The sequence below is a fragment of the Micromonospora sp. MH99 genome (genome assembly GCF_021442385.1).
Taxonomy (GTDB): domain Bacteria; phylum Actinomycetota; class Actinomycetes; order Mycobacteriales; family Micromonosporaceae; genus Micromonospora.
Genome location: NZ_MUZA01000057.1, coordinates 1 through 41,220, shown reverse-complemented (window position 1 = coordinate 41,220; position 41,220 = coordinate 1). Strand labels below are relative to the sequence as shown.

The 41,220-nt window shown below is 72.9% G+C and carries 36 protein-coding genes, 3 pseudogenes and 1 riboswitch; of the genes and pseudogenes, 20 read left to right on the top strand and 19 right to left on the bottom strand.

The features are described from left to right. The 3 genes and pseudogenes from B0E54_RS24490 to B0E54_RS32940 form a co-directional block, all read right to left on the bottom strand. On the bottom strand, positions 1 to 665 hold a 665-nt coding region (locus B0E54_RS24490; RefSeq protein ID WP_234588353.1), incomplete at its 3' end, for a hypothetical protein. A gap of 70 nt (positions 666 to 735) precedes the next feature. After that, positions 736 to 1,035 (bottom strand): annotated as a pseudogene (locus tag B0E54_RS32945) (winged helix-turn-helix domain-containing protein); the annotation flags it as partial. A 65-nt stretch (positions 1,036 to 1,100) separates the two neighbouring features. Beyond that, positions 1,101 to 1,221 (bottom strand): annotated as a pseudogene (locus B0E54_RS32940) (transcriptional regulator); the annotation flags it as partial. 209 nt (positions 1,222 to 1,430) lie between these two features. Between B0E54_RS32940 and B0E54_RS24480 the strand changes: the two are divergent. Beyond that, positions 1,431 to 5,816, top strand: coding sequence for a S8 family serine peptidase (locus B0E54_RS24480; protein ID WP_234588351.1), 4,386 nt, complete (start codon positions 1,431 to 1,433; stop codon positions 5,814 to 5,816). Between the two features lie 112 nt (positions 5,817 to 5,928). On the opposite strand, the gene B0E54_RS24475 is transcribed toward B0E54_RS24480, so the two are convergent. The 5 genes from B0E54_RS24475 to B0E54_RS24460 all read right to left on the bottom strand — a co-directional run bounded on the left by B0E54_RS24475 (position 5,929) and on the right by B0E54_RS24460 (position 9,456). Continuing rightward, on the bottom strand, positions 5,929 to 6,249 hold the full coding sequence (locus B0E54_RS24475) for a DUF1416 domain-containing protein (protein WP_234588349.1): 321 nt from the start codon (positions 6,247 to 6,249) through the stop codon (positions 5,929 to 5,931). Positions 6,250 to 6,255: 6 nt separating this feature from the next. Further along, a complete protein-coding gene (locus B0E54_RS24470) occupies positions 6,256 to 7,104 on the bottom strand; it encodes a sulfurtransferase (protein ID WP_234588347.1) in 849 nt (282 codons plus the stop codon). 209 nt (positions 7,105 to 7,313) lie between these two features. Beyond that, the gene (locus B0E54_RS32935; protein ID WP_310503780.1) at positions 7,314 to 7,391 is read right to left on the bottom strand and encodes an Ms5788A family Cys-rich leader peptide; all 78 of its coding nucleotides are present in this window, start codon (positions 7,389 to 7,391) and stop codon (positions 7,314 to 7,316) included. Between the two features lie 116 nt (positions 7,392 to 7,507). Next, positions 7,508 to 8,296, bottom strand: a complete 789-nt coding sequence (locus B0E54_RS24465) for a DUF2993 domain-containing protein (protein WP_234588346.1) — start codon at positions 8,294 to 8,296, stop codon at positions 7,508 to 7,510. 104 nt (positions 8,297 to 8,400) lie between these two features. Further along, positions 8,401 to 9,456: a hypothetical protein gene (locus B0E54_RS24460; RefSeq protein ID WP_234588345.1), complete on the bottom strand. Its 1,056-nt coding sequence runs from the start codon at positions 9,454 to 9,456 to the stop codon at positions 8,401 to 8,403. A gap of 241 nt (positions 9,457 to 9,697) precedes the next feature. Here B0E54_RS24460 and B0E54_RS24455 point away from each other — a divergent pair, with 241 nt between their 5' ends. The 10 genes from B0E54_RS24455 (at position 9,698) to B0E54_RS24410 (ending at position 20,334) form a co-directional block, all read left to right on the top strand. Further along, the gene (locus B0E54_RS24455) at positions 9,698 to 10,417 is read left to right on the top strand and encodes a response regulator transcription factor (RefSeq protein ID WP_179781168.1); all 720 of its coding nucleotides are present in this window, start codon (positions 9,698 to 9,700) and stop codon (positions 10,415 to 10,417) included. Positions 10,418 to 10,563: 146 nt separating this feature from the next. Further along, positions 10,564 to 11,445, top strand: a complete 882-nt coding sequence (locus B0E54_RS24450; RefSeq protein ID WP_234588344.1) for a polysaccharide deacetylase family protein — start codon at positions 10,564 to 10,566, stop codon at positions 11,443 to 11,445. Positions 11,446 to 11,508: 63 nt separating this feature from the next. Next, on the top strand, positions 11,509 to 12,435 hold the full coding sequence (mshD, locus tag B0E54_RS24445) for a mycothiol synthase (RefSeq protein ID WP_234588343.1): 927 nt from the start codon (positions 11,509 to 11,511) through the stop codon (positions 12,433 to 12,435). Positions 12,436 to 12,726: 291 nt separating this feature from the next. After that, positions 12,727 to 13,833, top strand: a complete 1,107-nt coding sequence (gene pstS / locus B0E54_RS24440) for a phosphate ABC transporter substrate-binding protein PstS (protein WP_234588342.1) — start codon at positions 12,727 to 12,729, stop codon at positions 13,831 to 13,833. 39 nt (positions 13,834 to 13,872) lie between these two features. Then, complete coding sequence (gene pstC, locus B0E54_RS24435) at positions 13,873 to 14,964, top strand: phosphate ABC transporter permease subunit PstC (RefSeq protein ID WP_234588341.1); 1,092 nt, start codon at positions 13,873 to 13,875, stop codon at positions 14,962 to 14,964. Next, a complete protein-coding gene (pstA, locus tag B0E54_RS24430) occupies positions 14,961 to 16,049 on the top strand; it encodes a phosphate ABC transporter permease PstA (RefSeq protein WP_234588340.1) in 1,089 nt (362 codons plus the stop codon). The genes pstC and pstA overlap by 4 nt, the downstream gene beginning before the upstream one ends. 17 nt (positions 16,050 to 16,066) lie before the next feature. Next, positions 16,067 to 16,843, top strand: coding sequence for a phosphate ABC transporter ATP-binding protein PstB (pstB, locus tag B0E54_RS24425; RefSeq protein WP_234588357.1), 777 nt, complete (start codon positions 16,067 to 16,069; stop codon positions 16,841 to 16,843). A 106-nt stretch (positions 16,844 to 16,949) separates the two neighbouring features. Continuing rightward, complete coding sequence (locus tag B0E54_RS24420) at positions 16,950 to 18,053, top strand: sensor histidine kinase (RefSeq protein ID WP_234588338.1); 1,104 nt, start codon at positions 16,950 to 16,952, stop codon at positions 18,051 to 18,053. Next, complete coding sequence (locus B0E54_RS24415) at positions 18,050 to 18,730, top strand: response regulator transcription factor (RefSeq protein WP_234588336.1); 681 nt, start codon at positions 18,050 to 18,052, stop codon at positions 18,728 to 18,730. Before B0E54_RS24420 ends, B0E54_RS24415 begins: the two co-directional genes overlap by 4 nt. Before the next feature lie 74 nt (positions 18,731 to 18,804). Further along, on the top strand, positions 18,805 to 20,334 hold the full coding sequence (locus B0E54_RS24410) for a tannase/feruloyl esterase family alpha/beta hydrolase (RefSeq protein ID WP_234588334.1): 1,530 nt from the start codon (positions 18,805 to 18,807) through the stop codon (positions 20,332 to 20,334). A gap of 50 nt (positions 20,335 to 20,384) precedes the next feature. Here the strand turns inward: B0E54_RS24410 and B0E54_RS24405 are convergent, their stop codons facing one another. Further along, positions 20,385 to 21,251, bottom strand: a complete 867-nt coding sequence (locus B0E54_RS24405; RefSeq protein ID WP_234588332.1) for an NUDIX hydrolase — start codon at positions 21,249 to 21,251, stop codon at positions 20,385 to 20,387. 209 nt (positions 21,252 to 21,460) lie between these two features. Between B0E54_RS24405 and B0E54_RS24400 the strand changes: the two genes are divergently transcribed. Then, the gene (locus B0E54_RS24400) at positions 21,461 to 22,429 is read left to right on the top strand and encodes a Gfo/Idh/MocA family protein (RefSeq protein ID WP_234588330.1); all 969 of its coding nucleotides are present in this window, start codon (positions 21,461 to 21,463) and stop codon (positions 22,427 to 22,429) included. Positions 22,430 to 22,486: 57 nt separating this feature from the next. On the opposite strand, the gene B0E54_RS24395 is transcribed toward B0E54_RS24400, so the two are convergent. The 3 genes from B0E54_RS24395 to B0E54_RS24385 all read right to left on the bottom strand — a co-directional run bounded on the left by B0E54_RS24395 (position 22,487) and on the right by B0E54_RS24385 (position 25,203). Continuing rightward, entirely contained in the window at positions 22,487 to 23,494 is a 1,008-nt protein-coding gene (locus tag B0E54_RS24395; RefSeq protein WP_234588328.1) for an inorganic phosphate transporter, read from the bottom strand. Positions 23,495 to 23,498: 4 nt separating this feature from the next. Continuing rightward, a complete protein-coding gene (locus tag B0E54_RS24390) occupies positions 23,499 to 24,125 on the bottom strand; it encodes a DUF47 domain-containing protein (RefSeq protein WP_007465788.1) in 627 nt (208 codons plus the stop codon). 127 nt (positions 24,126 to 24,252) lie between these two features. Beyond that, a complete protein-coding gene (locus B0E54_RS24385; protein ID WP_234588327.1) occupies positions 24,253 to 25,203 on the bottom strand; it encodes a PPK2 family polyphosphate kinase in 951 nt (316 codons plus the stop codon). A 190-nt stretch (positions 25,204 to 25,393) separates the two neighbouring features. On the opposite strand from B0E54_RS24385, the gene sigJ reads away from it, so the two are divergent. Then, complete coding sequence (gene sigJ, locus B0E54_RS24380) at positions 25,394 to 26,359, top strand: RNA polymerase sigma factor SigJ (protein ID WP_234588326.1); 966 nt, start codon at positions 25,394 to 25,396, stop codon at positions 26,357 to 26,359. A 12-nt stretch (positions 26,360 to 26,371) separates the two neighbouring features. Here the strand turns inward: sigJ and B0E54_RS24375 are convergent, their stop codons facing one another. After that, positions 26,372 to 26,878 (bottom strand): DUF402 domain-containing protein, encoded by a 507-nt coding sequence (locus B0E54_RS24375; protein WP_234588325.1) that lies wholly within the window; start codon positions 26,876 to 26,878, stop codon positions 26,372 to 26,374. A gap of 100 nt (positions 26,879 to 26,978) precedes the next feature. On the opposite strand from B0E54_RS24375, the gene B0E54_RS24370 reads away from it, so the two are divergent. Further along, positions 26,979 to 29,168: an ATP-dependent DNA helicase gene (locus B0E54_RS24370; RefSeq protein ID WP_234588324.1), complete on the top strand. Its 2,190-nt coding sequence runs from the start codon at positions 26,979 to 26,981 to the stop codon at positions 29,166 to 29,168. A gap of 46 nt (positions 29,169 to 29,214) precedes the next feature. On the opposite strand, the gene B0E54_RS24365 is transcribed toward B0E54_RS24370, so the two are convergent. Continuing rightward, entirely contained in the window at positions 29,215 to 30,531 is a 1,317-nt protein-coding gene (locus B0E54_RS24365) for an AI-2E family transporter (protein WP_374109312.1), read from the bottom strand. A gap of 153 nt (positions 30,532 to 30,684) precedes the next feature. Between B0E54_RS24365 and B0E54_RS24360 the strand changes: the two genes are divergently transcribed. Both B0E54_RS24360 and B0E54_RS24355 read left to right on the top strand, forming a co-directional pair. After that, positions 30,685 to 31,023, top strand: coding sequence for a co-chaperone GroES (locus B0E54_RS24360; RefSeq protein WP_234588322.1), 339 nt, complete (start codon positions 30,685 to 30,687; stop codon positions 31,021 to 31,023). A gap of 92 nt (positions 31,024 to 31,115) precedes the next feature. Further along, positions 31,116 to 31,283: a hypothetical protein gene (locus B0E54_RS24355; RefSeq protein ID WP_234588321.1), complete on the top strand. Its 168-nt coding sequence runs from the start codon at positions 31,116 to 31,118 to the stop codon at positions 31,281 to 31,283. A gap of 15 nt (positions 31,284 to 31,298) precedes the next feature. Here B0E54_RS24355 and B0E54_RS24350 read toward each other — a convergent pair whose 3' ends face one another. Further along, on the bottom strand, positions 31,299 to 32,783 hold the full coding sequence (locus B0E54_RS24350) for a PrsW family intramembrane metalloprotease (RefSeq protein ID WP_234588320.1): 1,485 nt from the start codon (positions 32,781 to 32,783) through the stop codon (positions 31,299 to 31,301). A 23-nt stretch (positions 32,784 to 32,806) separates the two neighbouring features. After that, positions 32,807 to 32,927, top strand: a riboswitch (SAM riboswitch). A gap of 79 nt (positions 32,928 to 33,006) precedes the next feature. Here B0E54_RS24350 and B0E54_RS24345 point away from each other — a divergent pair. After that, entirely contained in the window at positions 33,007 to 34,242 is a 1,236-nt protein-coding gene (locus tag B0E54_RS24345; RefSeq protein ID WP_234588356.1) for an aminotransferase class V-fold PLP-dependent enzyme, read from the top strand. Positions 34,243 to 34,308: 66 nt separating this feature from the next. Here B0E54_RS24345 and B0E54_RS24340 read toward each other — a convergent pair whose 3' ends face one another. After that, positions 34,309 to 35,511, bottom strand: coding sequence for an aromatic acid exporter family protein (locus B0E54_RS24340; RefSeq protein WP_234588355.1), 1,203 nt, complete (start codon positions 35,509 to 35,511; stop codon positions 34,309 to 34,311). 120 nt (positions 35,512 to 35,631) lie between these two features. Between B0E54_RS24340 and B0E54_RS24335 the strand changes: the two genes are divergently transcribed. Beyond that, entirely contained in the window at positions 35,632 to 36,306 is a 675-nt protein-coding gene (locus tag B0E54_RS24335) for a metal-dependent phosphohydrolase (RefSeq protein WP_255787586.1), read from the top strand. Here the strand turns inward: B0E54_RS24335 and B0E54_RS24330 are convergent. After that, entirely contained in the window at positions 36,278 to 36,562 is a 285-nt protein-coding gene (locus tag B0E54_RS24330) for a DUF4031 domain-containing protein (protein WP_234588316.1), read from the bottom strand. The two genes, B0E54_RS24335 and B0E54_RS24330, sit on opposite strands and share 29 nt — an antisense overlap. Before the next feature lie 56 nt (positions 36,563 to 36,618). Here B0E54_RS24330 and B0E54_RS24325 point away from each other — a divergent pair, with 56 nt between their 5' ends. Further along, positions 36,619 to 38,019, top strand: coding sequence for an FAD-binding oxidoreductase (locus tag B0E54_RS24325; RefSeq protein WP_234588312.1), 1,401 nt, complete (start codon positions 36,619 to 36,621; stop codon positions 38,017 to 38,019). Between the two features lie 9 nt (positions 38,020 to 38,028). Here B0E54_RS24325 and B0E54_RS24320 read toward each other — a convergent pair whose 3' ends face one another. Further along, complete coding sequence (locus tag B0E54_RS24320; RefSeq protein WP_234588310.1) at positions 38,029 to 38,565, bottom strand: hypothetical protein; 537 nt, start codon at positions 38,563 to 38,565, stop codon at positions 38,029 to 38,031. 89 nt (positions 38,566 to 38,654) lie between these two features. Continuing rightward, positions 38,655 to 40,469, bottom strand: a complete 1,815-nt coding sequence (locus B0E54_RS24315; protein WP_234588354.1) for a glycerol-3-phosphate dehydrogenase/oxidase — start codon at positions 40,467 to 40,469, stop codon at positions 38,655 to 38,657. A 194-nt stretch (positions 40,470 to 40,663) separates the two neighbouring features. Here B0E54_RS24315 and B0E54_RS24310 point away from each other — a divergent pair. Further along, a pseudogene (locus B0E54_RS24310) lies at positions 40,664 to 41,220 on the top strand (peptidase S8); the annotation flags it as partial.

Sequence of the window (41,220 nt, the reverse complement as noted above, 5' to 3'; positions counted from 1 at the left end):
CTGTCCGGGCACGGCGCGGTGACCAGGTCCGGCGCGGCGTCGCCCGGCCTGTCGAGCGCGGTCAGGGCGGCCGTCAGGGCAACGGCCTCCGGGCCGGCGCCGGTGGCCGGCTTCGGGTCGTAACCGGCGCCCAGCGGCCGGCAGCCGGTGTCGACGATCAACCGGAGCCGGCCATCCCCGGTCGGTCGTCCCTCGACGGCGACGAATTCGCCCGCGTCGGCGTGGAGTTCCGGCCCGTCCAGGCCGGGGCCGACGCCGGCCCGCCAGGTGGACGGCAGCCGGTCGGCGATGCCGGCCAGCACGGTGCGCTCGGTGCCGGCGGGCGCGAGCACGCCGACCTCGCGGCGCAGCGCGGCGCCGTCGGAGAACGGGGTGACGCGGCAGCCGGTGTCGACCCGCACCGGGCCCAGCTCCAGCAGCCCGGCCGTGCCGGCGGCCCGGGCCAGCTCACCGACCGCCCGGTCGACCACCGGGGCGGCCTTGTCGAGGGAACGCTGCTCGCGCACCGTCGGCGGGTCGTCGCGGACCGACATCCAGGCGAGGCCGGCCAGCAGCACGGCCCACAGCACTGTCGCGACCAGCAGCCAGCGCCGCCCACGCCTGGTGGGTGCCGGCGCGGGGGGATCGCTCGACGGGGCCCAACCCGTCTGGACAGCACCGCTCACCCGGCCATGGTGTCACGGGCGGTCCGCCGCACCGGAGGCAGCGGTCGGCGGTCGGGGTGACGGCGGAAGATCAGGCCGGCCGGGGCGGCGGGTCGAGCCGGTAGCCGACCCCGCGCACGGTGTGCACCCGCGGCCCACCCGGCAACCCGTGCAGCTTGCGCCGGAGCCGCTTGATCGCGGAGTGCAGGATCGCCGTGTCGCCGAGGTACGTGCCGGCCCAGACCGCGGCGAAGAGCTGCTCGTGGCTCCACACCACGAGCGGTGGACCGACGAGCCGGGCGAGCAGCTCCCGTTCGGTAGGGGTTAGCGGGAGTGGATCGCCCCGCCAGGTGACCACGTGCCCGGCCCGGTCGACGACCAGCTCACCCCAGCTGATGCGCCCCTGCGGCGCCGGCAGGGTGCTCGGTCCGACGGCCGGTGCCGCGCCTGCCGACGATGGCAACAGCATCGCCCGCAGCTGGGCCAGGTCCGCGCAGGTCACCACCGGTCCGGTCCCGTCGAGCTGCCGCAGCACCCGCTCGCGCACCGAGGCGTCCGCACTGACGCAGACGACGATCGGGACCTCCGCACCGGGCCCGCCGACTCCGCCCGCACCACCCGCTACCACCACCCGAAGATAGTGACGGATGCCGATGCATTTCGGGAGCCCGTCGCAACGGTCGGAATGACGCCACGTCACTGACCAGGCACTGACCGACGTTATTCACTGTGCACGGCGGTGCGCGCCCGTCCCGAACCCGTCGGGACCCAACGTGGGGAGGAACAGTGCTCCGACCATCAACCCTGAGGTCCGCTCTCTGGCGGACGGCCGTCGCGTGCTGCGCGGCCCTGCTGGCCCTCACCGCCCAGCCCGCGGTGGCCGCCCGACCCGCGCCCCGGCCGACACCGGCCCACGTGGACCAGCGCCTGCTCGGCCAGCTCGGCACGTCGGGCAGCGCGAGCTTCCTGGTCTACCTGCGGGACACCGCGCCGCTGAGCCGGACGGCGAAGCTGCGCGACGCGGACGATCGGGCGCGCGAGGTGCGCCGGCTGCTCACGACGACCGCCAGGCGCACCCAGAAGGGTCTGCGCTCGCTGCTCACCACCCGCAAGGCGCCGTACACCACGTACTGGATCGCCAACGCCGTGCGCGTGACAGGTGACCGGGCGCTGCTCGACCAGATCGCCAAGCGACCCGAGGTGGCCCGGATCGAGCCCAGCCGCAGCTATCCCCTGCTCCGGCCGAAACCGGTCACCGGCGGTCGCGTCAGCGCCAACGGCGCCGAGTGGGGACTCACCAACATCAACGCCCCGCAGGTGTGGAGCGAGTTCGCCGACCGTGGCGAGGGCCTGGTGGTCGCCAACATCGACAGCGGCGTCCAGTACGACCACCCGGCGCTGGTCGGGGCGTACCGCGGCAACCTCGGCGGTGGCGCGTTCGACCACAACCACAACTGGTACGACCCGGCGGGCGTGTGCCCGAGCGCCGCGCCCTGCGACAACAACGGCCACGGCACGCACACCATGGGCACGATGGTCGGCGACGACCGCGCCGGCAACCAGATCGGCGTCGCACCCGGCGCGAAGTGGATCACCGCGAAGGGCTGCGAGACCGACTCCTGCACCGACTCGTCGTTGCTCGCGGCCGGCCAGTGGGTGCTGGCCCCGACCGACCTGAACGGCCAGAACCCCCGCCCCGACCTGCGCCCCGACGTGGTCAACAACTCCTGGGGCGGCGCCGGCGGTGATCCGTGGTTCCAGCAGACCATCGCGGCCTGGCGGGCGGCCGGCATCTTCGGCGTCTTCGCGGCGGGCAACGACGGCCCGGCCTGCGGCAGCGCCGGCTCACCCGGAGACAACGCCAACGCGTACGCGGTCGGCTCGTACGACGTGCACGACGCGATCTCCGACTTCTCCGGGCGGGGCGGCGGCACCGACGCGGGGTCGTACAAGCCGAACGTCGCCGCCCCGGGCAGCAACGTGCGCTCCAGCGTTCCGGGCGACTCCTACGCCGCCTTCGACGGCACCTCGATGGCCGCGCCGCACGTCTCCGGCACCGTCGCGCTGCTCTGGTCGGCGGCGCCGAGCCTGAAGGGTGACGTCACCGCCACCGAGGAGCTGCTGGACCGGACCGCCCGCGACGTCGACGCCACCGCCTGCGGAGGCACCGCCGCCGACAACAACGTCTTCGGCGAGGGCCGGCTGGACGCGTACGCGGCGGTGCGGGACGCCCCGCGCGGCGCCGTCGGGCGGATCACCGGCACGGTCACCGCCGCCGCTGACGGCGAGCCGATCGCCGGCGCGACAGTCAGCGACGGCACCCGCAGCGCCACCACCGGCGCGGACGGCCGGTACGCGCTCACTGTGCCGGCCGGCGAGGCCACTGTCACCGTCAGCGCCTACGGGTACGCCGCGCGGACGGCCACCGTCACCGTCACCGAGGGCGGCACGGTCACCGAGGACTTCGCCCTGACGGCGAACCCGTCGGTCACCGTGAGCGGCCGGGTCACCGACGGCTCCGGGCACGGCTGGCCGCTCTACGCCCGGATCGAGGTCACCGGCCGTCCCGGCGGACCGGTGTTCACCGACCCGGCCACCGGGCGGTACTCGTTCACCGTGCCGGGCGACACCACGTACCGGCTCACCGTCACCGCCCGCTACCCCGGCTACCGCACGATCACCCGGGACGTGGCCACCGGCGACGGGCCGGTTCCGGCCGACATCGCCGTACCTGTCGAGACCGCCTGCACGGCGGCCGGTTACACCGGCAGCTTCGGCACGCCGCTCCTGGCCGAGAGCTTCGACGGCGCCGCCGCGCCGGACGGGTGGTCGGTCCGCGACCGCACCGGGGACGGCGGCTGGACCTTCGACGACGCCGGTGGGCGGGGCAACCTCACCGGCGGCAGCGGCGCCTTCGCCATCGCCGACAGCGACCGTCTCGGCTCCGGTAGGACCCAGGACACCGACCTGGTGACCCCGACCGTCGACCTGCGCTCCACACCCGCGCCGGTGCTGCGGTTCCACAGCGACTGGCGGGCGGTCGGCGTGACCGATGCCGCCGACGTGGACGTCTCCACCGACGGCGGCGCCACCTGGACCACGGTCTGGCACCAGACCAGCAGCCGACGTGGACCGCTGCTCGAGGAGGTGCCCCTGGATCCGGCTGCCGGGGCGTCCGCCGTGCAGGTCCGGTTCCGCTTCCACGGCACCTTCGCGTGGTGGTGGCAGGTGGACGACGTGCAGCTGGTCAACCGCGACTGCGTGCCGGCAGCCGGCGGCCTGGTGCTCGGCGTGACCACCGACCGCAACACCGGCACGCCGCTCAACGGGGTCACGGTGGTGAGCGCCGACCGACCGGCGGACCGTGGCACGTCGGCGTCGACACCTGACGACCCGGCCCTGCCGGACGGCTTCTACCGGCTCTTCTCCGGGCTGACCGGGGCGCACCGGTTCACGGCCAGCCGCGCGCCGTACCAGGCGGCCACGCAGACGGCGACGGTGACTGCCGACGAGGTCCGACGGCTGGACGTCGCGCTGGCCGCCGGCAGACTCACCGTCACCCCCACGAACGTCCAGTCGTACCAGTCGTACGCCAGCACCCGGACCACCAAGCTGACGGTACGCAACACCGGAAGCGCGCCGGCTGCCGTCAACCTGGTGGAGCGCGGCGGACGGTTCGACCTGCTGTCCAGGGCCGGTGCGCCGCTGCGGGAGCAGCGGATGAAGGGGATCAGCAAGGCCCGCACGGGTACCGCGTACGGCGGGGCGGAGACCGGAACCGAGGCCGCGCCACGGGCGCAGGACGGGTGGACCGGTATCGCCGACCTGCCCGCCGGCGTCTACGACAACGCGGCGGCCACCCTCGACGGGAAGGTCTACTCCGTCGGCGGTGGCGGCGGCAGCGGCCTGGAAGGCAAGGCGTGGCGCTACGAACCCGACACGGACGCCTGGGCCGCGCTGCCCGACCTGCCGACCGCCCGGGCCAAGCCGGTCGCGGCGGCCGTCGGCGGCAAGGTGTACGTCCTCGGTGGCTGGGGAGTCGACGACAACACGGTCGCCTCGGTGGACGTGTTCGACCCCGCCACGGAACGGTGGAGCACGGTGGCCGGAGCGACCAACCCGTTCCCGGCGGCGGCTGCCGGCGGCGCGGTGACCGGTGGAAAGGTCTACCTGGTCGGGGGCTGCCTGGACAACGACTGCACCGACTCGGACCGGCTCGTCGTCTTCGACCCGGCGACCGGCGTGTTCCACACCGGCGCGTCCTACCCGCATCGGGTCTCCTGGCTCTCCTGCGGCGGGATCGGCAGCGCGATCTACTGCGCCGGCGGCACCGGCGGCACCGAGTACACCGACGCCTACCGCTACGACCCGGCGGCGGACGCGTGGCGCCCACTGCCGAACCTGCCGCTGGACCTCTGGGGTTCCCAGTACACGGCGGCCGGGGACCTCCTGGTCCTGGCCGGCGGGGTCACGGCCGCGTCGACAACGGTGACCAACCGGACCATCGCGTACGACCCGGTGGCCGGAGGTTGGCGCGACCTGCCCAACGTCCAGTTCGGCAGGTACCGGGGCGCCGCCGCCTGCGGCGCGTACAAGATCGGTGGTTCGCCGTCGTCCTTCGTGGGCTCCGCCGAGAGTGAGCGGCTGAGCGGCCTGGAGCTGTGCGACGGGGAGGCGGACCTCCCCTGGCTCGCCACGACACCGGGCACCTTCACGCTGGCCGCGGGCGCCTCCCGAACGGTCACCGTCACCATGAACGCCACTGTCGCGGCCGGCGTGGACCAGCCGGGCACCTACTCCGGCGAGCTGGGCGTCGCATCCGACACGCCGTACCGCGTCTCCGCGGTGCCGGTGCGGATGAACGTGTCGCCGCCGGCCAGCTGGGGCAGGATCCAGGGCACCGTCACCGGGGTCACCTGCGCCGGGGACACCGTCGGGGTCGCGGCGACGGTCCGGGTGAACCGGGTGGGGACGACTACCGGCTACACCCTGACCGCGAACGCCCAGGGCCGGTACGTGTGGTGGCTGCCGAAGGGCCGCTACGACGTGATCGTCGCCAAGGACGCCTGGGTGCCGCAGACGCAGCGCACGCGGATCGAGGCGGGCATCGTCGACACACTCGACTTCACCCTCGATCCGGTCTCGTCCTGCACGAGGGCCACCGGCCTCTGACCCGACACGCGTGGATGGCCGGCGACCTGTCGGCCGCCGGCCACCCGCGCGACGACGACCGGGGCCGGTCACCCGCAGAGGGTGACCGGCCCCGGTCGATCAGAGCGATGGGTCAGGCGACGGTGACGGCGACCTCGTTGATGCCCCGGCCGGCGGTGACGGCGGCGTCGCCGTTGCCGTGCCGGGACAGCGCCCGCAGCGTCCAGGAACCGGGCGCGGCGAAGAACCGGAACTGGCCGGCCGCCGAGGTGACAACCTCGGCGGTGAACTCACCTGTCGAGTCGAGCAGCCGGACGTACGCGCCCGGCACGGCCTCGTCCGCCGACGAGCGGACGACGCCGGTGATGACGGTTTCCTTCTCCAGGTCCAGGCTGGCCGGCAGCGGCGCGGCCTGGTCGGGTGCGGCGCAACCCGCGGCGGTGGGAGCAGTCATGGCGGATCAGGCCTCCCCGGGCTCGTCGCCGAGCGCGACAGGCACGCCGACGAGCGAGCCGTACTCGGTCCACGAACCGTCGTAGTTCTTCACGTTGCGGTGACCGAGCAGCTCCTGCAGCACGAACCAGGTGTGCGAGGAACGCTCGCCGATCCGGCAGTACGCGATGGTCTCCTTGCTGTCGTCCAGCCCCGCGTCGCCGTAAATCTTGCGCAGCTCGTCGTCGGAGCGGAAGGTGCCATCCTCGTTGGCCGCCTTGGACCACGGGACGCTGATCGCAGTCGGGATGTGACCGGCCCGCTGCGCCTGCTCCTGCGGGAGGTGCGCGGGGGCGAGCAGCCGCCCGGCGAACTCGTCGGGGCTGCGCACGTCGACCAGGTTCTTGGTGCCGATCGCGGCGACGACCTCGTCGCGGAAGGCCCGGATGGCGGTGTCCGGCTCCTGCGCGACGTACTGGGTCGCCGGGCGGGCCGCCGTCTCGGTGACCAGCGGGCGGGCGTCCAGCTCCCACTTCTTGCGACCGCCGTCGAGCAGCTTCACGTCGCGGTGGCCGTAGAGCTTGAAGTACCAGTAGGCGTACGCCGCGAACCAGTTGTTGTTGCCGCCGTACAGGATCACGGTGTCGTCGTTGCTGATGCCCCGCTCGGACAGCAGCGCCTCGAACTGGGTCTTGTTGACGAAGTCCCGGCGGACCTGGTCCTGGAGGTCGGTCTTCCAGTCGATCTTGATGGCGCCGGCGATGTGGCCGGTCTCGTAGGCCGAGGTGTCCTCGTCGACCTCGACGAAGACGACGCCCGGGGCGTCGAGGTTCTTCTCGGCCCACTCGGCCGATACGAGTGCGGTGTCGCGACTCATCGAATCACTCCCTGGTGAGGATGGATGGTGAGCCAACGCGCGAATATCGATGGGTTGAACTGTCGCACCGCGCGCGGGACCCAGCGGAAGGACGGGATCACGGGTTCGTGCGACGGCGCCGCTGCCGGGCGTTCGGTGGGATCACCGGAAAGGGTCGAGGACCCTGCGTGCCGGTGGCCGCCGTCAGGCGGCCGAAAACAGCCCCGCCGTCAGATGACAGGGCGACACAGGCAGGTGGCCACGCGGCACAGGTCGACCGCGCGCCGTTTGGTGAGGTGGGTCCCCATGAGCACGGAGCCTACCAGCCAGTGACCGGGCTGCCACTGGACCGACCACCATCCGGGATCGTCCGGGCTGCGGGGCAGCTGACGCGTCCCAGCGGCCCGGACGATTGAGGCGCGACTCAGCCGGCGGAGTTGATCGGCACGTTCTTCGCGTCGGCGGTGACCGCCAGCCCTTCGGGCAACGGCCGGACCTCCCGGACCGCGAGCTGGAACGGCAGCTCGGGCAGCGGCACGTCGATGGAGATCCCCTGGGCGTACCGGTTCAGGGCCAGCCGGGCCAGCGGCAGGTTCGGCAGGCCCGCGGCGTCCAGGTTGTTGAAGCGCAGGGCCACCTTGCCGTTCTCGGCGACGGTGACGTCGGCGGTGCCGGCGACTGTGAACTTCTGACCGAGGATGTCGACCGGGGCGGTGACGGCGAGCTTGCCGCCCAGTTCGCCGAGCTTGAGCCCGGGTCGGTTCAGTAGCGCGGCGAGGCTCTCGTAACTGATCGTGCCGGTGCCGTTGACCGTGTCGGCGACGATGTCGCCCTGCCCGGTCCGCAGCGTGTCGATCGAGGCACGCACGTTGCGGGCGTCCACGTCCAGCACCGGCAGCCGTACGGCGTCACCCTCGACCGACGCCTGCACGTCCCGCAGAGTGATGGAGATGCGCTCGTACCGCCCGTTGAGCACCTGGGTGAGGAACGGCGTCCCGCCGACCTCGACGTCGGGCTTGGCCGACTGCGCCCCCTGCTTGCTGACCTCCTGGCTGACCCGCTCGGCGATGAGCCGCTCGGCCACGCCGACCGCCACGCGGTCGGCGACCACCAGCAGACCCCCCACCACCAGGAGCAGGACGACCAGGCCGATGAGCAGCTTGCGACCGCGCCGTCGGGGCCGGGCTTCGCCAGCCGGATACTCCTGGGCCACGCCGCCTCCTGTCTCCGCCCGCCGTTGATCGGCGGGAGTCCGAACCGGTGCCGCAGCGCGGCGCACCCGTAGGTACCCGACCGGCACCGGCCTCAACCGTGGGCTCAGAGGAACAGCATGCACATGGCGTACGCGGCCGGTGCGGCCAGGGCGAATCCGCCGAGCGGACCCTGCATGTGCCGGGCGACCCACATGGTGGGCGGTTCGCCGGCCATCAGGCGGCCCGCCTCCGCGTACCCCACGGCGAGATCGGAGAGGACTGCGGTGACGGCCGCGACCAGGCCGATCACCGCGGCCCGGGTCGGCGTGAAGGGGGTCACCAGATAGCTGCCGAGGAGCGCGCTGCCCAGCGTGCCCACCATCGCGCCGGCGACGACGCCTGCCGCGCCCCGGGGCACCTGCGGGGCCAGCCGGGGCCACGGCAGCACCGCGTCGGTGAGCCGGGCGACGGTCAGCGCGACCCCGCTCGCGGTCAGGCAGACCGTGATCGCCTGGGTGCCGGCCGGGATGCGGCTGAGCACGATGAGGGTGCCGAAGGCCACGACCCCGACCACGATGAGCAGGGTGGCGCCGAGAGAGTCGGTGACCCGGACCCGGTCGACGCGGCGGACCAGCTGGCCGAGCACGGCGGCGAGGAAGCCACCGACGGCCAGGTAGCCCAGTGGCGCCAGACCGGCGACGTCACTCTGGACGGCGGCGATGTCGGCGGCCGCGGCGACCGCGGCGCTGATCCCGCCGACCAGCAGCAGCGCGGGTGGACGCATGGCCATCGTCCAGGCGAGCACGAACAGCAGTTGGACGCCGAAGACGATGAACGCGAACGGCAGTCGGTGCCCCGGCCCGGACGTCTGCGCGCCGAGCACCAGACCCACCCCGAGCAGCGCGGCGAAGCCGGCGATGGTCAGGGCCAGCGGCCGGTGCACCTCGACCGGAGCGACCGGCTCCTCCTCCGGCTCGTCGACCTCGTCCTCGGAACGACGGGCCGGCTCCCCGGCGCGGCGGGCCCGGCGCGGCCCACCCCGCCCACGGCGTTCGCCTTCGGCGACGGCCGGTCCGGTGCGCGGCGCGGGCGGATGGCCACGGGTCGGAGCGGCCGGACCCGGGCGGGGACCGTCGGACCACGATTCGCGGCCGGCGTCGGGCGAGGTGGAGGGAAACACGCCCCGATCGTGCCAGATGGGCTGCCCGCCGCGCCGGTCACGGGTTTCCGCAACGTTAAAACCTGCGCCACGATCAGGGGCAAGCTAGACAAACGGGAAATGACCTCAAGGCGCAGCCGAGGCGATCGGTTACGCTCAACGCGTTACCCGCCCGTCAGCGACGCCGGGACCACGCTATTTCTCAGCGCACTCTGCCACGAGTGTGTCTGGTCGCGTGCGGCGTTGCGCCGCCGGGACGGAGGTGATCGTGGAGATCCTGCTGCTGGTGACCGCGCGCGCAGGGGAACCGTCGGCTGTGCTGCCGGCGCTCGACCTGCTGCCACACTCGGTTCGCACCGCGCCGCGCGACGTCCGCACCCTGGTTGCCGGGCCCAGCCCCGACGCGGTGCTGGTGGACGCCCGGTCGGAGCTGAGCGAGGCCCGAGCGACCTGTCGGATGCTGCACGCGACCGGGCTCGGGGTGCCACTGGTCGCGGTGGTGACCGAGGCCGGCCTGATCGCGCTGAACGCGGACTGGGGCGTCGACGACGTCATCCTCGCGTCGGCCGGTCCCGCCGAGGTCGAGGCTCGACTGCGGCTCGCGGTCGGCCGCCTGAGCAACGCGACCGCCGGCGCCGGCGGCTCGATCCGGGCCGGCGAGCTGACCATCGACCCCGACACGTACGCCGCCAAGCTGAAGGGTCGCCCGCTCGACCTCACCTACAAGGAGTTCGAGCTGCTGAAGTTCCTCGCCCAGCACCCGGGCCGCGTGTTCACCCGCGACCAGCTGCTGCGCGAGGTCTGGGGCTACGACTACTTCGGCGGCACCCGAACGGTGGACGTGCACGTTCGGCGGCTGCGCGCCAAGCTCGGCTCGGAGTACGAGTCGATGATCGGCACGGTCCGCCAGGTGGGTTACAAGTTCGTCGTCCCGCCGTCGCGTTCCCTGCCCGAGGCGGAGCACGCGCCGCTGCCCGTCTAACCAGCCAGGGCGATTTCCCATATGCCCCTTTTGCGCGGCTCGCCGGTCATATTCTGACTGCCGGGTTTGTCGGAAAAGGGGGCGACGGTGCGGGCAGGTAGCACGGGGGCGAGGGGCCGGCGCGTCCGGCCAGCCGGGCGGAAGCCGTGACGCGGGTCAGCTCGACCGCGCGCGCGGCAGTGATCGTGACGGTGGTGGTGGTCGCGCTGCTCGGCTCGGCGTACGTGCTGGGCCGCAGTCTCGTCCCCGACCAGACCCAGCGACACGCCACTGGTGTCACCACCGAGGGCGACGGCACGCACTACGCCGACCAGCCTCCCGAGAAGCCCTCGACCGGCACCCCGACGGGCAGCCCGACCGCGAGCCAGAGCGCCGGCCCGACCGAGGCCGGCCAGGACGGCTCGGGGCAGAACGCCAGCGGCGACAAGCTGTTCGGCGCCCACACCGACACCGGCAACGCCCGACTCGCGCTGACCTTCGACGACGGGCCGGACCCGCGCTACACCCCGCAGGTCCTCGCGATCCTGCGCGAGTACGACGTCAAGGCCACGTTCTGCGTGGTGGGCGAGAACGCGCAGGATCATCCCGACCTCGTCCAGGCGATCGTCGCCGACGGCCACACCCTGTGCAATCACTCCTGGCACCACGACGTCACCCTGGGCAACAAGTCCGCCGACCAGATCCGCGCCGACCTGGTCCGCACCAACGAGGCGATCCGAGCGGCGGTCCCGGACGCCCCGATCGTCTGGTACCGCCAACCCGGCGGCGCCTGGACGTATCCGGTGGTGTCGGTGTCCCAGCAGCTCGGCATGACTCCGCTGCACTGGTCGGTGGACCCGTCGGACTGGCAGGCCCCGGGCGCCAGCAAGATCGCCGCGACCGTGCTCTCGCAGGTGGAACCGGGTGCCGTGGTCCTCATGCACGATGCCGGCGGGGACCGGCAGGGCACCGTCGACGCGCTGCGCCGGATCCTGCCCGCACTCAGCTCGCGCTACGAGTTGGAGGCACTGCCCACCGACCCGACGTGAGCCACTTCCCCTTACTCGGGCGAGAGTCCGGGACGCACCGGACGCAGCGGCTACGGTGATCCAATGAGCAGTGCGGAGCCGACCAGCGACCAGGTGACCCGGACCGACCGACTGGCCCCGACGGAGATCGCCGACGTGCTGGCCCTGGCGCGCACGGCGGGCGACACCGACGGCGCGGACCCGCTCGACGAACACGTCCTGCTCCGCCTGCGCGATCCGCAGGCGCCGGCCGTACACCTGCTGGCCCGCGCCGATGACGGCACCCTCACCGGGTACGCCCACCTCGACACCACCGACCCGGTGGGCGGGATCGGGGTGGAGCTGGTGGTGCACCCCGCGTACCGGCGGCGGGGCACGGGCCGGGCGCTGGCCCGGGGCGTGCTCGCCTCGGCCACCGGGCCGCTGCGGGCGTGGGCGCACGGCGACCACCCGTCGGCGGCGGCGCTCGCCGTGGACCTCGGGTTCAGCCGGGCGCGCGTGCTCTGGCAGCTACGCCGGCCGTTGGCCGCCCCGCTGGGCGAGCCGCGTCTGCCCGACGGGGTGACGCTGCGTGCGTTCCGCCCCGGTGCCGACGACGCGGCCTGGCTGGCCCTGAACGCGCGGGCCTTCGCCGAGCATCCCGAGCAGGGGCGGTGGACCTCGGACGACCTGCGGGTCCGCCTCGCCGAGCCGTGGTTCGACCCGGCCGGTTTCCTGCTCGCCGAGGAGACCTCGACCGGTCGGCTGCTGGGCTTCCACTGGACGAAGGTGCACGAGCGGCCCGGGTCGGCCCGCATCGGCGAGGTGTACGTGCTCGGCGTGGAGCCGACCGCGCACGGTGGCGGGCTCGGTCGGGCGCTGACCACCGCGGGGCTCGCGTACCTGCGGGACAAGCGGGGTCTGGACCGGGTGATGCTCTTCGTGGACGACTCGAACAGCGGGGCGGTCGCGCTCTACGAGCGGTTGGGCTTCGCCCGCTGGTCCGCGCACATCAACTACCACCTGGGCTGACCGTCGGCAGTCGGGCCGAGCGAGTCACCGGCGGGTAACGGCCGAGCGTCGGCGGGATAACGCTGAACCGGATATATACCCATACTTCCGACAGGTGTATCCCGGTTCACTTAACGGACAACTCACCCTCAGCAAGCGGTCACCTCGGGGGCCGTACGTGTTCACCTTGCGTTCACTTGCGACCGGCGAACCGGCTACCTGGCACTTCTAACTTTCGTGTCAGCCGGTCAAAGCCGGTCCTCGGGCCCCGGGATCGGGGCGCCAAGTCAGACGCGAAGGGAAACCCCTCAGGTGAAGCTCCAGCGGTACGGCGCTATTGCCGGCCTCGCTCTTGCCGCGACGCTCGGTCTCAGCGCATGCGGCTCGGACAACAACGAGCCCGCCTCCGGCGCAACTGCCGCGGGCTCGGCCGCCGCGGTCGACTGCGCTACCGGCACGCTGAACGCCCAGGGCTCGTCGGCGCAGAAGAACGCCATGGCCGAGTGGATCAAGGCGTACCAGCAGAAGTGCGCTGGCACCACGATCAACTACGAGGCTTCCGGCTCGGGTGCCGGCATCCAGGCGTTCATCGCCGGGACCGCCGACTTCGCCGGCTCCGACTCCGCGCTCAAGCCGGAGGAGCAGCCGCAGGCCGACGCCAAGTGCGCCGGTGGCAAGGCCATCCACCTGCCGATGGTGATCGGCCCGGTGGCCGTCGCCTACAACGTCAGCGGCGTGGACAACCTCCAGCTCAAGCCGGCCACCCTGGCGAAGATCTTCGCCGGCAAGGTCACCAAGTGGGACGACGCGGCGATCAAGGCCGACAACCCGGACGCCAAGCTCCCGGCGACCACCATCCAGACCGTCCACCGCTCGGACGAGTCGGGCACCACCGACAACTTCACCAAGTTCCTCTCGAAGACCTCCGAGGCGGACTGGACGCTGGGCAACGCCAAGGCGTGGAAGGCCCCGGGCGGCACCGGCGCCAAGGGTTCGGACGGCGTGGCCAGCTCGGTCAAGGGCGCCGACGGCTCCATCGGCTACATGGAGTGGTCGTTCGCCGAGAACGCCGGCCTGAACATGGCCAAGATCGGCAACGGTAACGGCGAGTTCGCCGCGCTGACCGCCGAGGCCGCTGGCAAGACCATCGCCGGCGCCAAGATCGATGGCCAGGGCGACGACCTCAAGCTGTCGATCGACTACAACACCAAGGAGGCCGGGGCCTACCCGATCGTCCTGGCGACGTACGAGATCGTCTGCAGCAAGGGCCTCGCGGCCGACAAGCTGGCGCTGGTCAAGGGTCTGCTGGGCTACGCCGCCAGCGCCGAGGGCCAGAACTCGCTGACCGACCTCGGCTACGCCCCGCTGCCGGAGACGGTCCGCACCAAGGTCGAGACCGCGGTCAAGAACCTCTCCTGACCCGACCCCACCACCTCCGCAACCGAATCGAGCGAGCAGATGGGTGAAACCCCTCACCGCTCGGCCGACGCCGGCACCGGCGGGACGCGCGTGACCCAGAGTCACGAGTGGCCCGCCGGTGCCTCGGCGCGTGTGGCCGAGGCACCAGTCAGCACCCGTTCCCCGGGCGGCGACGGACTGGGCGGCGGCGGCGCACTGCCGCGCAGCCGCAAGTTCGGCGCCGAGCGGGCCTTCCGCGGTCTCACACTGGCCGCCGGCACCGCCGTTCTGGTCATCATCGCCGCCATCGCGATCTTCCTGATCGCCAAGGCGGTGCCGGCCCTGCGCGCCAACACCGAGAACTTCTGGTCCTACGAGGGCTGGTCCCCCAACGAGACGCAGCCGAAGTTCGGCATCGGCACACTCGCCTTCGGCACCGTGCTCAGCGCGGCGCTGGCGCTGCTCATGGCGGTGCCGGTGGCGCTGGGGATCGCGCTCTACCTCTCGCACTACGCACCTCGCCGGCTGGGCACCGCTCTCGGCTTCCTGGTCGACCTCCTCGCCGCCGTGCCGAGCGTGGTCTTCGGCCTCTGGGGGCGGGACATCTTCATCAACCCGGTCCGGGACTTCTCCGTCTGGCTGAACGAGTACTTCGGCTGGCTCCCGATCTTCGGCGGCGACGGCCCGTTCGGTAAGTCGATCATGCTGGGTGCCCTGGTACTCGCGATCATGGTGTTGCCGATCATCACCTCGCTCTCGCGCGAGGTGTTCCTCCAGACGCCGACCGCCAACGAGGAGGCCGCCCTCGCCCTGGGCGCCACCCGCTGGGAGATGCTCCGCACCGCGGTGCTCCCCTACGGTCGCCCCGGCATCATCGCCGCGGTGATGCTCGGTCTGGGTCGGGCGCTCGGCGAGACCATCGCCCTGGCGCTGACCCTCGGCATCACCTTCGGCATCTCGTTCAACCTGATCCAGAACGGCGGCAACACCATCGCCGCCAACATCGCCAACGCGTTCGGCGAGGCGAACGAGACCGGCCGGGGCGCGCTCATCGCGTCCGGCCTGGTGCTGTTCACCATCACGCTGATCGTCAACATCACGGCGCGGGCGATCATCTACCGCCGCCGGGAGTTCACGGAGTCGGCCGCATGACCACAACCGTCACCTCCCACCGCACCCGCCCGCCGGCCCAACCGTCCTCGCTGCGGGCCCGGCGGCTGCCCGGGTACGCCGCCCCGGCCATCGCCGTGGCGGCCCTGGCGCTCTCCGCCGTGATCGTCTACGGCACCGACATCGGCGGCCCGGTCCTCGTGGTCGTCCTCGGCGCGATCCTCTACCTGGCCGGGCTCTTCGCCGCCGCCAACGCGGTCGAGGGGCGCCGGTCGGCCCGCAACCGCACCTGGAGCGCACTGATCCACTCCGCCTTCGTGCTGGCGGTGCTGCCGCTCGTCTCGGTGGTCTGGACGCTGGTCAGCAAGGGCGCCGAGCGGTTCGACGCCAACTTCTTCCAGACCTCGATGAACAACATCGGCGCCCGGGACCCGAACGGCGGCGCGTACCACGCGATCGTCGGCACGCTGGAGCAGGTCGGGTTCGCCACCCTGATCACCGTCCCGCTCGGCGTCCTCTGCGCGATCTACATCGTCGAGTACGGGCGGGGCAAGTTCGCCTTCGCGATCCGATTCTTCGTGGACGTGATGACCGGCATCCCGTCGATCGTCTCCGGCCTCTTCGTGCTGGCGTTCTGGGTGCTGGTCGTGTCGCCGTGGTTCAACGACGGCCGGCCGAGCTTCTCCGGCTTCGCCGCCGCGCTCGCGCTGAGCGTGCTCATGCTGCCCACCATCGTCCGGTCCACCGAGGAGATGCTCCGCCTCGTCCCGGCGCCACTGCGCGAGGGCGCGTACGCGCTCGGCATCCCGAAGTGGAAGACCATCCTGCGGGTGGTGGTGCCGACGGCGCTGCCCGGCATCGTCACCGGCGTCATGCTCGCCATCGCCCGCGCGGCCGGCGAGACCGCACCGGTGCTCCTGGTCGCCGGCGGCGGCGCCGCCATCAACACCAACCCCTTCGAGAACAACCAGTCGTCGCTGTCCCTCTTCGTCTACCAGCAGGCCGGTGACGCGTCGAAGTACGCGCCGGCACGGGCGTGGACGGCGGCACTCACCCTGGTCGCCCTCGTGCTCATCCTGACGATCGCGGCGAAACTGCTGGCCCGTCGCAACAGGCTCAGCCGATGAACCCCGGAGGTACCACCATGGCCAAGCGCGTCTCCGCCTCGAACGTCACCGCCTACTACGGCGGGTTCAAGGCGATCGAGAACATCAACCTGACTGTCGAGCCGAAGACCGTCACCGCTCTCATCGGGCCGTCCGGCTGCGGCAAGTCGACCTTCCTGCGGTCGATCAACCGGATGCACGAGGTGCTGCCGGGTGCCCGGGTCGAGGGCAGCCTGACCATCGACGACCAGGACATCTACCACCGGGACGTGGACGTCACCGCGGTCCGGCGCACCATCGGCATGGTCTTCCAGCGGCCGAACCCGTTCCCCACCATGAGCATCTTCGAGAACGTGGTGGCCGGGCTGAAGCTCAACGGCGTGCGGCGCAAGTCGATCCTGGACGAGGCGGCCGAGAAGGCGCTGCGCTCGGCGAACCTGTGGGACGAGGTCAAGGACCGGCTGGGCAAGCCCGGCGCGGGCCTCTCCGGCGGTCAGCAGCAGCGGCTCTGCATCGCCCGGACCATCGCTGTCGAGCCGCAGGTCGTGCTGATGGACGAGCCCTGCTCGGCCCTGGACCCGATCTCCACGCTGGCCATCGAGGACCTGATGTTCCAGCTCAAGGACAAGTTCACGATCATCATCGTGACGCACAACATGCAGCAGGCCGCCCGTGTGTCGGACCGGACCGCCTTCTTCTCCATCGAGAAGACCGGCGACCCGGGCCGTCTCATCGAGTACGACAACACCCAGAAGATCTTCAGCAACCCGAGCGTCAAGAAGACCGAGGACTACATCACCGGCCGCTTCGGCTGAGCCTCCCTCTTCCCGTGCGCGACGCAGGCGGTCCGTCTCCGGACGGGCCGCTTCGTCGTTCCCACGGCCGATGACCGCCGATCCGTGAGCTGCCTACGATCATCAGGTGCGTTCACCCGGCAGGCTCCTGCGCGGATGCCGGCCCGACGTGCGGGTCGCCGTCGGCCTGTTCGTCGTGCTCGCGGCGCTGATCCTGGTCACGCCGAACGGTCCACACCACGTGCTCGGCTACGCCGCCGCCCTCGCGTTGGCGGCGGTGCAGGCCAGCACCATCGCGGTGCTGCGCCGCCACCCGGAGGCCGCGATGGCGGTGGCCGTCCTCGCCGGGATCGGCATCGAGGCGCTCAGTCCGGCCATCGGCTGGCTCGGCCAGGTCGCCGCGGTGCTGGCCGGGTACGCGCGCCGGAGGCCACCGTCGCGGTCGCTGTGGGTGCTCGGCCTGCTGCTGGCCGGCACGCCCTGGAAGCTGGCGTACGGCGACTGGCGCAACGTGCTGCTCGCGATCGCCGGCCCGGCGCTCGGCTGGACCCTCGGTGAGCTGGGCCGGACCCGCGCGCTGCGCCGGCAGGACTCCGAGCGGCGCATCGTCACCCAGGAACGCGAACGGATCGCCCGCGAACTGCACGACGTGCTGGTCCACACGGTGTCGGTGATCGTCGTGCAGGCCGGCGCGGCACAGGACGTCTTCGAGCGTCGACCCGACCTGGCCCGTACGGCGCTCGCCTCGATCGACCTGGCGGCCCGTTCCACCCTGGCCGAACTGCGGGTGCTGTTGCAGACGATGAGCGCCGACGCCGAGCCCGACTCGGCCACCCCGCAGCCCGGCCTGGCGCAACTGGACACGCTGGCCGCGTCGCTGGGGGCCACCGGCCTCACCGTCGAACTGGACCGGGAGCCGGCCAGGTCACCGTTGCCGGCGGCGGTGGACCTCTCGTCGTACCGGATCGTCCAGGAGTCGCTGACCAACACGCTGCGGCACAGCCAGGCCACGACGGCCCGGGTGCTGGTGCGGTGCTCGCCCCGGTCGGTCCGGCTGGAGATCCGCGACGACGGCCCGGCCCGTCCGAGCGGCCGGGTCGACCGTTCCGCGCACCGGGGGATCGTGGGGATGCAGGAACGGGCCCGGCTGCTGGGCGGGACGCTGGACGCCGGACCGGTGCCCGGGGGCGGCTTTCGGGTACGGGCGGACCTGCCGCTCACCTCGCCATGACGGCGGCGGCCATCCGGGTGTTGATCGCCGACGATCAGGCCCTGGTGCGGGCCGGGTTCGCGATGATCATCGAGAGCCGCGAGGACCTCGATGTGGTCGGCGAGGCGGGCGACGGCCTGGAGGCTGTCGAGCTGGCCGGGCGTCTGCGACCGGACGTGATCCTGATGGACGTACGGATGCCCCGGCTGGACGGCATCGAGGCGACCCGCCGGCTGGTCGCCGCCGGCCAGGCGGCGAGGATCATCATGCTGACCACGTTCGACCTGGACGAGCCGGTGTTCTCGGCGCTGCGGGCCGGCGCCAGCGGCTTCCTGCTCAAGGACATCCGCCCCGACGAGCTGGCCACTGCGGTACGGGTGGTGGCGCGCGGTGAGGCGCTGCTCGCGCCGACAGTCACCCGGCGGCTGCTCGACAGGTTCGCCAGCGAGCTGCCCGGCGGCACTCCCCCACCGGCGCTCGACGCGCTCAGCGCCCGTGAGGTCGAGGTGCTCACGCTCGTCGCGCGGGCACTCTCCAACGACGAGATCGCGGAGCGCCTGGTCCTCAGCCGGGCCACCGTGAAGACCCACCTGTCGGCGATCCTGCTCAAGCTCGGTCTGCGTGACCGGGTGCAGGCGGCCGTGCTCGCCTACGAGTGCGGCCTGGTGCGGCCGGGCACCGCTCCGCCCCGGGGATGACCGCGAGTCCCGTCCGGGGACTGATCCGGCAGACCTGCCAGCCTGCCTAATCTCCCTCCAAAGAGGAGGGAAGCATGATCCGGACTGTGCTGGCACTGCTGACCGTCGTACACCTGATCGTCACGCCGGTATCCGCCACCGACCCGCCCGCCGACAGGTGCGCGGGGTTGGCGCGTGCGCGGATCCCGCAGGTGTCGGTCACCTCGGCGGAGCGCGACACCAACGCCGAGGGCCAGGAATTCTGCCTGGTGCAGGGGGTGATCCGGCCGCAGACACGGTTCACCGTCAAGCTCCCCGTCTCCGGCTGGACGGGGCAGTACGTGCAGCAGGGCTGTAGCGGGTTGTGCGGCACGGTGCCCGACCTGACCCTGCCGCTCTTCGGGTTCCAGTGCGCTGCCGCGCGGGACGGCAGGCTGGTGCTGGCCTCCGACGACACCGGGCACACCGGCGACCCGCAGACCACCGAGCCGGCGACCTGGGGCGCCGACCCGCGGGCGCGACTGGAGTTCGGGCTGCTGTCCGAGCACCGGCTGCGGCGGGTGGCGGACGCGGTGATGGTCGCGTACTACGGGCACGGGCCGACGTACCGGTACTTCGACGGCTGCTCGACCGGCGGTCGGCAGGGCCTGATGCTGGCGCAGCGGTTCCCGTCCGACTTCGACGGCATCCTGGCCGGCGCACCGGTACACAACCTGGCGCCGCTGGCGCTGCTCAACGCCTGGGTGGTGCTGCGCAACACCGACGCGTCGGGCCGGCAGATCCTCGGCCCGGAAAAGATCCCCGCGCTGCACGAGGCGGTTGTTCGACAGTGCGGCTCGGTCATCGAGGATCCCCGGCGGTGCGGGTTCCAGCCGTCGTCGCTGCGCTGCCCGCGCGGCACCGACCGGCCCGACTGCCTCACGCCCGCCCAGGTGGCGGCAGTTGTGGCGTTCTACCGCGGCCCGAACGGCCTCTACCCGGGCGGCATGCCGTACGGATCCGAGCTGGGCTGGATCGACGAGTTCGTGGTGCGCTCCGGCGCCCCGGTGGACGGCAACACCGCGAGGATCGCGCTCAACTACCTGAGGTACCTCGCGTACCCGCAGAACCCACCGGCCGACTTCCAGCTGACCGATGTGCGGTTCACCCGGGCCACGTTCGAGCGGCTGAACGTGCTGGGGGACGCCATCTACAACGCCACCGACGCGGACCTGTCCGCGTTCCGCGACCAGGGCGGCAAGCTGATCCTCTACCACGGCTGGGCGGACCCGTCCGTCCCTCCGTTCTCGACCGTCGACTACTACGCGGCGGTGCAGCGCCGCGGCGGCAGCGAGGCGTTCACGCGGTTGTACCTGGTGCCGGCCGGCTACCACTGCCTGTTCGGGCCGGAGCCGACCGAGCACCCGTCGGAGGTCGGCATCCCGGAGTTCCTGCAGCCGCTGATGGACTGGGTCGAGCGCGACGTCGCTCCGGGCGACATCGACGTCCTCACCTACGCGCCCAACGAGGAGCCGGACCAGCAGTTCGTCCGCTTCCTCACGGTGGCGCCGTTCGACGCGCTGGCACCGGCGCACGCCGTTCCGGGCAGCCTCAACGCCGACTACCGCTACGTCGGGCACTACTGACCGACCGGCGGTCCGCCGTACCCCAGGGATACGGCGGGCCGCCGACCGGGTCAGCCGAGCACGAAGCGTGGCTCGCCGTCGGCCGGGAGGTCCAGGCGCGGAGTGATCGGCGTGGCGGCGTCCCGGTCGGCCGCCGCCCGCGCCACCCCGGCCAGGTCGCCAGCCGCCGCCACCTGGGCCAGCGTGACCACCGTCGGCGGCAGCATGGTCAGCTCGCCCGCCTCGGCGCGGGCCAGCGCGTCCGCCGGACGGATCCAGAGGGTGTGGTCGGCCTCGCCGGAGACGTCGCGGGTCCGCTGCCCCGCCGGCAGCAGAGCGACGAAGAAGTACGTGTCGAAGCGGCGCGGCTCGAACTCCGGGGTGATCCAGCGGCTCCACGGCAGCAGCAGATCCGACCGCAGCGTGAGCTGACGGTCGGCGAGCAGCGCCGCGAAGCCCAGCCGACGCCCCTCCAGGTCCTGCCGGGCCGCCTCCCAGTCGTCACCGCTGACGTCACCCACCACCGTCGGATGCGCCTCGGCGGGGAGCCCACCGGCGGCGGCCGGGGCCGGGCCGGCGAGCAGCACGCCCGCCTCCTCGAAGACCTCCCGGGCGGCGGCGCAGACGATCGCCTGGGCGGCGTCCGGGGCCACCCCGAGCCGGTCCGCCCACTCGGTCGGCGTCGGGCCGGCCCAGTCCACGTGCGCCTCCGAGTCGGAGCGGTCCACCCCGCCGCCGGGGAAGGCGTACATCCCGCCGAAGGTCATCGCGGCGACGCGGCGGATGACGTACACCTCGAAGTCGGTGTCGGTCGGACGCAGCAGCAGCACGGTGGCGGCGACGCGCGGCGTCGCCGGGGTGCCGCCCTCGGCCCGGAACCGGCGGGCGTGCTCGACCAGGGCGGCGGGCGCGACGAAGCCGTCACTGTCGATCGTCATGCCGCGAGCCTAGTTCGCCGCCACACCGCGCTGCCGGGCCGCCGCTGACCCATGCTCAGCTCAGTCCCTTTGCTCTGCTTCAGCGGAGGCGACAGAAACGGCCCGTCGGTGTTGCCTGGGCTGAAGCAGAGCAAAGGGGGAATCCGGGGGGTGGCCGGGTCAGCGAGGGGCGGCGTTCGCCCCGCCAGCACAGGGGTTAGCGTTCCGGCATGACTCGTTGGGGCATCCTGGCCACCGGCCACATCGCCAGCCGTTTCGCCGAAGACCTCCGGCTGGTGCCGGACGCCGAACTGGTCGCGGTCGGCTCCCGCTCCGCCGACAGCGCGCAGCGGTTCGCCGACACGTACGGCGCGAAGCGCGCATACGGCTCCTGGGTGGAGCTGGCCGCCGATCCGGAGGTTGACGTGATCTACGTGGCGACTCCGCACGCCGCGCACCACGAGGCGGCACTGACCTGCCTGACCGCCGGCCGGGCGGTGCTGCTGGAGAAGCCCTTCACCCTCGAACTGGCCACCAGCACCGAGCTGGTGGAAACCGCGCGCGCCGCGGGGGTCTTCCTGATGGAGGCCATGTGGATGAGGACGAACCCGCTCATCCTCCGCGCGGTCCAGCTGATCGCCGAGGGCGCCATCGGCACGGTGCGCAACGTCCGGGCCGACTTCGGGGTGGCCGGGCCGTTCCCGCCGGAGCACCGGATGCGCAACCCGGCGCTGGGTGGGGGCGCCCTGCTCGACCTGGGGATCTACCCGATCAGCCTCGCGCACCTGCTGCTGGGCGTGCCGCAGCACATCCGCTCCTGGGCGCACCTGGGCCCGGAGGGGACCGACGAGAACACCGGCATCCTGTTCGGCTACGACAGCGGGGCGGTGGCGACGCTGAGCTGCGGCATGGTCGGGGCGAGCTCGTTGGCCGCCTCGATCACCGGCAGCACGGGCCGCATCGACCTGCCGGAGCCGTTCTTCCGGCCGGCTTCGCTGACCCTGCACCGGGACGGCTTCGAGCCCGAGACGATCTCCGGTGCGGAGGTCGGCAACGGCTACCAGTACGAGGCGATCGAGGTCCAGCGGTGCCTGGCCGCCGGGCTGACCGAGAGTCCGCTGGTGCCGCACACCACGACGCTCGAGGTGATGACCCTGCTGGACACGGTGCGCGAGCAGATCGGCGTGCGTTACGTCTGAACGGCGAAGGGCCCCTTGCCACGGTGAGACCGTGACGAGGGGCCCCTTTCCCGAAGGTCAGCCGAAGATCGGCCGGACCAGCAGGTAGGTGAGGCAGGCGATCAGCGCCGCCGCCGGGAACGTGATGATCCAGGCGATCACGATGTTGCCGGCGACGTTCCAGCGGACCGCGGAGAGGCGCTTGGTCGCGCCCACACCCATGATCGCCGAGGTGATCGTGTGGGTCGTGGAGATCGGCGCCTTCAGCACCAGGGCGTTGAAGTAGAGCACCGCGCTGGCCACCGTCTCGGCGGCGAAGCCCTCCGGAGGCCCGAGATCGATGATCTTGCGGCCGAGGGTGCGGATGATCCGCCAGCCGCCCGAGTAGGTGCCGAGCGCCAGCATCGTCGCGGAGGTCCAGAAGACCCAGCCCGGGATGTGCGTCTTGTCGCTCTGGAAGTCACCGGTGTAGAGCGCCAGCACGATGATGCCCATGGTCTTCGCCGCGTCCTGCATGCCGTGGCCGACGGACATGGCCGCCGCCGAGAGGGTCTGTGCCCAGCGGAAACCGCGGTTGAGCTTGCCCGGCTGCCCCTTACGGAACAGCCAGAGGATGGCCAGCATCAGCAGGTAACCCAGGGTCAGGCCGACGATCGGCGACAGCACCATCGGCAGGAGGACCTTCTCGCCGATGGTGGCCCACTGCACCACTCCGCCGGCGGACAGCAGGGTCGCGCCGACCAGGCCACCGAACAGGGCGTGCGAGGACGACGACGGCAGGCCGAAGTACCAGGTGACCAGGTTCCAGGCGATGGCGCCGAGCACACCGGCGAAGACCACGCCGAGGCTGCTCACGCCGGGCGGGAGCGTGACCAGGCCGTCGCCGACGGTCTTGGCCACCCCGGCGCCGAAGTGCGCGCCGACGAAGTTGCCGACCGCGGCCAGCAGCAGGGCGAGCCGGGGTGTCAGCGCACGGGTGGAGACGCTTGTGGCGATTGCGTTCGCCGCGTCGTGGAAGCCGTTCGTGTAGTCGAACGCCATGGCTGCGACGATCACCGCCAGCACGGCGATGAGTTCGGGAGTCACCGGCTCAGGACTCCTTGACCGCGATGGTCTCGACCGTGTTGGCCACGTGCTCGAAGGCGTCGCAGGCGGCCTCCAGCTCGTCGGCGACCTCCTTCATCTTCAGCACCGTCAACGCGTCGTACTCACCTGAGAAGAGGCGGACGAGCAGCTGCCGGTTGATCCGGTCGCCCTCGTTCTCCAGCCGGTTGCACTCGATCCAGTAGTCCTCGAGATCCTTCATCGACTGCAGCCGGGGCATCGCCTCGGCCGTCAGCTTGGCCTGCTGGTCGAGCACGTTGACCATCTCGTGCAGCTCCCGCGGCAGCGCCGGCAGCTCGGTCAGCCCGTACAGGTACAGCAGGTCGCCGACCGCCTCCAGGTGGTCCATCACGTCGTCGAGCAGCGAGCCGAGCCGGTAGATGTCCTCCCGGTCGAACGGCGTGATGAAGGTCGAGTTGATCTTCTTGTAGAGATCGTGCGTGATCTGGTCGCTGTCGTGCTCGACCTCGGTCAGCCGCTCGCTGACCGACTGCACGTCGACACCGGGCAGAGCCAGCTCGTTCAACAACGCGGTGCCCCGGACCAGGTTCTGCGCGGCCCTGGTGAAGAGCTCGTAGAAGGCGCCCTCGGTGGGGCGGAAGGAAAACTTCACAGCACAGACCTCGTCGCGTCGGTGGAAGGGTGGCGGCGTCCGAAGGCGTCCGCTCGGTGAATGCTAGAAAACGCCAGAACCGCAATTTCGCCGGCCCACCCCTGGCCAGGCCACATTCACCGCTCGTTCACCTGCTGTTCATCTCGGGTGTCCCAACCGTCCCCGCACCCCCAGCGGCCAACCGCTCGCGCTCGCGCGCCACGTCGAAATCGGCAGGCGGATACCCCAGATCGAGCGTGTCGAACGTCTCCCGTAGCAGGTGGGCGACCGCCCAGTCCCGATACCACTTGCGGTCCGCCGGCACCACGAACCACGGCGCGGCGTCCGTGCCGCACCGGCTCAGCGCCTCGGCGTACGCGGCCTGGTAGTCGTCCCACTGCGCGCGGGAGTCGACGTCCGACGGGTTGTACTTCCAGTGCTTGTGCGGATCGGTGAGCCGTTCCAGCAGCCGCTCGCCCTGCTCGGCGTACGAGATGTGCAGCATCACCTTCACGACTGTCACCCCGTCGTCGACCAGCTCCCGCTCGAAGGCGTTGATCTGGTCGTAGCGGGCCCGCCAGATCGGCTCCGGCACCAACGACCCGACCCGGGCGATCAACACGTCCTCGTAGTGTGAGCGGTTGAACATCCCCACGTACCCGGGCGGCGGCAGCGCGCGGCGGATCCGCCACAGGAAGTCGTGCCGCAGCTCCTGCGGGGTCGGCGGACCGAACGAGCGGATGTGCAGACCCAGGGGGTTCATCGCGCCGGCGACCCGCTTGATCGTGCCGTCCTTGCCACCGCAGTCCATCGCCTGGAGCACCAGCAGCACCCGGTGCGCCGGCCGCGCCGAGCCGGCCTTGGCCATCGCGAACAGCATCTCCTGCTGCCGGCCCAACTCCTCGCCGACCAGCTCCACCTGGGCACGGGCCCAGGTCTTGCGGTGCTCGCCGATGACGTCCGGCGGCGGCAGGCCGGGCGTGGACCGGGGGTCGATGGCGGCGAGATCCACCGGCGCGGTCACCCGCAACAGGTCCCGCACCGACCCGCCGTCCGGCGCCACGACAGCTCCGCTCTGCCCTTGCCGGGGTTCGCTCATCCTCGGATCATCGCCCACCCGCCGGCCATCCGCGCGTCGAGGCCCGTCGACGCCGGCCGCCGACGCCGCCTATCGAGTCGAGGCCGCTCGATGCGCCACCGGTCCGCCGTCACGTCCGGGGCCGCCGGCGCGTCCGGTTGGTTGCAGGATGTACGCCAGGCACGTGGCGCTCGGGGGAGGGTGGTGGGTCGTGCGGGACCTGGCGACGGAGTTCGAGGCCGAGCGGGGCCGGCTGCTCGCGGTGGCCCACCGGATGCTGGGCAGCCGCAGCGAGGCCGAGGACGCGGTGCAGGAGACCTGGCTGCGCTACGCCGGGGCGCTCGCCGACCCGGCCGCCCGCGCCGAGATCCGCGATCTCTCCGCGTGGTTGACCACCACCTGCGCCCGGCTCTGCCTGGACGTGCTGCGCTCGGCGCGGGTCCGCCGCGAGGCGTACCCCGGGCAGTGGCTCCCGGAACCGGTCGTGAGCCCGCTGGACGGCGGGCCGCCGACCGGCGGGTACGCCCCCGACCCCGCCGAACGCGCCGTCCGCACCGACCAGGTCGGCACGGCGTTGCGGGTGCTGCTGGAACGCCTCGCGCCCGAACAGCGGCTCGCGTTCGTGCTGCACGACGTGTTCGCAGTGCCGTTCGCGCGGGTGGCGGACGTCCTCGGCACCAGCGAGGTGGCCGCCCGGCAGCTCGCCTCCCGGGCCCGCCGGGCCGTCGCCGCGCCGGACGCGCCCCGGCACACCGCCGACCCGGCCGAGCAGCGACGCGTCCTCGCGGCGTTCGTGGCCGCCACCGAGTCCGGCGAGCTGGATCCGCTGCTGCGGGTGCTCGCGCCGGACGTGGTCCTGATCGGCGACTCGGGCGGGCACTTCCCGACGGCCCGCCGGCCGGTGGTCGGCGCGGACACGGTGGGCCGCTTCACGCTCGGCCTGTTCGGCCAGAGGGGGCGGTACGCGCGACGGATGCGGTCCCGCCCGGTGCTCGTCGACGGCGTCCTCGGCCTGCTGCTGGAGACGGCGCACAGCGACGGGCGGCCGATCCGGCTGGTCACCGCGTTCTCGGTCGACGGCGGCCGGATCACCGGCATCTTCAACCAGCTCAACCCGGAGAAGCTGGCCGGCCTGCCGCCGCTGGGCGACGACGACAGGTGGCCGCCGCGCTGGTGAGCCCGCGCCGGCTCAGACCACCAGCGCCAACCATTTGCGGTACGAGGTGGCGAACGGCTCGGTGCCGTCGCCGAGGGCGCCGTACAGCCACTGGGCCGCCGCCTCGGCCTCGACCACCACGTCCTGCGGGTAGCCGAAACGGGCCCGGTGCTCGGCGAACTCGTCCTCGTCGAGCAGCTCCACCAGACCGGTGGCCCGTCGCCGGACCACGTCCAGGTCGAGGTCGATCAGGTGGACGGTGTCGTCGGACTCCCAGCGGGCCGGGGTGGCGATGTCGCAGTAGACCTCGCTGGTCCGTGGCGGCGGGTTGAACATGCACGTCCACCAGGCGTGGTGCGGGACCAGCAGAACGAAGGGGATCTTCTCCACCGACGGCCGGCCGTGGTAGACCGACTCGGTGCCGAAGGGGACGCCCAGCCAGATGCCGAGGTCGTCCTCCGCGAGGCGACGGGCCGGGTAGTCACGGTGCGCGCTGCCGTCGTACTTGCGGTAGATCACTCGGACCACGTCGCTCGGCATGATTCGCACCCTAACCGATACTGCCCACGCGTCGTAGCACGGCCGTAACCGGACGGGGTGGACCAGCGGGGTCGATGGGTGGTCCGCGCCACGCGGACGGATGGGCACGGTCGGTGTCGGCGGCGGCGGGTACCGTCGCACGGTGACTCCGCCCCGCACCGCCACCGGTTCCGCCACCCCGTCGGCCCGCGGCGGGAGCCGGCGGCGTGGTGCCCGGCCCAGCGGCACGGACCTGCTAGCGGCGGCGGTCGGCGCGGTCCCCGGCGGCACGGCGCGGCCCGGCCAGCAGCAGATGACGACCGCCATCGAGGAGTGCGTGACCAGCGGTGAGCACCTGCTCGTGCAGGCGGGCACCGGCACCGGCAAGTCGCTGGCCTACCTCGCGCCGGCCCTGACCGTGGACGGCCCGGTGGTGGTGTCCACGGCCACCCTGGCCCTGCAGTCCCAGCTCGTCGACCACGACCTGCCCCGGCTGGCCGACGCCGTCGAGCCGCTGCTCGGCCGCCGCCCCACGTTCGCGGTGCTCAAGGGCCGGCACCACTACCTCTGCCTGGCCCGGCTGGACAACTCCACGGCGGACGAGCCGGAGGAGACCCTCTTCGACGCCCCGGCCGCCCGCCCCGGCGGCGGCACGAAGTGGCTCGGCGAGGCGGGCCGGCTGGGAAAGCAGATCGAGCGACTGCGCGACTGGGCCGAGAAGACCGACACCGGCGACCGCGACGAGCTGGACCCGGGCGTCGACGACCAGGCGTGGCGGCTGGTCTCCATGCCGTCACGGGAGTGCGTCGGCGCGACCCGCTGCCCGTTCGGCGCGGAGTGCTTCGCCGAGGCGTCCCGGGCCCGCGCCCGCGAGGCCGACATCGTGGTGACCAACCACAGCCTCCTGGCGGTCGACATGCTGGCCGACCGGCACATCGTCCCGCCGCACAAGCTGCTCATCGTCGACGAGGCACACGAGCTGGCCGACCGGGTCTCCTCGGCGGCGCAGGCCGAGCTGGTGCCGGAGCTGATTGACCGGACCACCCGGCGGGCCCGTACGCTGCTGCGGCCGGAGACCGCCGACGCGCTCACCGCCGCCGGTGACGCCCTCGCCGTCGGGCTGGCCGAGGCCCCGGCCGGTCGACTCACCGCCGGCCTGCCGACGCCGCTGCGCGAGGCGTGCACGCTGCTCGACGCGGCCACCCGCACCGCCCTGGACGCGATCGGCGAGGTCAAGTCGGACGATCCCGACCCGGTCCGCAAGCAGCAGGCCAAGGCCGCGCTGGACGAGCTCTCCACCACCGCCCAGCGGCTCCTCGAAGAGGCCGACCACGACGTGGCCTGGGTGGAGAAGAACGACAGCGGCAGCCGACGGGCCCTGGTGGTCGCGCCCCTGTCGGTCGCCGGCACCCTCGCCACCCACCTGTACGACGAACGCACCGTCGTGGCCACCTCGGCCACCCTGGCGCTCGGCGGCCGGTTCGACACGGTGGCCCGCGCCCTCGGGCTGGACGCGCCGCCGGTCCCAGCGTCGCCGGCCGCCGCCTCGCTGGCCGCCCGCACCGGCGCGGGCCGCCCGGCCGCCGAGACACCGGGCCGCCGGCTGGCCGATCCCGCCACCATCCCGGCGACCGAGGGGCCGGGCTGGCGCTCGCTGGACGTGGGCTCGCCGTTCGACTACGCCCGGCAGGGCATCCTGTACGTCGCCGCGCACCTGCCCCGGCCCAGCGTCTCCGGGCTGCCCGACGCGGCCGGGGAGGAGCTGCTCGGGCTCGTCGAGGCGCTCGGTGGTCGTACTCTCGGGTTGTTCTCCTCCCGGCGGGCCGCGACGCAGGCGGCGGAGCTGCTGCGCGCGCGGACCGACCTGCCGGTGTTGTTGCAGGGCGAGGAGGCGCTGCCGCTGCTGGTCCGCCGGTTCCGTGAGGAGCGGTCCAGCTGCCTGTTCGGGGTGATGTCGCTCTGGCAGGGGGTGGACGTGCCGGGCGACGCCTGCCAGCTCGTGGTCATCGACCGGCTGCCCTTCCCCCGGCCGGACGAACCCCTCGCGGCGGCCCGCGCCGCTGCCGTGGACGCGGGCGGCGGCTCCGGCTTCGCGGCGGTCAGCGTGCCGATCGCGGCGGTCCGGCTGGCGCAGGGAGTGGGCCGGCTGATCCGGGCGACCGGCGACAAGGGAGTCGTCGCGGTGCTCGACTCGCGGCTGGAGACGGCGCGCGGCTACGGGCCGTTCCTGCGCCGTTCGCTGCCCCCGTTCTGGTACACGACCCGCCCCGAGGTAGCCCGCGGCGCCCTGCAACGCCTAGCCACAACCTAACCAAACACGCCCTGCCCCACCCCACCCCCAAGATCGCGGAGAAGGGTCAGGGGGCCTGCGCGGCTACCACCACGGCGTCGGGTGGGGTGTCCGGGACCGTGCGGGCGGCCAGTCGGCGGACCGCGGTGTTCAGCACGGCGATCAGTGGCACCGAGACCAGCGCGCCGGTGATGCCCGCGAGCACCACGCCGGCTGCGATGCCGATGATCACCGCGAGCGGGTGGAGGGCGACCGCCCGCCCCATGATCAGCGGTTGAAGCACGTGCCCCTCGATCTGCTGCACGCCGATCACCGCTCCGAGGATGATCAACGCGGTGACCGGGCCGCTGTCGACAAGCGCCACCAACACCGCCACGCCGCCGGAGAGCGCCGCGCCGACGATCGGAATGAACGCGCCGAGGAACACCAGCGCCGCCAGCGGGAAGGCGAACGGCACGTCGAAGATGACCAGGAAGATGCCGATGCCGACCGCGTCGATGAAGGCGACAAGCACCGTCGCGCGGACGTACGCGACGAGGGTCTGCCAGGAGGCGCGGCCGGCGTCGTCGACCTTCCACCGGGCGGCCACCGGCAGCAGCCGGACCAGGAAGCGCCAGATCCGGTTGCCGTCGCGTAGGAAGAAGAACGTCGCGAAGAGCACCAGGAGCGTGCCGGTCAGCACCTCGGCCAGCGTCGCCGCGGTGCTCAGCGCACCGCTGGTGAACTTCGAGGTGTTGTCGTTGATCCAGGCCTGCGCCTCGTCGATGTAGCGGTCGAGCTGGGTGTCGGAGAGGTGCAGCGGACCCGTCTTCAGCCAGTTCTGGATCTGCCGGACGCCTTCCGACGACTTCTCGCTCAGCTCGGGTACACCGCGAATGAACTCGTTGACCACCAGCGTCAGCGTGCCGATGACTGCGACCAGGCCGCCGACCAGCACCACCGCCGTCGCCAGCGACCGGGGGAAACGGGCCCGCAACAGCCAGCCCACCGCTGGCGCGAGCAACGCGGAGAGCAGCAGCGCGATGGCCAGCGGAATGATCACGATCTTGATCGTGCCGACGATCCTGAGCAGGGCCCAGGCCACCACACCGATCACGATCAGCCGCCAGCACCACGCGGCGGCGATCCGCAGCCCGTGCGGGACGTCGGCGTCGTCCCGGCTGGCGGTGGAGCTGTGCAGCTCCGCCGCAGCATCCGCGCCGTAGACGGTGGCGCTCGGTGCTGCGGTCGGCCCCGGCACCGCCGGGGACGCCACACCGGCCGCCCCCGACACGTCGCTCAACTCCTCGCTCAACGTGCCCTCGTCGACGCGCGCCGACTCCTGTCGTGACTGGTAGGCGCGGCGAAGCCGCCCGCGTACCCGCTCGAAGCGGCTCAAACGCACCTCCTGGCAGAAAACCCGGCCCGCCCACGGCGACAGGTCGGACAGCATACGTCCGTTCCCGACACCGTAGGACAGTTCAGCCACACATTGCCCCGACCATCTCCTGCGTAACCACCGGCCGGCCCCCGTCGGCCACACGGTAGCCTCTGCGGCGTGACCGCCGACAACGATCTCGACGCCGGCCTGCCGATCCGCCTGCTGCACGACCGCGTGCTGGTACGCATGGACGGCAGCGAGGGCGAGCGCCGTTCCACAGCGGGCATCGTCATCCCGGCGACCGCCGCGGTCGGCAAGCGCCTCGCGTGGGCCACCGCGGTCGGCGTGGGGCCGAACGTCCGCGCCATCGTCTCCGGCGACCGGGTCCTCTTCGACCCGGACGACCGTTCCGAGGTCGAGCTGCACGGCCGCGGGTACGTGCTGCTGCGGGAGCGCGACGTGCACGCCGTGGCCGCCGAGCGGATCGAGAACGACTCCACAGGTCTCTATCTCTGACGCACCTCCCCTGGCCGGCGGACACCACCGCGCCGTTTGCCGGCCCGTGGCGCGGGAAGCCAGCCGGCGACCGTGGGCCCTGGGGAGGGACGATGCCGGTATTCGTGAAGAAACTGCTGACCTGGGGCAGCGTCGCGTTCCTGATCTACTTCATGGCGTTCCGCCCGGACGGCGCCGCGCAGATGTTCAAGGCGATCGGGGCCGCGCTGATCGCGATGGCGCAGGGGCTCGGTGACTTCCTCACCACGCTGATGACCTGAGCCCGCCGACCGCCGTCAGGGGTGACCGGGCGGCGGCCATGGCGCTGCGGGGCGCAGACCGTGCCAGTTGGGCGGCGCGTAGCCCATCGGAGGCGGCGGCGGGGCGAGCACCACCGGGATCGGCACGACCGGCTCGTCGGGCGCGTCCACCGGTCGCTGCGTACCGTCCGGGAAGCGCAGGTGGTAACGGCTGCCGTCCCAGACACCCACCGGGGCCTGGGGGTCGCGACCCACGAAGTACGACCGGTACGCGGTGATCGCCTCCAGCAGTTGCCGCTCCTCGGCGAACGTCCGCTCCCGGTCAGCGGGCTTCCGGTCCAGACCACGAAGCGTCCCGTCGCGCAGCAGGGCCAGCCGGGTCGCGGCGAGCTGGTATCCGCGCATCGCCCGCACCCCGGCGTCCCCGGCGACCCGGCGTGCCCAGCTACGGGCGGCGTGCCGACGGCCCAGGCTGCTCAGCGCGGCCACCTCGGGCGGGCTCAACCAGCCGGCGCGGACGTAGTCGGGCAGCGTCCGCTCGGTGAGCCGCCCCTCCCAGGCGCGCAGCCACACGGCCAGCCCGACCACGCCGAAGAACACCGGCACCATCAGACCCAGGAAGCCGTACAGCATGATCACGGCCTCGCCGGTGGCCTGGGTCAGCGTCGGCAGCAGGTTCCACGTGCCGTGCAGCATCATCGCCAGCAGCAGGCCGGCGATCGGGGCGAGCACCCGGACCCGCCGGTCGGCCGTCCGGGCGGCGACACCGAGCCCCACACCGGTCATCGAGGTGAAGAGGGGGTGGGCGAATCCGAACAGGAGGATCCGCACGATGAAGATGGCGATCACCTGCTGGGCGCCGGTCGCCGGGCCGTACCGGTCCGCGCCGGCCGCGTAGCCGTAACCGCCCAGGTAGAGGATGTTCTCCACCATCGCGAAGCCGACCGCGGAGAGCCCGCAGTAGACCAGGCCGTCGGTGATCCCGGACCACTCCCGCCGCCGGAACACCAGCAGCAGGATCGGGCCGAGCGCCTTGGTGAGCTCCTCGATGAACGGCGCCACCAGCACGCCGGTCAGCGCGTCCGGCAGCCCCCAGTCGGCGAACCGCCCGGCGGCGAACTCGTTCACCTTCAACGAGGCGGCGGTGGAGACGAACGCGCCCCACGCGAAGCAGAAGATCAGGTATTTCAGGGGCTCCGGTTCGTAGCGGTCGAGCCAGAGGAAGCACGCGACGAGCACCGGCACCGGCAGGATCGCGGCGCCCACCCCGACCAGCAGCGCCTGTAAGCCCAGCGACTGGCCGAGGGTGATGACCATGAAGACCGCGCACGCCGCGATGAACAGCACCACCCCGGCCAGCACCAGGAACCGCAGCCAGCCGAAGCGGCGCGGCGGGATCCCGGTTGGCCCGCCGACGGGCGGGGCCGCCGGCGGGTGCGGCGGCGACGGTAGGGGTGCACCGGGCGGGGTGTCGGCCATGCGGTCAGCGTAGCCATCCGCCGCCGGCTGGTTCGGCCGCATCCACAGCCGCTATGCTGCCGGCAGGTCACGAGCGCCAGCGTCAAGCCCCGGCTTGCTGGCCGGCAACCCTCGTCGAGTTCGCGGTGGGGTGCCCCGGGTGATGACCGGGCCCAGCCCGATCGGCGTGCTGGGCAAGCGCGGACCCCGTCCCGAGGCCACACCCGGGGTCCCTGACCCCGGAGGTTCCGGCGTGTCCGTCACCCTCGTACCCTCGCTCCCCGCCCTGCCCACCGTCGCGCCCCAGCCGTCGGCGGCGCTCGACGTGCTCGGCGTGCCCGGCGAGATCAACCTCGACTACGCGGCCACCGCGCCGTGCGCGCGGGCCGCGGCCGACGCGGTCACCGAACTGCTTCCCTGGTACGCCAGCGTGCACCGCGGCGCGGGAGCGCTGTCGCGGCGCTGCACCCTGGCCTACGAGCGGGCCCGGCAGACGGTAGGTGACTTCTTCGGCGCCCGCGCCGACGACCACGTGATCTTCACCCGGAACACCACCGACGCCCTCAACCTGCTGGCCCGGGCGCTGCCCGCCGGCACGACAGTCGTCACCTTCGCGGGTGAGCACCACGCCAACCTGCTGCCCTGGCCACGCGGCTCGGTGCGCCTGCCGGTGCCCGCCGACCCGGCCGGTGCGGTCCGCGCTCTCGCCGCCGCCCTCACCGAGCTGCGCCGCGACAGCAACCCCGCGCTGCCGGTGCTGGTCGCCGTGACCGGGGCGAGCAACGTGACCGGGGAGCTGTGGCCGGTCGCCGAGCTGGCCCGGGTGGCCCACCTGCACAACGCCCGGATCGTGCTCGACGCCGCGCAGCTCGCCCCGCACGCCCCGGTCGACATGCACACGCTCGACGTGGACTACCTGGCCGTCTCCGGCCACAAGCTGTACGCCCCGTTCGGCACGGGTGTGCTCATCGGCCGCACGGACTGGTTGGACGCCGCCGCGCCGTACCTCGCCGGCGGCGGCGCCACCAGCCACGTCGGGCCGGCCACCCACGACGTGACCTGGGCGAACGGCCCGGCCCGACACGAGGGCGGAACCCCGAATCTGCTGGGCGCGGTGGCGTTGGCTGCGGTGTGCGCGGCGCTGGCCGACGCCGACCGGGTCGCGCTGGCCGCCCGGGAACAGGCGCTGCTGGCCCGGCTGCGCACCGGCCTCGCCGCCCTGCCGCACGTGGTGGAGTTGCGCACGTTCGGCCCCGACGCGCCCCGGGTCGGCATCGTCTCGTTCGTGGTCGCCGGCCGGGACTCCGCCGCGGTGGCCGCCCGACTGGCCGCCGAACACCGGATCGGCGTACGGGACGGGTTGTTCTGCGCCCACCCGCTGGCCCGGCGGCTGCTCGGCGAGGCCGCCGGGCGTACCGGCCGGCGGGATCTTCCGCCGACCGCGTTGCGCGCCAGCATCGGCCTGGGCAGCACCGCCGCCCAGGTCGACCGCCTACTGGCCGCGCTCGCCGAGCTGGCCTGAGCCGAGCTGGCTTGAGCCTGCGCGTGCGCCGGGCTGAGTCGCGCCCCGGACGCCCGCCGCCCGCGCTCAGCCGACCGGCGGGGCGGTGGGTGGCTTCGGCGCCTCGCCCGGCTCGGCCGGTTCGCCGACCGGCCGTTCCTGCTCCCCGAAGGCCGTCCGGATCCACCGGTTCGCCTCCTCCTGCTCGACCCCGGAGGCCACCAGCAGGTCACTCGCCGTGGTCCGGATCTGGGCGATCACGACACTCCCGGAGAAGCCGACCCCCGCCCCGTACGCCCGGCCGGCCTCGCTGACGGCCCGCAGCGAGCGCTCCCGTGCCTTCTGCGGCTCCTCGCCCGCCGCGAACTCGTGCTTGAGCAGCCGGACCGATTCGGCGAGGTGGCCGATCGCGTCCGGCATCGGATCCGGCACCGGCTCGTCGTCCTCGATCAGGGTGACGGACCGGCGGATCAGCGTGCCGCTGTTACGCATGGCGCGGTCGATCGGGTCGGCCGCCTCCGCGTAGTGGATCAGCTCGCCGCGGCGGTGCCAGCGGGCCGGCGACAGGGTGGCCGTCTCCTTCGCGCCCTCGATCGCCTCGGCCAGGGTGGCCAGCTCGTCCTTGTTGTTGCGCAGCCGCTCCAGCGCCCGCTGGATGCCGGCCCGGTCCCGGTCGCGCAGCCCGTCGGCGGTGGCGTCGAGCTGGGCGGCGAGCAGGTCCAGCGCCGGCCGGGCGGCCCGGTTGATCACACGCAGTGGGTTCAGCGGCAACAGGACAGCCGTCACCAGCAGCGCGATGCCGCCGCCGAGGAAGGCGTCGACGAAGCGGGGGATCTCCAGGTTCTGGGTGGACGGGCTCAACGTCACGATCAGCACCGCCGTGGCGGCGGCCTGGATGACGATGGCCACGCTCGCCCCGGCGAAGATGGTGAGCAGGATCGCCACCGTGACCACCAGGCCGAGCTGCCACGCCCCGGTGCCGAGGAAGTAGATCAGGAGGTCGCCGACGAACACCCCGACGCCCACCCCGACGATCAGCTCGACGGTCCGGCGGAACCGCTGCCCGACCGACGCGGCGAGCGTGCCGACCGCGGAGATCGGCGCGAAGACCGGCTGCGGGTTGCCGAGCAACTTGTGCGAGACGAGGTACGCCAGCCCGGCCGCCAACCCGGCCTGGACGGCCAGCCCACCCGCCATCCGCACCCGGTGCAGCCGGTCGTGCAGGGTGGCCCGGCCGCGGTGCCGCAGTTGCTGGGTGGCTTCGGCGATGCGCGCCCCGTCGACGTCCACCAGGCCCTCGCGCAGCGGGGTACGCCGTACCACCGGAGGTTTCTTGTCCCGGGCCACCGCCATGGGCGCGACTACCCGTGGCGGGGGGCCTGAATCCTCTCTCCCGCGTGCGGCGCACGGATGCGGCAGACTCGGGCGGTGGCCGATCTGCTGGACCGGTGGCGGGCGGCGGCCCGTGACGCCGGGGCGAGACCCGACGAGCGCTCCACCCGGGCCGGGGAGGAGCTGCTGGCCCGGTGGCGGGAGCCGCACCGGCAGTACCACACGGTGGCGCACCTGAGCGCCGTCCTCGATGTGGTGGATCGGCACGCCGCGTCGGCCGACCGGCCCGACCTGGTCCGGTTGGCCGCCTGGTGCCACGACGCGGTCTACGACCCGCGGGCCCCCGGCGACACCAACGAGCGGGAGAGCGCTGCGCTGGCCGGGAACCTGCTCACCGGGCTCGGGGTGCCGGCGCCCGCGGTGGCCGAGGTGCGCCGGTTGGTCCTGCTCACCGCCGGGCACGCCGTGGGCCCTGGCGACCGCGACGGCGCCCTGCTCTGTGACGCGGACCTCGCCGTGCTGGCCGGGCCGCCGGCCGCCTACGACAGCTACGCGGCGGCGATCCGGCGGGAGTACGCGCACGTGCCCGATTCGGCCTTCCGGACGGGACGGGCCGCCGTGCTCACCGGGCTGCTGGCGCTGCCCGCGCTGTTCCGGCTGCCGCCGCTCGCCGACCGGTGGGAGCAGCCGGCCCGCGACAACCTGCGCCGTGAGCTGGCCGCACTCAGCGGATCGCCGACGAACGCGGCGTGACGAGGTGCTTCGGGCGACGCAGTCCCGCGTCGCGCAGCAACCTGACGAGTTCCCGGCTCGGCACCACCCGGGCCCCGAGCCACACCGCCGCCGCGAACCGGTCGGCCGGGATGTCGTAGTGGTCCCGGTCGAAGCCGCGCCGGGGTGCGCCAAGCGCCTCGGCGAAGGCGTGCAACTCGGCGTAGGAGACGTCGCTGATCAGGTGCGACCAGAGTCGACCGCGCCACGGCCAGGCCGGCCGGTCCAGGTAGAGCATGGTGCCCAAGCTAGCCCGCGTTGATGATCGGTGGTCGGCGACCTAGCCTCGGCGGCATGGCCCCCACCGGACTCCTCGACGACCTGCGCGCCGCCCTGGGCGAGAACGCCGTGCTCACCGACCCGGACCTGCTGCGCCTGCACCAGCGCGACGAGGCAGACCTCTGCGCCGCCGGAGTCCCGGCAGTGGTGACCCGTCCCCGCACCACCGAGCAGGTGGTGGCGGTGATCCGGGCGGCGGCACGGCACGGCGTACCTGTGGTGCCGCAGGGCGCGCGGACCGGGCTGGCCGGCGCGGCGAACGCGGTGGACGGCGCGGTGGTGATCAGCACCGTCGCGATGGACGAGATCCGCGAGATCGACCCGGTGGGCCGTATCGCCGTGGTCCAGCCCGGCGTGGTCAACGCCGCGCTCGCCGCGGCGGTCGCCAAGCAGGGCCTCTGGTACCCGCCGGACCCCGGCTCCTGGGAGTCGTCCACGATCGGCGGCAACGTGGCCACCAACGCCGGCGGCATGTGCTGCGTGAAGTACGGCGTGACCACCGAGTACGTGCTCGGCCTGGAGGTGGTGCTCGCCTCCGGCGAGGTGCTGCGCACCGGGCGGCGTACCGCCAAGGGGGTGGCCGGTTACGACCTGACGCGGCTCTTCGTCGGCTCGGAGGGCACCCTCGGGGTGATCACCGAGGTGACCGTGGCGCTGCGGCCGGCCCCGGCCGACTCGCTGACCCTGGTGGCGGTCTTCGGCTCCACTGCGGCGGCCGGCACGGCGGTGGCCCGGATCGCCGCGCGGGGCCTCACGCCCAGCCTGCTGGAACTGCTGGACCAGACCCACCTGCGGGCGATCGAGGCGTACCAGCCGATGGGGCTGCGGACCGACGCGCAGGCGGTGTTGCTGGCCGCCGCCGACACCGGCGACCGGGCGGGCGACGACCTGGCGGCCCTGGCCGAGGTGTGCGAGGCGGCTGGCGCCGAGGAGGTCTACGCGGCCACCGACGCGCTGGAGGCCGCGGCGTTGTTGCAGGCCCGCCGCCTGGCCCACCCGGCGATGGAGAAGTTCGCCGCCGACACCCACCCGGGTGGCAACGGCGGCCTGGTGATCGACGATGTGGCGGTGCCGCGGGGCGCTCTCGCCGAACTGCTGGACGGGGTGGCCCGGATCGCGGCGGACTGCGACGTGCCGATCGGTGTGGTGGGGCACGCCGGGGACGGCAACATGCACCCGAACATCGTCGTCGACCGGGCCGACCCGGCGAGCGTGGAGCGGGGCCGGCGGGCGTTCGACGAGATCATGCGGCTCGGCCTGGCCCTGGGGGGCACCTGCACCGGCGAGCACGGAGTGGGGCTGCTCAAGCGGGACTGGCTGGCGGCCGAGATCGGCCCGGTCGGCGTCCGGGTGCACCAGGCCATCAAGGCGGCGCTGGACCCGGCCGGCCTGCTCAACCCGGGCAAGGTGCTCTGACGGGCCGCGTCAGCCCTTGACCTCGGCGGGGGTCGCCTGGGTGAGCAGCAACAGGATCTCCCCCGCCACCGTCGGGCGCTCCTCACCCGGGCAGTCCTGGGAGGTGACCAGCCCGGACGAGGTGAGCAGGCTGGACGTCAGCGCGTCGATGCAGGTGGTCCGGTACCGCCGGACCTGGTCGGTCTCCTCTGCGAGCCGGGGATCGGCGAGGAGGACCTGGAGGCGTTCGGTCTGCTCCGCGGCCAGCCTGCCCCGGGAGGTGACCCCGTCGCCGGCACAGTCGAGGCACTGCCATGAGCCGTCCCGCTCGACGCTCAACGTGCGCAGCGGGGCGTCGGCGCCGAGCCGTTGGATCAGGCTGACCTGGCCCGCGGCGACTGTCGTCGGGATCTCGGGCGCCGGCACACCGGCGGCCGAGCCGGCCGGCGGTTGGGCGACCGGCTTGTCGGCGTCGTCGCCGCCGAACAGCGAACACCCGGCCAGGGCGACGGCGAGCGCCACGGCAAGAAGGGGGGTGAGGAGACGGGGGCGCGCGCGGTACAGCACGCGCGGAAACCTACCCCACCGTAGGTAGCGTTCGAAACCACCATCCGGGCCGGTATCGATAGTTACCACTCGGTAACGTTACTTTTCGGTCATTGTGGCGTGGGGCGCAGCTCGGCCTGGTCGTCGTCACCCCGGTCCGCCGCGTAACCCCGTACGTCAGGTGCGCCCAGTCGGGCCGCGTCCGCCCCGGCGTCGTCCGGCATCAGTTGGGACTGCCGCTCCGCCTCCACCCGCGCACGGTAGTTCTCGACCTCGCGGGCGCTCCTCGCCGCGTCCCACCCGAGCACCGCACCCATCAGCTCGGCGGTGTGCTCGGCCGACTCCAGGCCACGGTGGCTGGTCTCGAAGGAGATCCGGGTCCGTCGGGTCAGCACGTCCTCCAGGTGCAGCGCACCCTCGGCCCGCGCCGCGTAGGCGACCTCCGCCGCCAGGTACTCCGGAGCACCGGCCAGCGGGGACGCCAGCAACGGGTCGGCGTCGATCAGCGCCAGCAGGTCGAGCGTGAGGGTGCCGTACCGCTCCAGCAGGTGCTCCACCACGCCCACCGGCACGCCGTGCCGGCGGGCCAGGTCGGCCCGGTCGCGCCACATCGCCGGGTAGCCGTCCGCGCCGAGCAGCGGCAGGTCGGCGGTACGCGACGCGCGGGCGCCACCCAACCGGCGTACGGCCCGGTCGACCACGTCGGACGCCATCACCCGGTACGTCGTGTACTTACCGCCGGCCACCAGCAGCAGCCCGAGCATCGGCTCGAACACGGCGTGCTCGCGGGAGAGCTTCGACGTGGAGTCGGCCTCACCGGCCAGCAACGGCCGCAGCCCGGCGTAGACGCCCTCGATGTCGGCGGTGGTCAACGGCCGGTCCAGCACGGTGTTGACCTGCTCCAACAGATAGTCGATGTCGCTGGCCGAGGCCGCCGGGTGGGATCTGTCCAGTCGCCAGTCGGTGTCCGTCGTACCGATGATCCAGTGCCCGCCCCACGGGATGACGAAGAGCACCGACCGTGCCGTACGCAGGATGAGCCCCGTCTCGCCGGTGATCGCCGAGCGGGGCACCACCAGGTGCACCCCCTTCGAGGCGCGCACCCGGACGCCGGGCCGCAGGCCCACGTCGTTGAGCATCCGGGACATGTCGTCGCTCCACACACCGGTGGCGGCGATGACCGTGCGGGCCTGCACCTCGAACTCGGCGTCCGGGGACCCGGCGGGCGCCTCCAGGTCGCGGACCCGGACGCCGGTGACCTCCCGCGCCTGGCGGATCAGCCCGACGGCACGGGCGCTGCTGACCACTGTGGCGCCGAGGCTGGCCGCGGTGCGGGCCAGGGTGACGACCAGCCGGGCGTCGTCGACCTGCCCGTCGTAGTAGCGGATCGCCCCGGCCAGCGCGTCGGCCCGCAGGCTCGGGAAGATCCGCCGGGCCCCCTCGCGGGTCAGGTGCCGGTGCAGCGGCATGCCCCGGCCACCGCCGAAGAGGCCGGCGAAGGCGTCGTACGTGGCCACGCCCGCGCCGTAGTAGGAGCGGCGGAAGATCCGCGCGGGCAGGTCCCGCAGGCCGCGGCCGGCCGGCAGCGGCACCAGGAACGGCACCGGGCGGACCAGGTGCGGCGCGAGCCGGGTCGCCAGCAGGCCCCGCTCGGTCAGCGCCTCGTGGACCAGGTGGAACTCCAACTGCTCCAGGTAGCGCAGCCCACCGTGGATGAGCTTGCTGGATCGGCTCGACGTGCCCGAGGCGAAATCGCGGGCCTCGACGAGGGCCACCTTCAGGCCCCGGGACGCCGCGTCCAGGGCGGCGCCCGCACCTGTCACCCCGCCCCCGATGACCAGCACGTCGAAGCGCTCGGCGCGGAGTCGGCGCAGGTCGGCCGTACGGCGGACCGGCGAGAGCTGCCCGGCGACGGATCGGGAGATGTTGGGGTCACGCACCCATCCACCGTAACCGCCGTGCCGGCCGGTCGGCATTCGCCGCCCGCGCAGCCCGCCTCCTTCCGCTCGACCCGCGCGGAAGATCTTGGACAGTTTCCGTCAGCGGCTGCCGGAAACTGTCCCAGGATCTGCGCGGTTCTTCGATTCGCGACTGCTCGGGGTGGTCGTAGGGTTTCCGGATGCATGGTCAACCTGCGCATCCCGGGCTCGGCGACCGCAACTCCCCGTGGCCGGTGGTCGCGGCCGTGTTCGTCGGCTGCTGGACCGTGGCGGTCACGGTGGCCACCCAGACCGGTGGCTGGCTCACCGATCAGGTGCTGCTCGGCTTCGGACGGGACCGGGTGGGTTGGCTCTGGCCGGTGCTCGGCCTGACCGTCGTCGTGCTGGTGGGCACGCCCGCCCTGCTGCTGGCCGTGCTGCCCCGCTCGACCACGGTCCGGGCCACCGGGCGGGTCTGGCTGGTCGGGGCACTCGTGCTCGGGGTGCTCACGGCGCTGCGCGTCGTGCCGCCGGTGCACCACGAGGCGTACCTCGCCGCGCTGGCCGCCGCGGCATCCCTCAGCGCGCTCACCGTGGCCTGGTCGGCGCGACGATCGTCCGGCTCGAACGTCGGCACCGCGCCCGACGCCACCGCGCCGTGGGCCGGCGACGGTGTCGGCGGTGCGGTGCCGAACGGCGACGCCGCCACGGCTCGGGCCACCCAACGGCCCGCTGCGGGCGTCGACGCCACCCCGTC

Bases quoted from the DNA above. Each gene is read 5' to 3' on its own strand.
- B0E54_RS24405 (WP_234588332.1), bottom strand. From the start codon at position 21,251: ATGACGATCGACAGTGACGGCTTCGTCGCGCCCGCCGCCCTGGTCGAG.
- B0E54_RS24475 (WP_234588349.1), bottom strand. From the start codon at position 6,249: ATGACTGCTCCCACCGCCGCGGGTTGCGCCGCACCCGACCAGGCCGCG.
- B0E54_RS24355 (WP_234588321.1), top strand. From the start codon at position 31,116: ATGCCGGTATTCGTGAAGAAACTGCTGACCTGGGGCAGCGTCGCGTTC.
- B0E54_RS24385 (WP_234588327.1), bottom strand. From the start codon at position 25,203: ATGAGCGAACCCCGGCAAGGGCAGAGCGGAGCTGTCGTGGCGCCGGAC.
- pstA (WP_234588340.1), top strand. From the start codon at position 14,961: ATGACCACAACCGTCACCTCCCACCGCACCCGCCCGCCGGCCCAACCG.
- B0E54_RS24350 (WP_234588320.1), bottom strand. From the start codon at position 32,783: ATGCGGCCGAACCAGCCGGCGGCGGATGGCTACGCTGACCGCATGGCC.
- B0E54_RS24410 (WP_234588334.1), top strand. From the start codon at position 18,805: ATGATCCGGACTGTGCTGGCACTGCTGACCGTCGTACACCTGATCGTC.
- B0E54_RS24375 (WP_234588325.1), bottom strand. From the start codon at position 26,878: ATGCCGAGCGACGTGGTCCGAGTGATCTACCGCAAGTACGACGGCAGC.
- pstB (WP_234588357.1), top strand. From the start codon at position 16,067: ATGGCCAAGCGCGTCTCCGCCTCGAACGTCACCGCCTACTACGGCGGG.
- B0E54_RS24415 (WP_234588336.1), top strand. From the start codon at position 18,050: ATGACGGCGGCGGCCATCCGGGTGTTGATCGCCGACGATCAGGCCCTG.
- B0E54_RS24335 (WP_255787586.1), top strand. From the start codon at position 35,632: ATGCGGCAGACTCGGGCGGTGGCCGATCTGCTGGACCGGTGGCGGGCG.
- pstC (WP_234588341.1), top strand. From the start codon at position 13,873: ATGGGTGAAACCCCTCACCGCTCGGCCGACGCCGGCACCGGCGGGACG.
- B0E54_RS32935 (WP_310503780.1), bottom strand. From the start codon at position 7,391: ATGGGGACCCACCTCACCAAACGGCGCGCGGTCGACCTGTGCCGCGTG.
- B0E54_RS24470 (WP_234588347.1), bottom strand. From the start codon at position 7,104: ATGAGTCGCGACACCGCACTCGTATCGGCCGAGTGGGCCGAGAAGAAC.
- mshD (WP_234588343.1), top strand. From the start codon at position 11,509: ATGAGCAGTGCGGAGCCGACCAGCGACCAGGTGACCCGGACCGACCGA.
- B0E54_RS24400 (WP_234588330.1), top strand. From the start codon at position 21,461: ATGACTCGTTGGGGCATCCTGGCCACCGGCCACATCGCCAGCCGTTTC.
- B0E54_RS24370 (WP_234588324.1), top strand. From the start codon at position 26,979: ATGGGCACGGTCGGTGTCGGCGGCGGCGGGTACCGTCGCACGGTGACT.
- B0E54_RS24325 (WP_234588312.1), top strand. From the start codon at position 36,619: ATGGCCCCCACCGGACTCCTCGACGACCTGCGCGCCGCCCTGGGCGAG.
- B0E54_RS24330 (WP_234588316.1), bottom strand. From the start codon at position 36,562: ATGCTCTACCTGGACCGGCCGGCCTGGCCGTGGCGCGGTCGACTCTGG.